This window comes from Halodurantibacterium flavum, assembly GCF_042681825.1.
Classification (GTDB): Bacteria; Pseudomonadota; Alphaproteobacteria; order Rhodobacterales; family Rhodobacteraceae; genus Halodurantibacterium; species Halodurantibacterium flavum.
Map to the genome: position 1 here is coordinate 1 of NZ_JBHUGH010000003.1, position 55692 is coordinate 55692.

General features: G+C 64.8%; 53 protein-coding genes, 2 tRNA genes and 2 pseudogenes (1 of these 57 only partly in view). 22 read left to right on the plus strand and 35 right to left on the minus strand.

Annotated elements, in window-relative coordinates:
- The 3 genes and pseudogenes from ACFSGJ_RS03705 to ACFSGJ_RS03715 form a co-directional block, all read left to right on the plus strand.
- Positions 1-103, plus strand: a pseudogene (locus ACFSGJ_RS03705) (IS5/IS1182 family transposase); the annotation flags it as partial.
- Positions 104-166: 63 nt separating this feature from the next.
- Positions 167-1207: an IS110 family RNA-guided transposase gene (locus ACFSGJ_RS03710; RefSeq protein WP_390259624.1), complete on the plus strand. Its 1041-nt coding sequence runs from the start codon at positions 167-169 to the stop codon at positions 1205-1207.
- A gap of 476 nt (positions 1208-1683) precedes the next feature.
- Positions 1684-1893 carry a hypothetical protein gene (locus ACFSGJ_RS03715; RefSeq protein ID WP_390259625.1) on the plus strand — a complete coding sequence of 70 codons (210 nt, stop codon included), beginning with the start codon at positions 1684-1686 and terminating at the stop codon, positions 1891-1893.
- 4 nt (positions 1894-1897) lie between these two features.
- Here ACFSGJ_RS03715 and ACFSGJ_RS03720 read toward each other — a convergent pair whose 3' ends face one another.
- The 13 genes from ACFSGJ_RS03720 to ACFSGJ_RS03780 all read right to left on the minus strand — a co-directional run bounded on the left by ACFSGJ_RS03720 (position 1898) and on the right by ACFSGJ_RS03780 (position 9426).
- Positions 1898-2047 carry a hypothetical protein gene (locus ACFSGJ_RS03720; RefSeq protein ID WP_390259626.1) on the minus strand — a complete coding sequence of 50 codons (150 nt, stop codon included), beginning with the start codon at positions 2045-2047 and terminating at the stop codon, positions 1898-1900.
- A gap of 143 nt (positions 2048-2190) precedes the next feature.
- Positions 2191-2559 (minus strand): DUF6117 family protein, encoded by a 369-nt coding sequence (locus ACFSGJ_RS03725; RefSeq protein ID WP_390259628.1) that lies wholly within the window; start codon positions 2557-2559, stop codon positions 2191-2193.
- Positions 2528-2704, minus strand: coding sequence for a hypothetical protein (locus tag ACFSGJ_RS03730; RefSeq protein ID WP_390259630.1), 177 nt, complete (start codon positions 2702-2704; stop codon positions 2528-2530). Before ACFSGJ_RS03730 ends, ACFSGJ_RS03725 begins: the two co-directional genes overlap by 32 nt.
- Positions 2704-3180 carry a hypothetical protein gene (locus tag ACFSGJ_RS03735; protein ID WP_390259631.1) on the minus strand — a complete coding sequence of 159 codons (477 nt, stop codon included), beginning with the start codon at positions 3178-3180 and terminating at the stop codon, positions 2704-2706. Before ACFSGJ_RS03735 ends, ACFSGJ_RS03730 begins: the two co-directional genes overlap by 1 nt.
- Positions 3181-3277: 97 nt before the next feature.
- Positions 3278-5398 carry a ParB/RepB/Spo0J family partition protein gene (locus ACFSGJ_RS03740; protein WP_390259632.1) on the minus strand — a complete coding sequence of 707 codons (2121 nt, stop codon included), beginning with the start codon at positions 5396-5398 and terminating at the stop codon, positions 3278-3280.
- A 236-nt stretch (positions 5399-5634) separates the two neighbouring features.
- Positions 5635-5877: a hypothetical protein gene (locus ACFSGJ_RS03745; RefSeq protein ID WP_390259633.1), complete on the minus strand. Its 243-nt coding sequence runs from the start codon at positions 5875-5877 to the stop codon at positions 5635-5637.
- Positions 5874-6167, minus strand: a complete 294-nt coding sequence (locus tag ACFSGJ_RS03750; RefSeq protein WP_390259635.1) for a hypothetical protein — start codon at positions 6165-6167, stop codon at positions 5874-5876. Before ACFSGJ_RS03750 ends, ACFSGJ_RS03745 begins: the two co-directional genes overlap by 4 nt.
- Complete coding sequence (locus tag ACFSGJ_RS03755) at positions 6160-6336, minus strand: hypothetical protein (RefSeq protein WP_390259636.1); 177 nt, start codon at positions 6334-6336, stop codon at positions 6160-6162. The genes ACFSGJ_RS03750 and ACFSGJ_RS03755 overlap by 8 nt, the downstream gene beginning before the upstream one ends.
- Positions 6336-6776, minus strand: coding sequence for a JAB domain-containing protein (locus ACFSGJ_RS03760; protein WP_390259637.1), 441 nt, complete (start codon positions 6774-6776; stop codon positions 6336-6338). Before ACFSGJ_RS03760 ends, ACFSGJ_RS03755 begins: the two co-directional genes overlap by 1 nt.
- Positions 6769-6984, minus strand: a complete 216-nt coding sequence (locus ACFSGJ_RS03765) for a hypothetical protein (protein ID WP_390259638.1) — start codon at positions 6982-6984, stop codon at positions 6769-6771. Before ACFSGJ_RS03765 ends, ACFSGJ_RS03760 begins: the two co-directional genes overlap by 8 nt.
- Before the next feature lie 182 nt (positions 6985-7166).
- The gene (locus tag ACFSGJ_RS03770; protein WP_390259640.1) at positions 7167-8363 is read right to left on the minus strand and encodes a DUF932 domain-containing protein; all 1197 of its coding nucleotides are present in this window, start codon (positions 8361-8363) and stop codon (positions 7167-7169) included.
- A gap of 233 nt (positions 8364-8596) precedes the next feature.
- Positions 8597-9289 carry a hypothetical protein gene (locus tag ACFSGJ_RS03775; RefSeq protein WP_390259641.1) on the minus strand — a complete coding sequence of 231 codons (693 nt, stop codon included), beginning with the start codon at positions 9287-9289 and terminating at the stop codon, positions 8597-8599.
- The gene (locus tag ACFSGJ_RS03780; RefSeq protein ID WP_390259643.1) at positions 9286-9426 is read right to left on the minus strand and encodes a hypothetical protein; all 141 of its coding nucleotides are present in this window, start codon (positions 9424-9426) and stop codon (positions 9286-9288) included. The genes ACFSGJ_RS03775 and ACFSGJ_RS03780 overlap by 4 nt, the downstream gene beginning before the upstream one ends.
- Positions 9427-9698: 272 nt before the next feature.
- Between ACFSGJ_RS03780 and ACFSGJ_RS03785 the strand changes: the two genes are divergently transcribed.
- Positions 9699-10145, plus strand: coding sequence for a DNA glycosylase AlkZ-like family protein (locus tag ACFSGJ_RS03785; RefSeq protein ID WP_390259645.1), 447 nt, complete (start codon positions 9699-9701; stop codon positions 10143-10145).
- A gap of 56 nt (positions 10146-10201) precedes the next feature.
- Here the strand turns inward: ACFSGJ_RS03785 and ACFSGJ_RS03790 are convergent, their stop codons facing one another.
- From ACFSGJ_RS03790 to ACFSGJ_RS03800, 3 genes are all read right to left on the minus strand, one after another.
- The gene (locus tag ACFSGJ_RS03790) at positions 10202-11470 is read right to left on the minus strand and encodes an integrase arm-type DNA-binding domain-containing protein (protein WP_390259646.1); all 1269 of its coding nucleotides are present in this window, start codon (positions 11468-11470) and stop codon (positions 10202-10204) included.
- Positions 11471-11781: 311 nt separating this feature from the next.
- Positions 11782-13674 (minus strand): acyl-CoA synthetase, encoded by a 1893-nt coding sequence (locus tag ACFSGJ_RS03795; protein WP_390259647.1) that lies wholly within the window; start codon positions 13672-13674, stop codon positions 11782-11784.
- A 93-nt stretch (positions 13675-13767) separates the two neighbouring features.
- A complete protein-coding gene (locus ACFSGJ_RS03800) occupies positions 13768-15573 on the minus strand; it encodes an ABC transporter transmembrane domain-containing protein (RefSeq protein ID WP_390259648.1) in 1806 nt (601 codons plus the stop codon).
- A 203-nt stretch (positions 15574-15776) separates the two neighbouring features.
- Here ACFSGJ_RS03800 and ACFSGJ_RS03805 point away from each other — a divergent pair, with 203 nt between their 5' ends.
- A complete protein-coding gene (locus ACFSGJ_RS03805; protein ID WP_390260124.1) occupies positions 15777-17318 on the plus strand; it encodes an alanine/glycine:cation symporter family protein in 1542 nt (513 codons plus the stop codon).
- A 130-nt stretch (positions 17319-17448) separates the two neighbouring features.
- Here the strand turns inward: ACFSGJ_RS03805 and ACFSGJ_RS03810 are convergent.
- Together ACFSGJ_RS03810 and ACFSGJ_RS03815 are read right to left on the minus strand one after the other, a co-directional pair.
- A tRNA-Gly gene (locus ACFSGJ_RS03810) sits at positions 17449-17522 on the minus strand.
- 74 nt (positions 17523-17596) lie between these two features.
- Positions 17597-19198, minus strand: coding sequence for a bifunctional metallophosphatase/5'-nucleotidase (locus ACFSGJ_RS03815; RefSeq protein WP_390259649.1), 1602 nt, complete (start codon positions 19196-19198; stop codon positions 17597-17599).
- 153 nt (positions 19199-19351) lie between these two features.
- Between ACFSGJ_RS03815 and ACFSGJ_RS03820 the strand changes: the two genes are divergently transcribed.
- Positions 19352-19690, plus strand: coding sequence for a DUF952 domain-containing protein (locus ACFSGJ_RS03820; protein ID WP_390259651.1), 339 nt, complete (start codon positions 19352-19354; stop codon positions 19688-19690).
- Complete coding sequence (locus ACFSGJ_RS03825) at positions 19687-20742, plus strand: quinone-dependent dihydroorotate dehydrogenase (RefSeq protein ID WP_390259653.1); 1056 nt, start codon at positions 19687-19689, stop codon at positions 20740-20742. The genes ACFSGJ_RS03820 and ACFSGJ_RS03825 overlap by 4 nt, the downstream gene beginning before the upstream one ends.
- Here ACFSGJ_RS03825 and ACFSGJ_RS03830 read toward each other — a convergent pair.
- The 3 genes from ACFSGJ_RS03830 to ACFSGJ_RS03840 are packed head-to-tail and all read right to left on the minus strand — an operon-like array spanning position 20739 to position 22986.
- Positions 20739-22061 carry an MATE family efflux transporter gene (locus ACFSGJ_RS03830; protein ID WP_390259655.1) on the minus strand — a complete coding sequence of 441 codons (1323 nt, stop codon included), beginning with the start codon at positions 22059-22061 and terminating at the stop codon, positions 20739-20741. The two genes, ACFSGJ_RS03825 and ACFSGJ_RS03830, sit on opposite strands and share 4 nt — an antisense overlap.
- Positions 22058-22564: a PaaI family thioesterase gene (locus ACFSGJ_RS03835; protein WP_390259657.1), complete on the minus strand. Its 507-nt coding sequence runs from the start codon at positions 22562-22564 to the stop codon at positions 22058-22060. The genes ACFSGJ_RS03830 and ACFSGJ_RS03835 overlap by 4 nt, the downstream gene beginning before the upstream one ends.
- Positions 22561-22986 carry a PaaI family thioesterase gene (locus tag ACFSGJ_RS03840; protein ID WP_390259659.1) on the minus strand — a complete coding sequence of 142 codons (426 nt, stop codon included), beginning with the start codon at positions 22984-22986 and terminating at the stop codon, positions 22561-22563. Before ACFSGJ_RS03840 ends, ACFSGJ_RS03835 begins: the two co-directional genes overlap by 4 nt.
- 162 nt (positions 22987-23148) lie before the next feature.
- Here ACFSGJ_RS03840 and ACFSGJ_RS03845 point away from each other — a divergent pair, with 162 nt between their 5' ends.
- A complete protein-coding gene (locus ACFSGJ_RS03845) occupies positions 23149-23526 on the plus strand; it encodes a MerR family transcriptional regulator (RefSeq protein ID WP_390259661.1) in 378 nt (125 codons plus the stop codon).
- Between the two features lie 28 nt (positions 23527-23554).
- Here the strand turns inward: ACFSGJ_RS03845 and ACFSGJ_RS03850 are convergent, their stop codons facing one another.
- A complete protein-coding gene (locus tag ACFSGJ_RS03850; RefSeq protein WP_390259663.1) occupies positions 23555-24871 on the minus strand; it encodes a glycosyltransferase in 1317 nt (438 codons plus the stop codon).
- Positions 24868-26442, minus strand: coding sequence for a hypothetical protein (locus ACFSGJ_RS03855; protein WP_390259665.1), 1575 nt, complete (start codon positions 26440-26442; stop codon positions 24868-24870). Before ACFSGJ_RS03855 ends, ACFSGJ_RS03850 begins: the two co-directional genes overlap by 4 nt.
- Positions 26443-27007: 565 nt before the next feature.
- Between ACFSGJ_RS03855 and ACFSGJ_RS03860 the strand changes: the two genes are divergently transcribed.
- The 8 genes from ACFSGJ_RS03860 to ACFSGJ_RS03895 all read left to right on the plus strand — a co-directional run bounded on the left by ACFSGJ_RS03860 (position 27008) and on the right by ACFSGJ_RS03895 (position 38070).
- Positions 27008-27565 carry a hypothetical protein gene (locus ACFSGJ_RS03860; protein ID WP_390259667.1) on the plus strand — a complete coding sequence of 186 codons (558 nt, stop codon included), beginning with the start codon at positions 27008-27010 and terminating at the stop codon, positions 27563-27565.
- Between the two features lie 122 nt (positions 27566-27687).
- Positions 27688-29067, plus strand: a complete 1380-nt coding sequence (locus ACFSGJ_RS03865; RefSeq protein ID WP_390259669.1) for a DUF6212 domain-containing protein — start codon at positions 27688-27690, stop codon at positions 29065-29067.
- Complete coding sequence (locus ACFSGJ_RS03870; RefSeq protein WP_390259671.1) at positions 29064-31679, plus strand: glycosyltransferase; 2616 nt, start codon at positions 29064-29066, stop codon at positions 31677-31679. The genes ACFSGJ_RS03865 and ACFSGJ_RS03870 overlap by 4 nt, the downstream gene beginning before the upstream one ends.
- 90 nt (positions 31680-31769) lie before the next feature.
- A complete protein-coding gene (locus ACFSGJ_RS03875; protein WP_390259672.1) occupies positions 31770-32168 on the plus strand; it encodes a MerR family transcriptional regulator in 399 nt (132 codons plus the stop codon).
- 19 nt (positions 32169-32187) lie between these two features.
- Positions 32188-33963 (plus strand): acyl-CoA dehydrogenase C-terminal domain-containing protein, encoded by a 1776-nt coding sequence (locus ACFSGJ_RS03880; RefSeq protein WP_390259674.1) that lies wholly within the window; start codon positions 32188-32190, stop codon positions 33961-33963.
- 55 nt (positions 33964-34018) lie between these two features.
- Positions 34019-34648 carry a glutathione S-transferase family protein gene (locus ACFSGJ_RS03885; RefSeq protein ID WP_390259676.1) on the plus strand — a complete coding sequence of 210 codons (630 nt, stop codon included), beginning with the start codon at positions 34019-34021 and terminating at the stop codon, positions 34646-34648.
- A gap of 10 nt (positions 34649-34658) precedes the next feature.
- Positions 34659-35870, plus strand: a complete 1212-nt coding sequence (locus ACFSGJ_RS03890; protein ID WP_390259678.1) for an acetyl-CoA C-acetyltransferase — start codon at positions 34659-34661, stop codon at positions 35868-35870.
- Between the two features lie 10 nt (positions 35871-35880).
- Positions 35881-38070, plus strand: a complete 2190-nt coding sequence (locus ACFSGJ_RS03895) for a 3-hydroxyacyl-CoA dehydrogenase NAD-binding domain-containing protein (protein ID WP_390259680.1) — start codon at positions 35881-35883, stop codon at positions 38068-38070.
- Here the strand turns inward: ACFSGJ_RS03895 and ACFSGJ_RS03900 are convergent.
- Positions 38037-38987: a DMT family transporter gene (locus tag ACFSGJ_RS03900; RefSeq protein WP_390259682.1), complete on the minus strand. Its 951-nt coding sequence runs from the start codon at positions 38985-38987 to the stop codon at positions 38037-38039. The genes ACFSGJ_RS03895 and ACFSGJ_RS03900 overlap by 34 nt on opposite strands.
- A 248-nt stretch (positions 38988-39235) precedes the next feature.
- On the opposite strand from ACFSGJ_RS03900, the gene ACFSGJ_RS03905 reads away from it, so the two are divergent.
- On the plus strand, positions 39236-40258 hold the full coding sequence (locus ACFSGJ_RS03905; RefSeq protein ID WP_390259684.1) for a hypothetical protein: 1023 nt from the start codon (positions 39236-39238) through the stop codon (positions 40256-40258).
- Positions 40259-40267: 9 nt separating this feature from the next.
- Here ACFSGJ_RS03905 and upp read toward each other — a convergent pair whose 3' ends face one another.
- From upp to ACFSGJ_RS03930, 5 genes and pseudogenes are all read right to left on the minus strand, one after another.
- A complete protein-coding gene (upp, locus tag ACFSGJ_RS03910) occupies positions 40268-40900 on the minus strand; it encodes a uracil phosphoribosyltransferase (protein WP_390259686.1) in 633 nt (210 codons plus the stop codon).
- On the minus strand, positions 40897-41868 hold the full coding sequence (locus ACFSGJ_RS03915) for an adenosine deaminase (RefSeq protein ID WP_390260125.1): 972 nt from the start codon (positions 41866-41868) through the stop codon (positions 40897-40899). Before ACFSGJ_RS03915 ends, upp begins: the two co-directional genes overlap by 4 nt.
- Positions 41869-41879: 11 nt before the next feature.
- Positions 41880-43103: a phosphopentomutase gene (locus tag ACFSGJ_RS03920; RefSeq protein WP_390259688.1), complete on the minus strand. Its 1224-nt coding sequence runs from the start codon at positions 43101-43103 to the stop codon at positions 41880-41882.
- A complete protein-coding gene (locus ACFSGJ_RS03925; protein ID WP_390259690.1) occupies positions 43103-44410 on the minus strand; it encodes a thymidine phosphorylase in 1308 nt (435 codons plus the stop codon). Before ACFSGJ_RS03925 ends, ACFSGJ_RS03920 begins: the two co-directional genes overlap by 1 nt.
- Positions 44411-44833: pseudogene (locus tag ACFSGJ_RS03930) on the minus strand (cytidine deaminase); the annotation flags it as partial.
- A gap of 135 nt (positions 44834-44968) precedes the next feature.
- Between ACFSGJ_RS03930 and ACFSGJ_RS03935 the strand changes: the two are divergent.
- The gene (locus tag ACFSGJ_RS03935) at positions 44969-47248 is read left to right on the plus strand and encodes an NADP-dependent malic enzyme (protein WP_390259694.1); all 2280 of its coding nucleotides are present in this window, start codon (positions 44969-44971) and stop codon (positions 47246-47248) included.
- Here ACFSGJ_RS03935 and ACFSGJ_RS03940 read toward each other — a convergent pair.
- Positions 47245-47673, minus strand: coding sequence for a SufE family protein (locus ACFSGJ_RS03940; RefSeq protein WP_390259696.1), 429 nt, complete (start codon positions 47671-47673; stop codon positions 47245-47247). The genes ACFSGJ_RS03935 and ACFSGJ_RS03940 overlap by 4 nt on opposite strands.
- Before the next feature lie 126 nt (positions 47674-47799).
- On the opposite strand from ACFSGJ_RS03940, the gene ACFSGJ_RS03945 reads away from it, so the two are divergent.
- Complete coding sequence (locus ACFSGJ_RS03945; RefSeq protein WP_390259697.1) at positions 47800-48285, plus strand: hypothetical protein; 486 nt, start codon at positions 47800-47802, stop codon at positions 48283-48285.
- On the opposite strand, the gene rnd is transcribed toward ACFSGJ_RS03945, so the two are convergent.
- From rnd to purM, 3 genes are all read right to left on the minus strand, one after another.
- Positions 48282-49439 (minus strand): ribonuclease D, encoded by a 1158-nt coding sequence (rnd, locus tag ACFSGJ_RS03950; protein ID WP_390259698.1) that lies wholly within the window; start codon positions 49437-49439, stop codon positions 48282-48284. The two genes, ACFSGJ_RS03945 and rnd, sit on opposite strands and share 4 nt — an antisense overlap.
- A gap of 85 nt (positions 49440-49524) precedes the next feature.
- Complete coding sequence (purN, locus tag ACFSGJ_RS03955; RefSeq protein ID WP_390259699.1) at positions 49525-50115, minus strand: phosphoribosylglycinamide formyltransferase; 591 nt, start codon at positions 50113-50115, stop codon at positions 49525-49527.
- Positions 50116-50122: 7 nt separating this feature from the next.
- Positions 50123-51169 carry a phosphoribosylformylglycinamidine cyclo-ligase gene (gene purM / locus ACFSGJ_RS03960; RefSeq protein WP_390259700.1) on the minus strand — a complete coding sequence of 349 codons (1047 nt, stop codon included), beginning with the start codon at positions 51167-51169 and terminating at the stop codon, positions 50123-50125.
- A 132-nt stretch (positions 51170-51301) separates the two neighbouring features.
- On the opposite strand from purM, the gene ACFSGJ_RS03965 reads away from it, so the two are divergent.
- Positions 51302-51377, plus strand: a tRNA-Ile gene (locus tag ACFSGJ_RS03965).
- 10 nt (positions 51378-51387) lie between these two features.
- Here ACFSGJ_RS03965 and ACFSGJ_RS03970 read toward each other — a convergent pair.
- Positions 51388-52146 (minus strand): TSUP family transporter, encoded by a 759-nt coding sequence (locus tag ACFSGJ_RS03970; protein ID WP_390260126.1) that lies wholly within the window; start codon positions 52144-52146, stop codon positions 51388-51390.
- 62 nt (positions 52147-52208) lie between these two features.
- Positions 52209-53087 (minus strand): phosphoserine phosphatase SerB, encoded by an 879-nt coding sequence (gene serB, locus ACFSGJ_RS03975; RefSeq protein WP_390259701.1) that lies wholly within the window; start codon positions 53085-53087, stop codon positions 52209-52211.
- A 153-nt stretch (positions 53088-53240) separates the two neighbouring features.
- On the opposite strand from serB, the gene ACFSGJ_RS03980 reads away from it, so the two are divergent.
- Both ACFSGJ_RS03980 and serA read left to right on the plus strand, forming a co-directional pair.
- The gene (locus tag ACFSGJ_RS03980; protein WP_390259702.1) at positions 53241-54398 is read left to right on the plus strand and encodes a phosphoserine transaminase; all 1158 of its coding nucleotides are present in this window, start codon (positions 53241-53243) and stop codon (positions 54396-54398) included.
- A 40-nt stretch (positions 54399-54438) separates the two neighbouring features.
- On the plus strand, positions 54439-55692 hold the 5' portion of the coding sequence (gene serA, locus ACFSGJ_RS03985; RefSeq protein ID WP_390259703.1) for a phosphoglycerate dehydrogenase. The gene runs 342 nt beyond the window's last position; only the first 1254 of its 1596 coding nucleotides appear in the window; the start codon lies at positions 54439-54441; its stop codon lies off the right edge, out of view.

Here is a 55692-nt window from a genome sequence, read left to right on the forward strand (position 1 = left end):
CCGTCTGAAGGATTGGCGGCGCGTCGCCACCCGATACGACCGCTGCCCGGAAACCTTCTTCTCCGCGATCATGCTCGCCGCAACCGTCTTGTTCTGGCTGTGAAATTCAATGAGTCTGGACCCTAGCGTGGTCGTTGTTGCAAACGCCACAAGGAGGGACCGTTCCATGAGCGAGGTTACTACAATCGGCCTGGATTTGGCCAAGGACGTTTTCCAGGTGCACGGCGCAGATGCCGATGGAGCGCCGCTTTTCAACCGGAAACTGCGCCGCAGCGAGATGCGGCGGTTCTTCAAAAAACTGCCGGGTTGTCTTGTCGCGATGGAGGCCTGTGCAAGCGCTCACTACTGGGCCAGAGAAATCACAGCCCTTGGCCACAAGGTGAAGCTCATACCGCCGCAGTATGTGAAACCCTTCGTGAAGCGCGGCAAGACGGACGCCGCCGATGCCGAAGCCATCAGCGAAGCGGTGACGCGCAAAACGATGCGGTTTGTCCCGGTCAAATCGGCCGAACAACAGGCCGCCGCCGCCGTGCTCAAGACACGCGCGCTTTTGGTCCGCCAACGCACCCAGACGATCAACGCGCTGCGGGCCCATATGGGCGAGTTCGGGATCGTCGCGCGATCGGGAACCTCAAACGTGAAGGCGCTGGGAGCCGCTGTCCGGGACGAAGAGGATGAGCGTCTCCCTCCGGCCGCGCGGTTTGCGCTTACCGAACTCGTCGAAGAAATCGAGCGGCTTTCAGAGCGGATCGACAGATTGGAACGCAAGGTTCGGGATGAGGCCAAGGCCTGCGCTGACATGCAGCGTCTGATGACAATCCCCGGCGTCGGAGCCATCATCGCAACAACGATCATGGCTCTGGTTCCAGATCCCGGAGGTTTCCGTTCAGCCCGTCATTTCGCGGCTTGGATGGGACTGACCCCGCGATCACATTCCAGCGGAGGAAAGGCGAGTCTCGGAAGTATTTCGAGGATGGGCAATTCGGATTTACGATCTCTTCTGACAGCCGGGGCGGCCTCGGTGCTCCGGCACGTTCGATACCACGACAAAGCGTGGCCCTGGTTGCAGCGCCTGCTGGAAAGGAGACCCTTCAAGGTGGTCGCGATTGCCCTGGCCAACAAGGTTGCTCGGACGATCTGGGCGCTTTTGGTCAAGGGGGGCAGCTACCGCACGCCAACGACAATTGCGACCATGACTACCGCATAAGGAGTAACCCCCGCCTCAAGTATCTGCCCGGCCCAGGCCGACAGATGTAAGGTGCCAACCTTGGCGATGAACCGACGGGACGCAATCCCGAAACAGGACAGGCAGAAACCCGCGACGCGCTCCGAGCGCGCCCCCTTGATCAAGCCACCTGCTTCGCGGACTTCATCGAGGCCAGCGGTATCACACCGCACGAACAGGCCGGACATATGACCGCACCGTACCCCAATGGACCAAATCGCACAGAAAGCATCTTGCACCGCGGGCCGTTCCACATAGGCGGGTTGATTGACCAAGCCCCGGCCAGACCAAGGAAAGGGACTGCTCGCGGGGGATGGGCTGCGCCTCTGACCGGAGCCGGATCCCTACAAAACAGATGCGGCGCCGCCACGCCGCTCTTGCCGGAAAGCTGAACCTCCGCAATCGTGTTTCTCAGGGGATGGGTCTGAGGATGCCGCCCACGCTGCAGGGAGGGCGACATGGCTGAATTCCGGGATCGTGATCTGTTTCTGGTGAAGAAGGCGCTGGCGATCGCCATCCTGGCCATCGAGCGCCAGCCCGGGGCATTGCAACCCGCCTCGGACTGCCAGGACATGAAGACCATCCTCGGCGAACTGGTCGGAAATCCCGCCGAGCTTGCGCAGCTCATGCGATCCGCGCGGATCGCCGTCACCGGCCAGCCAGAGTGACCGGCTACCGCCAGAGGCCATCGGTGATTTCCCGTGCGATCATGGCGCGGGCCGTCCTTATCACATCGTCGCCGGTGGTTTCGGGATGGCGGAAGAACCGGGCGGCACCGCCGTTCAGCCGCCAGTCGGCATAATAGCAGTAGCTGCGATCCACGAGGCTATACGCCCGCAGATCTTCTGCCCAATGTGGCTTGGGTTCGACGACGACCGTGAAGCCATATCTTGTTTCCTCTCAGGGCAACGATCGCTCCTGCGGTGGAAGTTCCCGATCGGCCCCTAAAATTGCGTCGACGTCCATCATTGCCGTTCTCCCTGCTCATCGGGCCGGACGAAGCCGGTCGGGTCCGCTGGATCGGGCGGGAGATAGGCGTCATAGGGATTGCCGTCGGCGAGATGGCCGAAAGGCGTGAAGATGTGGTCGTTGCCGTCGCGACCTACGGCGCAGATCACATACCGGGTGTCGCCGGTGCGCGCATCGGCGCATTCCATCAGCGCGAGATTGCCGTCGTCGGCGGCGCGCAGCAGGGTGTGGAAGTTGGTGCGGCATGGTCTGGGATCGCCATATCGGTCTCCTTTCGTGAAACGAAAACGGCCCGGCGCTCGCAGGGAGGCCGGGCCGGTTCGAGGGACGGAATCAGTCTTCGGCGGGCGCGCCGTCTTCCTCACGTGCGAGGGTTTTCAGGTAGCCGAGGAGTGGACGGGCCTGGCCCGTGGCCTCGGCCCATCGGCCGATCAGCAGCAGAAGGGTGTAGCTGTCCCACCCTGCGCCGCGGGCAATCTGCTCCAGCCGGTCGTGCGTCGCGTTCGGCATCACGCCACCGCACGGCCTTCGACGACATCGGCGCAGACCTCGTCGGCCGTGACCTCTTCGAGCCGCGCCCGGTGGTGGGGGTTCTTCGCCAGCCAGAGTTCCGCAGCCTCCCGGTCCACCGCCAGATACAGCAGTTCGGTGCCTTCGCCGATGGGCTGGATGACCCGGACCATGCCGATGGCGGGCCGCTCGACGACCTCGAAGCGAAGCTCGCTGTCGACGGAATGCGTGCGCGTCATGGTGACGAGGATGACGCCGCGCGACGCGAAACCACCCTCGTGGAGCGTGACCGAGGCGGGGGCGTTGTAGCTGGGCTGATGGCGCGGCGGGCTTTTCTGGACCAGCCGGCCGAGGCCGTTGCGACGGTTCCAGGCCGCCAGCTTCTTCGTGAAGCGCGCCGGGGGCCTCAGTGTGCCGTCCGAGTAGCGGATCAGCGAGCCGAGCGGCGCGTGATCGTAGATGTTGTGGGCTGACATGAAGGATACTCCTGAACGGATTGCGGCCCGGAGGTGACCGGGCCGCATGTAGGGATGGAAAAGACGGCGGGACGATCCGTATCGCCCCGCCGCGGGATCACTCGGCTGCGACCATCTGCTCGGCTTCGCCAGCACCGTCTTCGTCGAGATCGCCGGCGAGGAATTCGGGCAGCGCCGCGGCTTCTCCCTCGACCGGCAGATCATCCGATCCGTCGACCGCCATGCGAAGCGGCTCGGGCAGCCAGCCGCTGTCGGCCATCAGGCGCTCGGCCTCCTTCGCCATTTCGACCTTCGTCTTGTCCTCGATCAGTTCGACCGACTGCTCGCCGAGACCCTCGCGCACCGCTTCGAGGATCCGGGCCTTGGTCACACGCCCGAAGTAGTTGTCGACGGTAGGCTTCCAACCCGCTTCGACCATGTCGAGGCCGGTGGCGCGCGCAAGACGGTCGGCTTCGGCCAGACGGCGGTCGAGACCACTCTGGCTGACGCCCGTCCCGCTATAGGGGTTCGGCCGCTCGTAGAGCGCGGTGATCCCGAAGCTGACGCAATGTGCCAGCAGCGCATGACGGCTGGCCTGGTCGAGCGTATCGAGCCAGTTCCAAAGCCTGTCGTCATCGTCGAAGGCCGGGAGGTCCTCCTTCCATGCAGCGTGACGCTGGTCGATGGACTTTGCCGAAGAGGAGTCCGCGAGGCCCGAGGACTGCACCGACAAATACACCTCGCGCACCCTGGCCTCCAGCGCGGCGCCCGAGATATGGGCACCAAAGCAGTCGAGAACCAGCCTGTGCAGCAGCGCGGTCATCGCGACATGGGGATTGCCGGCCACGGCATCCCGCAACGCAAGCGTGCGATGTGCGGTCAGCTCGATGATGAGGCGTTCCGGCAAGGGCTTGATCGTGTCGCTGTCACCATCCTCGGGCTCGGTGGGCTGGCCGCCGACGGTGATGGTGGCGCGCTGACCCGTGCCCTGCGGCGCGCTGCCCTCAGGCTGGTCTCCAGTGTCGGGATTGATGTCCTCGCCTTCCGCTTGCGCCTCATCTTCCGGCCGGACATAGCCGCGATCGACCAGAAGCGTGCCGTCCGAGGCGATGCAGATGAACACCCCCGCGCGGGGGACGTCCGCAGGATCATAGACCGTGGGGCGCTGTTCAAAGGCTTCGAGCGCCTGCTCGATCTCGCCCAGCAGCTGATCGACCTCGTCCGGCAGTTCGGCTGCCTCGCAATATTCGGCTTCAATCCGGTCGAATTCGTTGCGCAGCGCCTCGCGGGCAGCGCGCTCCTCGCCCGTCAGATCGACAGTGGAGCCGACCAGTTCCCGCAGTCCGTGATCATGGCCATAGGGGAAGCTGACGGCGACCTCGATCCACTTCCAGCCTTCGGTTGCGATCTCGTCGGCAGCGGTTTTCAGCTTCTCGCCGGCCAGCCGGTCGAGCAGCACCGGGTCCTGGAGCCAGCCGCCATCGTCGGACTGGAAAAGATCGCGCAGGACATAGCCGCCCGCCGCCTCGTAGGCCTCGACGCCCACGAAACGCGCCCGCTTGTCCGAGGCGCGCACGGAAGTTTCGGTCAGCATCCGGCGGATCTGGTAGGGCTCTTTCGACCAGGCGTCCTTGATCGCCTGCCAGACCTGTTCCTGGCGGGCGTGGTCCGGATTGACGGTGAAGGCCATCAGCATTTCCAGCGTCATGCCGTCCTGGGCATAGATGTCGAGGAGCACCGGCGAAACCGACGCCAGCCGCAGGCGCTGTTTCACCATCTGCGCGGTGGTGAAGAAGGCGGCCGCGATCGCCTCTTCCGTCATGCCCTTGGTGCGCATGTCGAGGAACGCGCGGAACTGGTCGAGCGGATGCAGCGCGACCCGCTGGACGTTTTCCGCAAGGCTGTCGTCCTCGGCCAGGATGTCGGTGCCGGCCTCCCGGACGACACAGGGCACCGGCGCGGTCTTGGCGAGACGCTTCTGCTTCACGAGCAGAGCAAGCGCCTGATAGCGGCGCCCGCCGGCGGGGATTTCGAACATGCCGGTTTCCAGACCGTCATCGCCGACCACGGGGCGGACGTTGAGGCTTTGCAGCAGCCCGCGACGGGCAATGTCCTCGGCCAGTTCCTCGACCGAGATGCCCGCCTTGATCTTGCGGACGTTGGACTGGCTGAGCACCAGCTTGTTGAAGGGGATGTCGCGCGAGGACGACAGGGTGATCTTCTGAACGGCAGTTGCCATTTCGGTCTCTCCGCGGCGGGCGGCCGGGAGCCTCTCTCCCGACCTCCAACCCGCCTACCGAAACACCCATCCCTCCCCTGTCTCTCTGCCCGCCGAAGGGCGAGCACCTCCCTTGGAAGGCGCTTGTCCGCGCCGCCCTGCTTCGGCGCTGCCGCGCCAGATGATCTTTCGCGGATCGCCAGACCCTGAAAGGACCGTACCGCCCCCGGCATCCTGCGCGACAGGACGGACGGCTGTCACAGCATTTCCCGGAACGAGGCAAAGCCATCTTCCGGGCGACGCGCGCGCACAGAGATCAGAAAGTCCTCAAGGCAGGCGATCGCCACCTGGTGGTGGAAGCTGTCCAGCGCCGCCTCCTCGTCCGACGCCGCGACCAGATAGCCGCCATCGACGATGCACTCGCCCTGTGCATCGACATCTTCCGGGTCCAGGTCCTCCCAATCGGCAAGCGCCACCACTTCAACGACGAACCACGTCATGCCTTGCCCTCCTGCGGATAGGTGTCCTCAATGATCTGCTCAACGGTCTTGCCGTCATGGCGCAACCGGCTGGCGAGCCAGACCTTCTGGCCGAACACGCCCCACTGATCGAGGCCAGGCCGGATCGCCGGATCGAGCATCAGGCAGGCGGCCATGGCATCGGAATGGTCCCGGCTGGTCTCGAAGGCGAATTCGAGGGTCCTGGTCGTCGGTGCCGGTCGATCCGGATAGCGCCGGAAGTGCGCGGTGATGGTGCGCAATTGGCGACGGAATGTAGCCTGGTCAGTCATCGGATACCTCGACCGTGTCAAAGCAATCGCAAGCCTCGAGTAATTCCTCGCGGGACAGGGTGCTCGCCCGCCGGATCAGGGCGGCGCGCAGCATCTCGGCCGTGACGTCGGCGGCGTCCTTTCGGCGGGAGGTCACCTCGAAAGCGAAGTCGAAGGCATGGCTGAACATCAGATGTCCCCTCGTGTGCGCAGGCTGGTCTCGCGTCCCGCGCCGATGATGACGTGATCATGCAGGGTCAGGCCGAGTACATCGCAGGCCTGTGCGATCCGCTTCGTCATCTCGATGTCGGCCTGGGACGGCTCAGAGTCACCCGAGGGGTGATTGTGGCAAAGGATCAGCGCCGAGGCGTGCAGTTCCAGCGCCCGCTTCATCACTTCCCGTGGATAGACCGGCACATGGTCCACGGTGCCGACCGCATGCCGCTCGTCCGCAATGAGCCGGTTCCTTCGGTCGAGATAGAGGACGTGAAACCGCTCGACCTCGCCTCTGACGGAAAGCGCGCAATAGTCCAGCACCGCCTGCCAGGACGACAGGACGGGATTATGGTTGATATAGCGGGCGAGGATTTCCCGGGCCTCGAGAATGATGGTCTGTTCCTGTTCAGTCATCGGCGGGGCCTCCCGCGTCATTGGTGCCGGCATCGAGCTTCTCGTCCCCGGACGCGGAATCGTCGTCATCACCCACCACGAACTGGAATTCCTGCGTGATGAAGTCATTGAGCCGGCAGGCCAGTTCCATGTGGCTGGCGACCCGCAGGCCAAGGGCCGTGAAGGCGGCGTGGACAGCGAGGTCCACCTTGTCATCGAAGGTTTGCATGAGATCCTCATGGGAAAGCAGGCCGTCCCCCTGCCGCTCCGGCAGCGGTGCCAAGCGGAAGGGTCCAGCCTGTGAAATTGAGGCGGGAAACCAGGCCTTCAGCCAATTGCCGAAGCTGCCCTCCCGCCGCGATGAGGCGCCCGCCCCCACACTGGAAGGCGGGCACCAGAGGCGGGGGGGGGTCAACCGACCCGGTCGAGCAGCTTCTTCGCCTTGCCCTCGAGATCGAGGCGGGCGTCCTGCTGGGTCTTCGTCCGCGCGAGCCGGGTGATCCCTTGCACGAAATCGAAGATGCTCTCGGGCGGATGGCCCTCCTCGACCAGCACGGTGGCGATGATCTTCGTGGTATCGGCCTTGCTGAAACCGCGCTTGCGAAGGAAGGCGTCCCGGTCCTCGTCATTGCGCGCGACGATCTGCTGCCGGGCTGCTTTCACGCCATTGACGAAACCCATGGGCGAGGAGTTGGCGAAACGGGTCAGCGCCGGGGCGGCCTCATGGGCGAAGCGGGAGGCGGCATATTTCGAGTGGCGGATGGTGATCTCCTGGAAATCCTCCACGCCCCACAGATTCCTGTTCTGACATACGGCACGCAAGTAGAAGCTTGCGATGCCAAGGGTTTTGGCGCCAACCTCGGAATTCCAGCAGTAAAATCCCCTGAAATAAAGATCGGGCGAACCATCGGGCAGCTTGCCGGCCTCGATCGGATTGCGATCATCGACCAGGAACAGGAACACGTCGCGATCCGAGGCATAGAGCGTGGTGGTGTCGCGGGTGATGTCGACATCCGGGTTGTAGACCCCGGTCGACCAGTCCAGCACGCCCGGCACCTTCCAGCGGGTGTCGCCGGTGCCGTTTCCGGCGATGCGTTGCACCGCCTCGACCAGCTCGTGATCGTAGATGCGGCCGTAGTCGGGCCCGGTCACGGCCCGCAGTTCGGTGCGCCCGTCCTCGGTCTCGAAGGTCTTGACTTGCTCTGCGCGGTGAGAGGACAGGCCGTATTGCAGGTTGATGCCGGCGAGCGGCGCAGGCAGCTGACGCAGATAGGCCGCGGGCGCACCCACGAGGCTCGCGAGCTGGCCGAACGCCCAATGGGTCGGGGCCACCGGCGCCTCGGCCTTCGGCAGGACCAGTTGCAGCCGCTCGGCATTGTCGCGGCTGGCCTCGACATGGATCTTTGCGGTCTCGACGATGCGGGTGCTGCTGCGTTCGGACCGGGATTTGACCGAGGCCCAGAGGTCGTCGAGCGAGAGATAGCGCTCGTCATCGGGCCGGTTGAACCATTCCGACGAGACGCGGCCGTTGCGCTCGCCCCGGCCGACATCCACCTTGTAACCGCCACGCTGCGGCCGCACGGGTTCCAGAATCTCAACGGTGTTCATGAAGATCACTCCGCGACGGGCGCCGGAGGCCTCTCCCCCGGCCATCAACCCGTCACGGAAAAACCGGCCCGCACTCTGACTCTCCAAGGGGGCGTTGCGGGGTCTCCCCGCTGAAGGGGGTGCGCCGGCAACGAAGTGCCGGCCAGGGGGAAAACCTTCCCCCACCGATGGCGGCCTCTTCCTGGATCACTGGTCCGAGCAGATGCGTTCTGTTGCGCTAAAGGGCCGCGATCCTATTCGGCAGAGGCATCATAGTCATGCGCGGTCAACCTGCGGCCGATGGTTCCCATGTGCACCCCGGATTCCAGTCCCGCCAGCCGATATGCGTTCGCAACGCCAAATTCATTCGCATTGCTGGGCACGCGCTCGATGTAGGCAAGTGACAGCCCGGCCAGCAGACTGGTCGCAGCCTTGATGTCGTGGCGACGGATTTCTGTGTAATCGGTGATCTTGTCCAGACTGATATTGGCGAGGTTGGTATCGCGACCTCTGCGGGCAGCGAAGAGCAGATACAACCGGATGGCGTTGAGTTCGACCTTGTTCCTCAGCCGGAAATGGCGAAACGCCTCTATCACCGGACCTGTGTATAGTGGCGCCGCCGGAAGCTTGCACCACCCGCCGGTCGGATTGTAGCCGGCCAGCCGAAACCAACTTCTACCGTTCTGCCAGCGCTCGACGATTTTCCTGCTCTCCAGCAGGCTCAGACCTTTCGAGAGCTTGGCGCGGCTGATGTCGATGGCCGTGCAGAGGTCGTCATATGTCACGCGGGCCAGGCCTGTCGCTTGATCAGCTCGATGTGCGATCGCGATCAGCGCCATCAGGGCAGCCGTATTGTCCGAACCACCCACTTTCCACTGAAACGCCTTCAGCCCTTCGTTCTCAATCCACCCGGAAGGGAGGTGTACCCATTTCTGCATCGCCGTCACTTGCCCCCTTTCGACACGGTGAGGACGGCGTAGATCGCGTAAGCCGCCAGACCGAAAGCCGCGAGAATGATGACGAGAACGAGTACCCCGGGCGGCAGGCCGGACAGCACGTCGGCAAGGCTGGTCAGTTGTTCCATGTGTGGCTCCATCGTTTTGGACAGCTCGAGCGATGAAGCGAAATTTCGTATGCCCTTGATCTTGTCTCTAGAGACAGTGACAGGGCAATATCAATGGTATTTGACAAATTATGTACTTATACCAGTGGCTTACAGATTATACAACAGACTTTATACGCTCCTGAAACAGTTCATAAGCCAAGGCTCGTGAACCAAATGCAGAAAAACTGATGCAGTGTGCAATCAAAGCTTGCCTCCCCCGATGAATCTTTGATGCCGTCTAAGCAACGAGTTTGAACCCGAGTTGTCGCCATAGCAACTCTTCCAGAGTCTCGCGCCTTCACCCTGAACGGGTTCCCGGCTGGCCGCCGGCCTTTCTTCATCGCGATGCCCGCCGCCCGCGCCGCATCGACGGACGGGCGCTGCTGGCACCCTTCGATCCCCTGATTTGGGAACGCGATCGGGCCGAGCGCCTGTTCGGCTTTCGCTACCGGATCGAGATCTATGTGCCAGCCGCAAAGCGCCAGCATGGCTATTATGTACTGCCCTTCCTTCTCGGCGACCGCCTCGTGGCACGGGTGGACCTCAAGGCCGATCGCCCGAAAGCGCGCCTTCTCGTCCAGGCGGTGCATCCTGAACCGGACGCCCCCGTCGGAACAGCAGAGGCGCTGCAAGCGGAGCTGGCACAGCTCGCACAATGGCTCGGATTGTCTGAGGTTTCAGCCCAGCACAAGGGATGATCCGCGATCAGCCTCGCAGCTTGATTGGGCTCCGATGTTCGTGGAGACAACCATTTTCACGCCGCCTGCTTGCTATTCCGTTCAGCGCGCGCTTCCTCGCCCTTGCCTGCCAGAAGAGATGCGATCTCTTCGCAAGTTCTGGTGACAGCAAGTTTCAGGGCTTCGTCAATATGAACATAGCCTTGGGTTACACTCTGTGCAGCGTGACCCAGGAGGGCGCGAATGGTCAGTTCCGAGAAACCGAGGTCGCCAGCCACGCTTCCGAAAGTGTGGCGCAGCGTATGCGGTGTAACCCCCTCGATGCCGACCATTGCGCAGAGCCGGGCGAGGCAGGCCTTGGCGGCCGTATAGTGACGATCGCCTGAGTCGGACGGGAAAACGTAGGGGCAGTTCCCGCGGACGGGCTGGCTGGCCGCGAGCTTTGCGGCGGACGGACCGACTGCGCGGATCTGGGCGTCGCTCTTGGTGTCAGGGAAGGCGACATAGCAGGCATTGGCGTGAAGCCATTCCCATTTCAGGCCTTGTCCTTCGGAGAGCCGAAAGCCGGTGAGAAGCAGGAAGCGCACAATGGCGAGCCCCACCGGGCTCTCTCCATTGCGCTCGGCAAAGCGCATGGCCTCGCCGAGCTTCCTGATCTCTGCGGTGCTCAAACGGCGCGTTTTTTTGTTGCCCGCAAGCCGCCGCACGCCTTTGGTCGGGTGACCGTTGATCTTGTCGAGACGCGCCGCATGACTGAGGACGCTTTGCAGGGTCGCGACCGTCCTCGCCGCAACACCAGGCCCGCCAGAGGGCACTCCCCCGCGGCCCTTGCCGCGTGGCTTGGCCGTTTTTCCGGCAACGATGTCTGACTGCATTCCTTCGATGTCGACGACCTTCAGGGAATGAGCGAAGCGCTTGCCGAGCAGAGGTTTGATATGCGTCTCGATCCGGCTCTTGTCGAGCGCGAGCGTGGACGCTTTGATCGGGCGGTTGCGTCGCCCAAGAATACGGCCTTCCCCCGCTTCTTCGATATACCAGTCGCAAAGTTCGGCAACCGTGATCGCGACTGGGCTGCTCTCTTCCAGCGCCGGATCCTGACCACCCGCGACGAGGCCGAGCTTTATTCTGGCCTCGTCGCGCGCCTGATCGACAGTCATGACTCCATAGCGGCCCAGCTTGATGCGGCGGCTTTTCCCTTCAGATGTCCTGTACTGAAGGACGAAGGTCTTGAGGCCCGAAGGGACGATGCGGACGCCAAAGCCCTTCAGGTCGCCATCCCACAGGAAATCCTGCCCGCTTTGGGGCGGCAAAAGGGCGTCCACCGATCGCTTGGTCAGCTTGGCCATTGTCAACCTCTCACACTAAACTCGCCCACCGTCCCGCTTACATTATCACAGGCGGTGAAAAATGTAAGCACTATGTAAGCAAAATGACGGAAGTCATGGGGCACACGTAGCGAGGCATGGCGCAAAGAGTTTTCATATTACTGTTGTTTTATAGCATCTTAGAGGTCAATCGGAAAGCCTAGCGAACATAAACCATGACCTTGCCAAGGTTAGGGTCGTGAGTTCGAATCTCATCGCCCGCTCCAACAAAAAAGGCCGGTCTCACGACCGGCCTTTTGTTTTCTGCCCTCTTCCGCACGCCCCGCCGGGCGTCAGGCCCATTCCCAGGGACGGGTGAACTGGCCCAGGGTTTCCTGCACCTTGGCATCCGCGACGCTGTCCTCCCGGTGCAACCGCGCGACCAGGCCGCGCTTGCGATCCTCAACGACCTCGGCCACCGTCACGGCCAGTCCGGCCTCGGCCAGCGCCGCGTCATAGACGCGCTTGATGGCGAGCTTGCGCAGTTCCGGCTTGAACACCTTCCCGACCGCAGTCTTCGGAAGCTCGGACAGGATTTCGATGTACTTGGGCATGGCGGCCCGTTCGGGGATGCGCCCGTCGACATGTTCAAGCAGCGCATCCGGCGTGACCTCGGCCCCTGCCACCAGTTCGACATAGGCGCAGGGCAATTCGCCCGCAACGGCGTCCGGCTGCCCGATGGCGCCGGCGAAAGCGACGGCAGGATGGCTCAGCAACGCGTCCTCGATCATGGCGGGGTCGATATTGTGCCCGCCCCGGATGATCAGGTCCTTGGCGCGGCCGGTGATGTAAAGATATCCATCCGCGTCCAGCCGCCCCAGATCGCCGGTGCGCAGATAGCGCCCTTCGGCAAAGAGACCGCGGTTCTTGTCCACCTCGGTATAGGTCGATCCCTCGAACACGCCGGGGTTTGCGATGCAGATCTCGCCCACCTCATCGACGCCACATTCGCGCCGGACGCTGCCATCGCCATCCGCGTCCAGAATCCGGACATGGGTGTAGGGAAAGGGAATGCCGACCGAGCCGATCTTTTTCTGGCCCTCGGGCGGGTTGATCGAGACTAGGCAGGTCGCCTCGGTCAGGCCGTATCCCTCGACAATGGTCACGCCGGTCGCCTTTTCGAAGCGGTTATAAAGCTCCACCGGTAGGGGGGCCGAACCGGAAAAGGCGTATTTCAATGACGAGACATCGGCATTCACCGGGCGCTGCATCAGCGCGGAAATGGCGGTCGGAACCGTGATGACAAACGTCACCTTCCACCGCTCGATCAGCTTCCAGAAGTTGTCGAAGACCCCTTCCCCGCGATAGCCGGCGGGCGTCGGAAAGACCCCATGCGCCCCCGAAGAAATCAGCGACATAAGGATCGGATAGGCCGCGAAAACGTGGAAAAGCGGCAAGGGGCAGATGACCGTATCCTGTTCCGTGAACAGCAGCCGATGCCCGAGCCAGCCGTTATAGATCATGCCCGACGCCTTGTGCTGCGCAACCTTGGGCATCCCCGTCGTGCCGCCCGTATGGAAATAGGCGCAGATCCGGTCCTCGGTCGCGTCTGCAAAGGTCAGCCTGTCGGCGGGCTGCGCGGCCCGCGCCTTGTTGAAATCGAGCACGCGGGCCTTGTGGGTGACCGGATTCCTGGGGCGGATCAGGGGCACGATCCAGCGTTTCGGCGGCGTCAGATAGCCGTTGAGGTCGACCTCCAGCACCGTCTTGACCGACGGCGCAAGGGCTACGGCCTCGGCCACCTTCTGGCCCACATCCGTCTTGGGAAAGGCGCGGAGCGTCACGACGACCTTGGCCCCCGTTTCCCGAAGGATGGCGGCAATCTGTTCCGGCTCCAGCAACGGGTTGATGGGGTTCACGATGCCTGCGGTCGCACCGCCGATCAGGGTCACCGCGGTCTCAAGGCAATTTGGCAGGACGAAGGCGACAACATCCTTCTCGCCCACGCCGAGGCTGCGAAAGAGGTTCGCCACCTGCGTGACCTGATCCATGAACTCTGCCCAGCTCAGGGTTTTCGCGGGATCGGTCGCACCTGACAAAAGCTGAAAACTGATCGCCGGGCGGTCGCCATGGGCGGCGCGCGTTCTGGCCAAAAGCCCGTAGACCGAGGCGGGAAGCCCCCGCGCATCCCAGGGCATTTCGGCTTCGATCGCGTCGCGGTCGGCAAGCGTTGCATAGGCTGACATTCGTTTCTTCTCCCCTCCCCGGCCCTCCTCCGGACCCTTGGGGCAAATTTGGCCGCAACCGGCAGTGGGGTGCAAGCGTGACGCTGCGCCCTTTCAGGCTGCGGCACTGCCCTCGGTGAACTGGAGCCGCGCAAGTCGCGCATAGAGCCCGTTCCGGGCGACAAGCGCGTCATGGGTGCCGCTGTCGACGATGCGGCCATGATCGAAGACGATGATCCGGTCGGCCTTTTTGACGGTGGCGAGCCTGTGGGCCACGATCAGCGTCGTCCGCCCCTCGGCCAATCGTTCGACGGCGGCCTGCACCGCGCGCTCCGATTCCGCATCGAGGGCCGAGGTCGCCTCATCCAGCAGCAGGATCGGGGCATCGCGCAGGATGGCACGGGCAATGGCCACGCGCTGCCGCTGCCCCCCGGACAAAAGGACGCCGCGTTCGCCAAGCTCTGTGTCATAGCCCCGCGGCAGGGCCGACAGGAAATCATGCGCTGCAGCGGCCCGTGCGGCCTCGTCCACCTCCGCATCCGTGGCCTCGGGGCGCCCGAAACGGATGTTTTCGCGGGCGCTGGCCGCAAAGATGACGGGTTCCTGGGGCACCATCGACAGGGCGGCGCGAAAGTCGCTGCGTGCCATGTCGCGCAGATCGACGCCGTCGATGGTGATGCTGCCACCGCTCGGGTCATAGAATCGCTGCAAAAGCTGGATGATCGTTGTCTTGCCCGCGCCCGAGGGGCCGACCAGCGCCACAGTCTCGCCCGGGCTGATGTCGAGCGTGACACCATTCAGCGCCGCAATTCCGGGCCGCGCGGGATACCGGAAGGTCACATCCTGGAACCGGACCTCGCCGCGGACCGGGCGCGGCAGGGCGACAGGTGTGGCCGGGTCCTCGACCGCGTCGGCTGCGGCAAGGAGTTCCATCAACCGCTCGGTCGCACCGGCTGCCCGCTGAAGCTCGCCCCAGATCTCTGACAGGGCCCCGACGGCGCCTGCGACCATCACGGCGTAGATGACGAACTGGACAAGAACCCCCGCCGTCATCGCCCCCGAGCGCACATCGTTCGCCCCGATCCAGAGCACGCCGACAATCCCGTTGAACACAAGAAAAATGACGATCACCGTCATGATCGCGCGGGTGCCGATGCGGCGCCGTGCGGCGTCAAAGGCGCGCTCGGTCACATCGGAAAAGGCGGCCCGGCTGACCCGTTCATGCGTGAAGGACTGCACCGTCTGCGCCGCCATGAGCGCCTCGGCCGCATTGGCAGAACTTGCCGCGATCAGGTCCTGGCTTTCGCGGCTGAGAACGCGCAGGCGCCGGCCCATGACCACGATGGGGACGATGACCATCGGCACCAGCAGCAGGACAAGGCCCGTCAGCTTGCCGCTGGTCAGAAGCATCAGCACCAGCCCACCCGCCAGCAGCAAGAGGTTGCGCAGCGCGATCGAGACGCTGGACCCGATGACCGACAGAACGAGCGTCGTGTCCGTGGTAAGACGTGACAGAATCTCGCCGGTCATGATCCGCTCGAAGAAAGAGGGGCTCATTCCGATCATGCGATCAAAGAGCGCGCGCCGGATGTCGGCCACCACCCGTTCCCCCAGCCGCGTCACCATGTAGTAGCGCGCGCCCGTCCCGAGCGCGAGCAGCGCGACGATACCAAGCGCGGCGGCGAAATACTGGTTCAGCAGCGTCACGTCATCCGCGTTGAAGGTGTCGACCACCCTGCGTACTGCAATCGGCAGCAGCAGCGAAACGAACGCCGTCAGCGTAAGCGCCGCAATCGCCCCCCACATCAGCGCACGATAGGGCCGGATAAAGGGCAGAAGTCCCGAAAGCGCGCCCACGCGCCGTGATTTCGGGCGATCCTGAGGCGCAGCCTGTTCCTGCGCGGGGGTCTGATTGGCCATGGTCTTTCCGTCGCTGCCAGAGCTTCGTTTACGGCACCGCCGCCATTGCGGCAAGCGCAGGGGCGGCGACGCATGGACGCGGGCAGCCCGCCACCGGCACGCCGGATGCGCGATCCCTTGCAGATCGCGGACGAAAGGGGGTTCAATTATCCATCCGCACATGTCAAAGACCCGCGCCATCGAAACAGGTGAGGATATCCATGATGAATCGTGATGGCAGATGGATCTTGGCGCCGGCGCTGGCCGGGCTGATCCTCCCGCAGGCGGCAGGGGCGCAAGGGATCGACGATGCGGTCAACGCTGCCTTTGCCGAGGCGACCGGCTGGTTCGTCTCGCTCATTTTTGCGAACATTCCGGGGACCGGCGTTCCGTGGATCGTGATGTGGCTGGTTGTCGCTGCCGCCATCATGACCGTCTATTTCGGCTTCATCCAGCTCCGGATGGCGGGACATGCGGTCGCCATCGTGCGGGGCCGTTATGCCGACCCCAGGGACCCGGGCGAGGTGAGCCATTTTCAGGCCCTCGCCACCGCGCTGTCGGGGACGGTAGGGCTCGGCAATATTGCAGGCGTCGCGGTCGCGATCGGCATCGGCGGCCCGGGCGCGACCTTCTGGATGATTGTCGCAGGCCTTTTGGGCATGGCGACCAAGTTCACCGAATGCACCCTGGGCGTGAAATACCGTAACGAATATGCCGATGGCACGGTATCGGGCGGGCCGATGTATTACCTGACCAAAGGGTTTGCCGAACGCGGCGTCCCCGGCGGGCGGGTTCTCGCCGTGGCCTTTGCCGTCTTTTGCGTGCTCGGGGCCTTTGGTGGCGGCAACATGTTCCAGGTCAATCAGGCGCATCAGCAGATCGCGGGCGTGGTCGGCGCCTATCCGGGCTGGGTTACCGGCCTGATCTTTGCCGGCGTGGTCTTTGCCGTCATCGTCGGTGGCCTGCAGTCCATCGCCCGCGTGACATCCCGGGTCGTGCCGTTCATGGGGATCGTCTATGTGGGAACCGCCCTGGTCATCCTGATCATCCACAGCGACCAGATCCTCTGGGCAGCAGGTCAGATCATCGAGGGCGCCTTTACCGGGCTCGGCGTCGCGGGCGGCATGGTCGGCGCGCTGATCCAGGGCTTCCGGCGCGCGGCATTCTCGAACGAGGCCGGCGTGGGGTCGGCCGCCATCGCGCATTCGGCCGTCAAGACGAAAGAGCCGATCTCCGAAGGCTTCGTCGCGCTTCTGGAGCCGTTCATCGACACGGTGGTGATCTGCACCATGACGGCGCTGGTGATCATCATCACCGGGCAGTTGCTGATCGATGCCGAAACCGGGCTCTACGTTCTGACCGAGGGCGGCCGGATCGCGACGCTGGGCGATACAGAGGGCGTCGGCCTCACCTCGGCCGCATTCGGCGAGGCGATCTGGTGGTTCCCCTACATCCTCGTCCTGGCGGTGGTGCTGTTCGCCTTTTCGACCATGATCTCGTGGTCCTATTACGGGCTCAAGGCATGGACCTATCTTTTCGGCGAGGGCGCACGGCAGGAACTGGCGTTCAAGCTGCTCTTTTGCGCATTCGTGGTGATCGGCGCCGCAGCGAGCCTCGATCCGGTGATCGACTTTTCCGACGCCGCGATCTTTGCCATGGCCGTGGTCAACATCATCGGGCTTTACGTCCTGATGCCGATCGTCCGGGACGAACTGAACCGCTATCTCGGCAAGCTGAACAGTGGCGAGATCCGGCGGGTCTGGTGAATGAAAAAAGGGCATCCGGCAACGCCGGGTGCCCTTTGCAAATCCTGGACGTTGGCCGGTTGCATGTGCGCTCGCGAGGTTCCGCACGGGGCGCCATAGCGCTGACAACTGGAAATTCCTGAACTCAGTCTGGAGCGGGTAGCGGGAATCGAACCCGCACCATCAGCTTGGAAGGCTGAGGCGCTACCATTACACCATACCCGCCCGACTGCGCTTGGTATAGGCAGGGCGCGGGGGCGATGCAAGCCCCCGCGCCGCGCAAGATCAACCGCCGAGGCTCAGCGGACCGTGATACGCCCGTCGGTATAGGGTTCGTAGTTTTCGTTCGCCGCCAGATATTCGGCCAGCACATCCGCCAGATCCGGGCCATAGTCATAGGCGCTGTCGGCATAGGCCTCGAACACGCGATACCCGTCGCCACCCTGCCGGACATAGTTGTTCGTCACTACGCCGTAGGTGGCTTCGGGGTCGATGGCGACCCAGTCCTCGCCGTCCTGCACCATCACGTCGCTGATGCGCGAGCCCGGTTCCGCGGCCGGATCGACGGTATAACGAAGCCCCGCGACCTGGGCAAAGCGCCCTGCCCCGGATTCCATCTGGCTGGCCCCGTTTTCCAGCGCCTCGATAATCGACGCGCCCGAAGCCTGGAAGGTGGAAAGCGTGTTCTGGAACGGAAGCACCGTCAGCACATCACCCATCGTCACCTCGCCCTCCTCGATCGAGGCGCGGATACCGCCGCCGTTCTGGATCGCGATGGTCACGCCCTGATCGGCCACCCGGTCAAGCATCGCATCGGCGATGACGTTGCCCATAGTGCATTCGACGGCGCGGCAACTGTCGCGGTTGCCATCCAGCGGCCCGGCGATCTGGGCGACGACACGCGCCTTCAACTCCTCGATCGGCTCGCCCAGTTCGGCCACGCGGGCCGCGATTTCCTCATTCGGCTGGACCGAGGCGTCGAGCAGCAGCGTATCGCCATAGGCGTGGATCAGGCCGCCCTCATCATCGAATTCCAGCACCAGATGGCCCAGATACTTGCCATAGCCATAGGCCTGCACGACCGGAACGGCGCTGCCGTCCTCCTGGCTCACCCAGGTCGGATAGGCGCCGTGGCGATCCACCGAGCTGGCGGAAAGGAAGGTGTGCGAATGCCCGCCGACCACTGCGTCAAGCCCCGGAACCTGCGCAGCGATTTCCTGATCGCGGACAAAGCCCACATGGGTCAGGGCGATGATCTTGGAAACGCCCTGTTCTTCCAGCGCCGCAACCTCGGCCCGCAGGGCTTCGACCTCATCCTGAAAGATCACGTCCGGACCGGGTGACGCCGTGTCCACCGTGTCGGTCGCAAGCGCCGAGACGATGCCGATCTGCTCGCCGCCCACGTCCAGCACGACGCTTTTTTCCACCCGCCCGTTCAGCAGGTTGGAACGGCTCAGGTCAAGGTTCGACGAGAGGACCGGAAAGGTCACCCGGTCGAGGAACTCTGCCAGACCCTCGGGGCCGTCGTCGAATTCGTGGTTGCCGACCGCCATTGCGTCAAAGCCGATCGCCTCCATGAACTCGGCCTCGACCTCGCCCTTGTAGGTTGAATAGAAAAGCGAGCCCTGAAACTGGTCGCCCGCATCCAGAACGATGACGTTCTGCCCCTCGGCCACCAGGCTGTCGCGCAATTCGTTGATCTTGGTGTAAAGCCGCGCCACGCCGCCAAAACACTCGCCCGCCGCATCCTGTTCGGCACTGCAGGTCGAATCAGAGGCGTTGATCGGCTCTACACGGCTGTGGAAGTCGTTGATGTGCAACACGTGCAGCGTGAATTCGGCTTGCGCCATGCCCGCCGAAAGCGCGACCACCGCCGCGGATGCAAGAAACCGAGCAACCATTCATAATCTCCCGTTCATTGATGCAGCCAAAGTGGCGGCAAGCGCCGATCCTGTCAAAGGCTGATATGGCGGCAATAGCTGCGGGCAGTGAAACGCGTATGACGAGGCCACCGGGGCATTGACCCGCGCACAGTCAAAGGGCATGACGCACATATGCTCATCTACAAGATCCTGCGCCGATCCGAATGGAATGCCTTCCGCGCCGCCGGTAAAACGGCAGGTGCCCCCGTGGATATCGCGGACGGGTATATCCACTTTTCCACCGCCGCGCAGGTGGCCGAAACGGCCGCCCGTCATTTCGCCGCCGAAAGCGATCTGGTGCTTCTGGCGCTCGACGCCGACCGGCTGGGGCCCGAACTGCGGTGGGAGCCCGCACGGGGCGGCCAGCTTTTCCCGCATCTGTATCGCGATCTCCGGATCGACGACGTGCTGTGGGACAAATCGCTTCCCCTCGGCGCTAGCGGCCACATCTTTCCCGAGGGGCTGTGGTGAGCGTTCTGGAGCGGGCGGGCCTTGCCGTTCTGCACCGTCTCGACCCCGAACAGGGGCACGGGCTTGCGATCCGCGCCTTGCGTGCGGGCGTCGTTCCTCTGCCGGGGCGCATCACCAGCGCGCGGCTTGCCTGCAGGCTCGCGGGGCTGACGCTGGATAACCCGCTGGGCCTTGCCGCAGGCTTTGACAAGAACGCAACCGCGTTGGGGCCACTTGTCCGGTCCGGCTTCGGCTTTCTTGAGGTGGGGGCCGCGACGCCCCGCCCGCAACCGGGAAACCCGCGCCCGCGCCTCTTCCGCCTTGCCGAAGACCGCGCCGCCATCAACCGCTTCGGGTTCAACAATGACGGCGCCGCGGCGATTGCCAGCCGCCTTGCGCAGCGTCCCGCGACGGGCATCGTCGGCCTGAACCTTGGCGCGAACAAGGACAGCAGCGACCGCGCGGCGGATTTCGCGCAGGTTTTGACAAGATGCGGGAATTTCGTCGATTTCGCGACGGTGAACGTGAGTTCGCCAAACACCGAACGCCTGCGCGACCTTCAGGGCCGGGCGGCGCTGACGGCCCTGTTGTCCGGGGTGATGGAGGCGCGGGCGGGCCTTGACCGGTCGATCCCCGTCTTTCTGAAGGTCGCGCCCGACCTTTCCGACGAAGAAATCCCCGGAATCGCTTCTGTCGCGCTGGAGGCAGGAATCGATGCGATCATCGCGACCAACACCACCCTTGCGCGCGACGGGCTGCGCAGCCCGGATGCGGGTCAGGCAGGGGGCCTTTCGGGCGCGCCGCTCTTTGAAAAATCGACCCGCGTTCTGGCACGGTTTTCGCAGGCGACCGGCGGACAGATCCCGCTGGTCGGGGTCGGCGGGATCAGCAGCGGGGCGGAGGCCTATGCCAAGATCCGGGCCGGGGCCTCGGCCGTGCAGCTCTATACCGCGCTGATCTATGGCGGCATGTCGCTCGTTCCGCGCATCCTGCGCGATCTGGACGCGCTGCTTGAAAAAGACGGCCTGACCGTCGAACAGGCCGTGGGCCTCGACAGTTCCGCCTGGCTTTAGGCGGGCAGCGCTATGCGCCGTTCCAGACGCGGGTAATAGGCCCAAAGCGTCAGACCGCGCATGATGTTGAGAACCATCAGCGCCGCCCAGAGCCCATGGTTTTCCCATTGCGGGACCAGGAGCACGATCACGATCCCATAGACCGCGACCGAACCGAGCGTCGCGTTCCGCATTTCGCGGGTCGCCGTCGCACCGATGAATATCCCGTCGAACATATAGGCGGCAAGGCTGACAAGACAGCCCAGCGCAATCCATGGCAGATAAAGACGCGCCGCCGCCTGAACCTCGGAATCGCGGGCCATCGTGTCGATGATCAAGGGCCCGAAGACAAGGAAGGCCAGCGCCAGCACTGCGGCAGCCCCCATACCCCAAAGGCTCGTCAACCACGCGGAACGCCTGACGGCATCCCGGGACCGGGCGCCGACCGCCTGCCCGACCAGCGCCTCGGCGGCAAAGGCGAAGCCGTCCAGCGCATAGGCCGTGATCTCCAGAAACTGGAGCAGCACCTGATTTGCGGCAAGCGTCACATCGCCGAACCCAGCACCCAGAAAGATGAAGGTGGTAAAGCTGCCCTGCAGCACGACCGACCGGATCATGATGTCGGTGTTGACCGACAGCATCCGCAACAGCCGCAACCGGTCGAAGATCCGCGCCCATGCACGCCAGCGCCCATTCCGGAAGGCGGGGCGGCAGAGCCACAGACCAAGCATCAGGCCCGACCATTCCGCGATCAGCGTGGCGATGGCCACGCCTTCGACACCCCATCCAAGGCCAAGCACGAACCAGAGATCGAGCCCGATGTTGAGACCGTTCATCCAGAGCTGCAAAAGGAGGACGCCGCGCGTCCTTTCCAGCGCGATCAGCCAGCCGGTGATCGCATAAAGCCCGATCGTCGCCGGCGCCCCCCAGATCCGGAGCGAAAGATAGGCGCGGGCGAGTTGCTCGACCTCATCGCTGGCGGGGGCAAGGCGAAACGCGAGCGTGGCAATCGGCACCTGCAAGAGGATGAACAAAAGGCCCGCAGCCGCACCGATCATCAAGGCGCGCATCAGGATTGCGCCGCTTTCGGCCTCATCCCCCGCGCCATGGGCCTGCGCCACCAGCCCGGACGTGCCCATCCGCAGAAAGCCGAAGATCCAGTAGACCGAGGCAAGGATCACCGCCCCGATCCCGACCGCACCGATCGGCGCCGCAAGCCCCATCTGCCCCACGACGCCCGTGTCCACGGCGCCAAGAATGGGCACGGTCGCGTTCGAAAGCACGATGGGCACCGCGATCCGCAGCACCCGGCGGTTGGTGACGTCCTGCGCCGAAATCATTCCGTTTCGGGCATCAGGAAATGCCCGGTGGCCTGCGCGATTGGCCTGGCGCGGTTATCTTGCCATGCCTCGACCCGGACCGACGCATAGCGCCGGCCGGACCTGTTCACGCTCGCCCGCGCATAGGCGTCGCGGGGCAGACCGGATCGCAGGTAATCGACCGTAAAGTCGATGGTCTTGGGCATCCGTGGCAAACTCTCGGGCGACAGGGCGCGCGGATCGAGGCGCCCGGCCTCCATATCTTCCCACAACAGGGACCAGGAAAGCTCGATGATCGCGGCAACCTCCAGAAAGGCCGCCGTCGCGCCCCCATGCAGCGCGGGCAGCATAGGATTACCGATGAGCTTCTCGTCGAAGGGCAGGATCGCGGTCAGTTCATCGCCGCGCCGGTCGAACCGGATACCGAGGAACTGGATATAGGGAACGCCGTGCACCAGCGCCCCCAGCGCGGCGTCGCGCCGCTCCTTGACGACCTGAACGGGCTCGGGCGGCGGGCGGATCATGCCTTGGACCTTTCGACCGTGAAGGCGCCCGTCGCCGCCGCAACCGGCCGATCCGGATCGTCGTCGCAGGCGGTCGCCCGCACGAAGGCGACCGAACGGGTCACATGATAGCATTCGGCCCGCGCCCGGATACGCTGCCCCGGCACCGCACCACGCATGTAGTCGATCCGCAGGTCGATGGTTGCGGTCCCTGTCGCACCGGTCGGATGGCTCATGACAGCGGCCCCGCTGCAGGTGTCCATCAGGGCCGAGACCGCACCCCCATGGATCACGCCACTGCGCGGATCGCCCACCAGACGCGTGTCGTAGGGCATGGAGATTTCAACGATCCCGTCACCCACGAAATCCACCTCCATCCCCAAGGCGATGGAATGGGGAATCGTGGCAAGGAACTGTCGGGCGATCCTGAGCCTTTCTTCCATGACTGGGTCCGTTCGTGGTGGGGCCGCATCGGGGCATGAGGACGACCCTATGCCTTGGCGCAGCGCGACCGCAAGACCGAATGGCGACAGTAACCGAACCGCCCGCGACCCGTTGCGGACGGCGGCGACTGCGGGTAGCGTCTGGGCAACTATGGAGGGGACATGACCGAGAAGCAGCTGAGTTTCAAGGAAATGTGCGCGCGTTTCGAGGTGACCCCCCGCACCTTGCGCTACTACGAATATATCGAGCTTCTGGAACCGCATCGGGATGGCCGCAGCCGGTTCTACGGCCCGCGAGAGGTCGCGCGCATGACCCTGATCCTGCGCGGGCGCCGCTTTGGCTTCAGCCTGGAAGAAATCCGGCAGTGGTTGCTGATCTATGAAACCCAAGGCACCCGGCCGCAGCTGGAGGCCTGGATCGAGCTTGCAGACCGTCAGCTCGGGGATCTCGACCGCCAGAAGGCCGAGTTGGACCGGACCATCGCCGAGCTTCGCAGCCTGCGCGATGAAACCACCGAGATTCTGAAGCGCCAACCCTGACGCTTGGCAGGATCAGCGCTTGGCCGGATCAGCGTTTGGACCGCCGCCGGGTGCCACCGGCTGCCGCCAGAACCGGCGTTTGCGACGCAATGACAGGTGCTGGCGCCCCGACATCCAGACCGCAGAGCATCTTCCAGTCCCGGACAAAGCCTGCCAGATCAAGCGGCGGTGTGATACGGCGCTTGTATTCCGCCAGTATCTCGGGCCGGTTGTGGACCGTGCCGATGGCGGCGGCCAGCGCGGCCGGGTCGCCGACGCTGAAATGGATGCCCCAGCCCTCGGTCTTTTCCTTCATCCCGCCGATGTCGGAGGCAAGCATCGGCGTCCCGGCCGCCCGCGCCTCCTGAATGATGACCGGCGAGTTTTCCCACCAGACCGAGGGAATGATGATCCATCCGAACCGCTTCATGATCTCGATGCAGTCCTGCGGCCGGTAGCGGCCCCGGAAGCGGACGGATGACGGCACCGCCACCTCGGGCCAGAGCGCGGCAAAGCGGTTCTGGTCAAGGCCGTAGATCTCGATCTGCACGGGCGGCCCGGCATCCTCGGATTCGGCGCGTTCCTCTTCGATGAGGTTCGCGGCGCGGATGAGGATATCGAGCCCCTTGGTGGGCGTCGCCTGACCGAAGAAGGCAAAGCGCCGGCTCTTCACCGCCAGTTCCTCGGGGGTTTCGGACGTGCCCAACGGATCATAATCGAGGCCGTTCTCGATCACCTTGATCTCGCCCTTCGGGATGCCCCAGCCTTCAAAGCGTTCGCGCAGGAATTCGCTGGGCGACAGCAGCACGTCGAACTGATCCAGCATCTCGCGCAGGCGGAAGTTGCGCAGGACGAAGTCCATCGGTCCGCGCCCGATACAGGCGGCGCAGGCGACCTCGCTCGCGGCGTAGCAAAGCTCGCCCGATGTCTTGACCATCTGTCCGTGATTGGCGCAGATCGCGGTCAGTTCGTGCAGCGTGCAGATGAACCGCGCCTCTGGCAGCGCCTTGCGCAATCTGCGGATCGTGCCCGCCCCGATATTCCAGAAATGGTGAAAGTGGTAAACGTCGCCACGCAGTGCCAGCAGGAACTCGACGATCCAGTCTTCATCGGCGATCTGGCTCTGCTCCATGATGAAGCCGTCCATGCCCCGCCCGCGCAGGCAGAAATCGCGCGGACTGAAGCTGAGCACCTGTTGCGTCGCGCCAAAGAACTTTGCGCTGTCTTCCGGCCCGATCGTGGAGCCGACGAAATAGACATCCTCGCCCAGGCTTTCGAGATGCTGGAACTGGCGATAGGCCGCGACCTCTCCCCCGCCATATTTGAAATTGGGATGAGAATGGGAAACGATAACGGTGCGGGTCATTGCGCGATTCCGGCGGACATGAGCTTCTTTCCTTCCGCATCATAGGCGTGCCAGTCCCCGCCGTCAGGGAAAAGTTCTGCATGGGGGCCGCCTTTGCCCACGAAATAGCTCGGCAGATCGGCGCGCCTTACCTCGATTGCCGAACGCTGCGCCAGCATCAGAAGAAGCGCCCGCACCCGCGCCTCTTCCGTCAGGTAGCCGCGCGGGGCCAGATCGAGCAGCCTGAAGAACACCTCACCATCCAGCCGCGCGACGAAGGGCAGCACGTCGCGGTCGAACCGGCCAAGCAGATCCACCCCGCGGGCGTCGATCAATGCGCCGATCGGGTCGACCACCGAAAGTGCTCCGGCGCCCTCTCCGCCATGATCCGGAAGCCCGATCTGGAACAGGGCCGAGCTGCGGGCAAAGATCACCTCGCGCGCCGGCTGGCGCTGGATGGACAAGGCGGCGGTCGCGGGCGAAAGGCGCCCCTCGCCCGCTTCATGCGCAGCGCCAAGTGCCGCCTGATCGAGAACCGGCGTGAGGCCGTCCCGCAAGAGGTGCAGGGCCACGCGCCCTTGCAACTGCGACAGCAGATTGCGCAGGACATCCCGCAGATCGGGGTCGGGCAGGTCATGATCGACGATCAGAAGGACCGGATCGTCGGACGCGGTTGCCGGTGCCCGGGCCTCGATGCTGCGCAGCACCGCACGCTCGTCCCAGCCGCGATGGGGCGGCAGCAGGGCCGACCGCAAGCGCTGGCGCGCCTCTGCATCCGAAAGGCCCATCGAAGCCTCGATCGTCGTGCGCGCGACGGCGCCGGCGCCCCCGGGCTCGGCGGCCGCGCCGATGGCAAAGGACGGGTCCTCCGATTGCGGCAGAAAGACGACCTGCACCGCCCCCTCGACCGGCGCCGCAAAGCTGAAGGCACCGCAATAGCCGTCACGGCCGGTAAAACGATAGCGACCTGAATAGGGCTGGAGATCCGCGCGGGGCAGGCTGCCGGGCAGCAGCATGACGGGGGCAAGCTGAACCTCATCCATGGCCAGCGCGACCGCAGCCTCGGTCGGGGCAGATCCGGGCAGATACCATCCCAGCACCACGCCCTGCCCCTGCGGCGCCACAAGGCAGCGGTCAACGCTCAGCGCAAGGTCCATCTTTTCGCCGGGCGGCTGCAGGCGCGCGCGCATCCGGCGGCGCATCATCTGCACGATCTTGCCCGAAGGCGTCGCGATGCCCCGCGCCGCGATCAGCCGGAGGTAGGTAAAGAACACCTCGTCCACGCCGATATCGACCAGGCGTTCTTCATCCTCGAAGAGCTGGACGGCCGAGACCTCCCGGAAATCCGAGCCGAGCTTGACGAACATCGTCCCCGGCTCGTCCGTCACCTCTTCGGGGACGGGCAAGCGGAAGATGGCGACCCAGCCCAGAGGCTCTGACGTGCGCAGATCCTGCCGGGCGTGGCGAATGACCGAGATGGGTTGAACCGCGCCGCCGTCCCCATGCAGCTCAAGTTCCAGATCGCGCTCATATCCCCATCCGGTGGCAATGACGCGCTCATCTGCATCGAGAAAACAGAAATCAAGGTTCAACTCGTCCTCCTTCTTCACATTGCGGGACGGCCCGGAAAACCGCCACAGGCAGTCTGAGGCATATAAGGATACAGGCGGATAGAGCCCGATGCTGCACTGCAATACAAGCCATTTCAAGCAGCGCGCCCGGCGCGGTGCATGGGCACTGCTCTGTATTGGCCGGAATCTGCCGGTACGCCGGCCCGGCGGCCGCTTCGAATCAATGGCAGGCGAATCAGAAGGTGCGTCAAAGGGTTACCCGGAGGCGGGACCGGAGCCACCAGATCTTTCAGCATCACCACATAGACATGACGATCACGCGACATCCATTCAGGCAGAGTCGCTTTTTCCGGGAACTGTATCCACAGACCGACCATATAATCAGCAAGCAACGCAAATTTATGCTCGGCGGCGGGAACAAAATAACAGACAGCAAGGAAACAGTTGCCTGATCTTCTGAATGTCGGTTATGCCATCGTTATCGGTTAGGGATCCAGGTCACCGCGTGATGGCGGGACCCAGTGAAATCCGACAACCGCCCTGTGCCAAGATTAAGTAACCGCGCAAACTTGCAAGCGAGCGTATGATGATGACCATTTACGATACTGCACTCCGGAACTTCGAAGCCGCCGCGGCGATCCTGACATCGCTTCAGGCAGGCCGGATCAACCTCGCAGAAGAGGCCGTTGATGCGCTTGTTGGCAAACCGAAACTTCTGCTGGCCGAAGGGTATAACGATATCGGCAAGAGCTTCGGCGTCTGCCTTCCGGGCGGCAAGAAGGCAGAGCTCATTCCACAGGAAGGCGAAACGGGCCTCGATCTGCGCGCCGGCAGCAGCATGACGTGGATGACGCTTGAAGGGGCCATTCCGGCCCAGTCCACGGCCACCCAGTGCTATCTGGAAATCGAGGCCGAGGGCGAAAGCTCCATCGTGGCTGACGTGTTCGTGCGGGAACTGACCCCGGGCGGCGCCGTCGACGGGCCACTGAACGAATGGCGCATTCCAAGTGACGGCATGACGGTTTTCCGCCTCGCGATGCCCGAAAGCAGCGAGGGAACGACAAACCCGCGCCGCATCATCGTTCATCTCCGCCAGCCGCCGCGCCGCATCATCCTGCGTCGTCTCGCTATGACGCTGTTCTGATACCAGGTGTCTTGCTTTTTGGGCGCCCTTCATCGCGAGGGCGCCTTTTGTTATTCGGGCACGGGGTTTACAGTTCCCGCGTGACACGGTTTAGTCCCGACAAGCAGACGGGATAATCGTAGATGATTGATGTCTATCTGGTAACTCCGGATCTGGCCCCCTTGGCCGCTGACTTTTTGGGCGATCATATCAGGTTGGTTGAGATCGAGAGGAATGGCGCGGCCTTTGTCGTACCGCCCCCCCGCCCCGACTGGAATGCCCGTGCACTGATCACCGACCCGGATCAGGCCGACGCCGTCTCAGGTGCCGCGTCAGTCGCGGGCTTCGCCGGTATTCCTGTGCTCGCCGTGGCCGCAACCGAACCGCAGGCGCTCGCGCGGGCGCTGCTGACGCTCCTTTCCGATGCGCGGCGCGAGGCAGAGGAAGACGCCGCCGAAGCGAGGGCCGCAGCTGCCCTGCTCCGGAAGGAATCGCAGGCCCTCAACCGGCAGTTCAGATCGGTCGAGAATTTCCTCCATGCCCTTGGCAACCCGGAATATTCCGTCGCGCTGTCCTGGCCGGCCGGTCCGAGCGTCATTGAGCTTGCAGAGGGCCAGACACTGACACAGAAGCTTCCGGTCAATGTGCTTGGGACAGCCGCCGCCGATCTCTGGCTTCCCGAAGGGCTTCTTACCCCGGATGCCCTCGAGATCCAGCTGTTGGACACAGCCGGAAACGCTTACGGGCTGTCTCCGCTGCTGCCGGCGGCTGGCGCAGGCGCGGGTTGGCTGCGTTTCGTGTTGCCGGAACCCGTGAACAGCCTGCCCGCAGATTGCAGCCTGCGCATGACCTGGGCCGGAGCGGATACGCTCGCCATCGGCCTTGGGTTGCCAGTTCCGGACGTGGCCTTCGCCGCCCACGCAGGCACCCTTGCGCAGCCGGCGACCCTGGCGCTCCGACTTTGGAAGTCGTTGCCCGGTGTGCGACTGCCGCCGGTCACGCCGCTTACGCCCTCGGGCCAGATGACCGGGCTTCAGGCCGGGGCGCTTATCCTTCCGTCGGCCCTGCCGGCCCCCGCGATCTTTTCGCAGCCGAGCAGCGCCACCGATTTCATGGCGGTCGAATTCTGGCACAAGGAGGACGCGGTATTCATCCATCCGTCGGCCAGCGGGGCGGTCTGTGCAATCATTCGCGACATAGAGGTCGGCTCGGTCACACATCTTTCGGCACTTGTGAATGTGGGGCATGACAGATCGCCGGTGCTGAATTTCGCAATCGGCGCCGCGCCACAGGGTGCCGTCGACGCGGATGGCTACTGGCAGCGGCGTCTGGGCCCGTGGCTGACCGGCTTGCCGCCCCGGGCCTGGGGCGAGGCGCATTGCATCCCGGTCGAGCCGGTCGAAGGACGGATGGATATTCTCCTCGCGGTTACGCTCGCCGGGGGTGGCCCCAATGACATGAGCTGGGGCATGTTCCGCGGCTTCCGCATCGGCCAGCAACTGCCCGAGGATCTGCCGCTATGACCGGCACAAGCCCGCGTGTGTCTGTCGTCATACCGGCGCATGGCCATCCGACGCTTCTCGACGATGCCATCTCGTCGGTCATCGCCCAGGATGGCGCTGATATCATCGGGCGGCTGATCGTGGTCAACGATGGCTGCCGTTATCGGCAGACGCGAACCGGTCTCGCTGCCTGGCAGGCACGGCTGGGCCAAAGGCTCCTGGTGCTCCATCTGGACAATCAGGGGCTCAGCGCGGCACGAAACAGCGGAATCGACGCCGCGCTCGCGGTCGACCCGGATCATGAGGCCATCTTTCTGCTGGACGCGGACAATGTCCTGGCCGATGGTGCGGCGCAGCTGTTCGGGCGGCTGCTGGACGCGAACCCCGACGCCGACTGGTTCTACCCGGATTTCGACTTTTTCGGCCAGGACGGTTATTATATCACCGATCATCAACCCAGCCTCCTGTTTCACGCACGCCTGAACATCAGCGAGGCCGGCAGCCTGATCCGCAGGCGCGTGTTCGAGGCCGGCCTGCGTTTCGATACCACCATGCGGCGTGGTTATGAGGATTGGGATTTCTGGCTCGGGGCGGCGCGAGAGGGTTTTCGCGGCCATCCTGCTGCGCAACCCATGCTGCACTACCGCAAGCGCCCGGCGAGCATGCTGGCCAACTCCCACGATGAAGATACCGAGCTTCGCCGCTTCATAGAGCAGAAGCACCGGTGGCTCTTCAACGTTCCGACCCTCCTTGCCGAGGAGGCACGCAGCTTTCCCCGCTATGTCCTGTTTGACGGCGAAGAGAATATCACTCTTTGCACGGATCCCGCGCATCAGGAACCCGTCACGCTTGAGGCCTTGGAAAAGAAGCTCTGGGCGCATCTTTGCGACCCTTTCACACACCACGCCCCGTCGTACCTGATCGTGATGCGCGACGGTCTGCGCGCGTCCCTGGACAAGGCGGGGCTGTTGCGCAACGTCCTGTGGCTGTTCGAGCGTCGTCTTGCACGGGCCGGGGAAACCCTGCCGGGCTATGACCTTCTCTATCTCGATCAGAGCCCGGAGGGACACCAGATCGACACCGCCATCAAGGTACCCGATCGGCCCGCCGATGCCGCGGCGATCCCCCTGTCGGTGCTGGCGAGGATATTGCGCGAACGCAATACCGGCTGGATCCGGCAGATCGATCACATTCCCGAACCGCATGGCGCGAGTGCCTGGTCGCTCAGGCTGGACGGTGTCGTCCCGCCCGATGCCGACATCGTTGCCGGCGCGACCGAGATCCTGCGGGATACTCTGTTGCGGCTTGTGCGCAGCCCCTACCGGCCCGCCCTTGCCCATTCCTGGCAATGGCGGGATCAGGGCGGCGCCGTTTCCCGGGCCGAGGCGGTGGACATTGCCCGACAGGTCGCGGGTAGTGGCGTCGTTTTTCCGCTGCTGAAGAACCGCGATACGCGCGACATCGGATTTGTACTGCCGATCTTTGACTTTGGCGGCGTCGAAAAGGTGGCCGCCAGCATGGCCCGGGTCTTCCGCGACAAGGGCTATCGGTGCCACCTTTTCGTCACCGGCAACCGCCCGATCCGCAGCGATGACTGGGCATTGGCCGCATTTTCATCGATCAACTGGTTCCCGGATGCGAGCACGACGGACTGGTCAGGCCCCGAATTCATGGGAACTGCCGAGCCGAGTTGGGGGAACCCCACGGAACGCGCCGATCTCATGGGGCTGCTTTCCGGAATGGATGTCGTCATCAACGCACATTCCGCCGCCCTGCACAAGATCGCGGGGCGACTGCGCAAGCGAGGTGTCATCATGGTCGGCCATGAACATGTCGTGGAACGCAGCACCTATGGTCGGGCCTACGGGCCGCCCGTCCTGGCGCTGGCCTATGAACATAGCTACGACCTTTTCCTGACCTGTTCGCAGGCGCTGCGGCTCTGGCTTCAAACCCGGGGAATGCCGCGCGAAAAGATCCTGCCGGTAATCAATGCGCCCGGCTATCCGATGGATGGTCGGGAACGCGACGGAGTTCTGGCGGCGCGCGCTGCGCGGTCTCCTTCCGAACCGCTGCGGGTGCTGTATCTCGGCCGTCTCGACCCGCAGAAAGGGGTTCAGCGGCTTGCAGCGATCTATGAAACCCTGCACCGCCACGACCCCAGAATGGAGCTTCGCGTCGTCGGCCAGACCGTCGTGCAGGCGCGCGCGCAACAGGTCGCCTTTCCCCCCGGGACACGCCTTGACCCCGCGGTGCGCGGGCCGGGTGCGCTGACCCGCATTCTGGCGGAAGCCGATATCATGATCCTTCCTTCGCACTACGAAGGACTGCCTCTTTCCGTGCTGGAGGCACAGCGCTGCGGTGTCACGGTGATTGCCGCAGACGCCGGCGCCATGGATGAGGCGATCGAGGACGGGCAGACGGGATTCATCGTGCCGCAGGATGGATGTGTCGAGGCAGCCGTCGCGCGGGTGCTGGAACTCGACCGCGACCGCGCCTTGCTGGCGCGCATCGGACGCGCCGCAGCGGCCCGTGTGCGGGAATGGTCTGAGACGACGTCGCCTCTGCTCGATTGGGTGGAAGCCACGCTGGAAAGCCGCGCGGCCAAAGCGACCCCGCGTCACAAGGCCGGGTGACGCGACGTTACGTTTACGTCAACGTCACACTGCCTTGTAAGGTCTTTCCCACAGGCACACCTCGGACAAGGGGCGTGCCGGAGGGGGGCCATGCAGGACGATCAGATGACGATCCGGGAAATGTGCGATGCGTTCGGCGTCACGCCGCGCACCCTGCGTTTCTATGAGGCGAAGGAGCTTCTGGCGCCGGTCCGCATGGGCCAGCACCGCATCTATTCCCGGCGCGACCGGGCGCGGCTCAAGCTCATCCTGCGGGGCAAGCGGTTCGGCTTCAGCCTGGAGGAGATCCGTCAGCTTTTGGACCTCTATGATCGCGACCGCACCCAGATCACCCAGTTCACACGCACCTGCGAACTGGCGCGCGCGCGCCTGTCGCAGATGGAACGACAGCGCGAGGAACTGGACGAAGCCATCGCCGAACTGCGTGAACAACTCGAATGGGGTGAAACCGTCATCGGCCAGATGACGACACGCCCCGCCGCCGAATGACCTGAGGGAGAGAATACGAATGCCCAGCTACACGCCACCCACCCGCGACATGCAGTTCATCCTGCATGAGGTCATGAAGGCCGCCGAAAGCGGCGTGCCGGGGTATGAGGAAATGGACAGCGACTTTACCGCCGCCGTCCTGGAAGAGGCCGGCAAGGTGTCGTCCGAGGTTCTCGCGCCGCTGAACGCGGTCGGGGACGCCCAGGGCTGCCGGCTGGAAAACGGGGTCGTGCGCACACCCGAAGGTTTCGACCGCGCCTTTGCGGCGATGAAAGAGGGCGGCTGGACCGCGCTCGATTGCGACCCGGACTATGGCGGACAGGGGCTGCCCTATCTTCTGAACTCGGCGGTGGGCGAGATGTTCGTGTCCGCCAACATGGCCTTCAACATGTATCAGGGCCTGACGCACGGCGCCTATTCCGCCATCCACACCCATGGTACGGCCGAGCAAAAGGCCACCTATCTGCCGAAGCTGGTCAGCTGCGACTGGACCGGCACCATGAACCTGACGGAACCCCATTGCGGCACCGACCTTGGCCTGATGCGGACCAAGGCGGAGCCGCAGGATGACGGCAGCTATCTGATCACCGGACAAAAGATCTTCATCTCGGCCGGCGAACATGATCTGGCCGAAAACATCATCCATCTGGTGCTCGCCAAGGCCCCCGGCGGCGGTGAGGGCACGCGGGGCGTCAGCCTTTTCATCGTACCCAAATTCCTCGTGAAGGCCGATGGCAGCCTCGGTGACCGCAACGCCGTCACCTGCGGCAAGATCGAGGAAAAGATGGGCATCCACGGCAATGCCACCTGCGTCATGAACTATGACGGCGCAAAGGGGTGGCTGCTGGGCGATCTCCACAAGGGGATGCGCGCGATGTTCACGATGATGAACGAGGCCCGCCTGGGCGTCGGTCTGCAGGGTTACGCACAGGCAGCCGTGGCCTATGAAAACGCGCTCGCCTATGCCAAGGAGCGCCTGCAGGGGCGCGCGGTGACGGGCGCGGAAAACCCCGACGGACCCGCCGATCCGCTGATCGTCCATCCCGATATCCGCCGCAACCTGATGGACCAGAAAAGCTTTGTGGAGGCCGCACGCGCCTTCACCTTCTGGGGAGCGCATCTGATCGACCGCAGCCACCGCATGAACGACGCCGAGGCCGAGGGGCTGGTCAGCCTGCTTACCCCTGTGATCAAGGGGTTCCTGACCGACAAGGGGTTCGAGATGGCCGTGGCGGCCCAGCAGGTCTATGGCGGGCATGGCTATATCGAAGAATGGGGCATGTCGCAATTTGCCCGCGATGCCCGGATCGCCATGATCTATGAGGGGGCGAACGGCATTCAGGCCCTCGACCTCGTGGGGCGCAAGCTGGCGCAGGACGGCGGCAAGCACGTCATGGGTTTCTTTGAACTGATCAAGGCCTTCACGCGGGAAAATGCCGGCAAGCCGGGCCTGGAGGGCTTTATCGAGCCGCTCAAAAGCGCGTCCAAGGACCTTCAGGCCGCCGCGATGTACTTCATGGAAAACGGCATGAAGAACCCGAACCACGCGCTGGCGGGGTCCTATGACTTCATGCACCTTTTTGGCCATGTCTGTCTCGGGCTGATGTGGGCGCGCATGGCCAAGGCCGCGCAGGAAGCGCTGGACGCAGGACAGGGCGACGCCGATTTCTACCGCACCAAGATCGCGACCGGTCGCTACTACATGGCGCGCCACCTGCCCGCGACGGCGATGCACCTTGCCCGCATCCAGAGCGGTGCCGACCCGGTGATGGCGCTGGCGGCGGCCGAGTTCTGATGCCACGACTGGTGCCGGCCCAGCCGGGCCGGTGCCAAGCAGAGGAGGGCGCAGAATGCAGCTTTATTGTTTCGGGGAATCCGGCAATGCCTACAAGGCCGCGCTGACCATGACTCTTGCCGATGTGGAGTGGGAGCCGGTCTTTGTCGATTTCTTCAACGGCGAAACCCGCAGACCCGAGTTTCTGGCCCTCAACCCGATGGGCGAGGTGCCGGTTCTGGTCGACGGCGACACGGTTCTGTCGCAATCGGGCGTCATCCAGGACTACATCAGCTCCAAGACCGGGCGCCTGGGCGGGCGCAGCGCCGCCGAAAGGCGCGAGGTTCTGCGCTGGGTGTTCTGGGACAACCACAAGATGTCCAGCCAGTGCGGAACGGCGCGCTTCCTGCAGAATTTCCTGCCCGAGGACAAGCGCCCCGCCGAGGTAATCGCGTGGTTTCAGGGCCGCCTGCGCACGGCCTTCCGCACGCTCGATACACAGCTGGACGGACGCAGCTGGTTGGTGGGCGACGGGCCGACGATCGCCGATCTCGCCTGCTGCGGCTACCTTTTCTACCCGGAGCCCTTCGGGTTCGACCGGGCCGACTGGCCAAGGATAGACGCCTGGCTGGACCGCATCAGCGCCCTGCCCGGCTGGAAACATCCCTACGACATGATGCCGGGCAGCCCCGCTGACCGCGCCTAAGGAGGAAACGATGACCGACGCCTATATCTATGACGCCTGCCGCACGCCGCGCGGCAAGGGCCGCGCCGATGGCAGCCTGCATGAGGTGACGAGCCTGCGGCTTTCCGCCCTGACGCTGAATGCGATCAAGGACCGCAACGATCTCGACACCACCGCCGTCGAGGACGTGATCTGGGGCAATGTCACCCAGGTCGGCGAACAGGGCGGCTGCCTTGCCCGCAGCGCGGTCATCGCCTCGGACTTTGCCGAGAGTGTGCCGGGCCTGTCGATCAACCGCTTTTGCGCCAGCGGGATGGAGGCCGTGAACCTTGCCGCCAATCAGGTGCGCGCAGGCGCAGGCATGGCCTATGTCGCGGGCGGGGTCGAGATGATGAGCCGCGTTCCCATGGGGTCGGACGGGGCGGCGATTGCGGTCGATCCATCGGTGGCCATGCAGCACTATTTCGTGCCGCAGGGCATTTCGGCCGACATCATCGCAACCGAACACGGGTTCAGCCGCGACGACGCCGACCTTCTGGCCGTCGAAAGCCAGAAGCGCGCGGCGGCGGCATGGGAAGAAGGGCGTTTCGACCGCTCGATCATCACGGTGCGTGACGTGAACGGCCTGCCGATCCTTGCGCGCGACGAATACATGCGCCCTGACACGAATATGCAAAGCCTTGGCAGCCTCAAGCCAGCCTTCAAGGAAATGGGCGAGATGATGCCCGGTTTCGACAAGATCGCGATGATGAAATACCCGTATCTGGAGCGGATCGAGCATATCCATCACGCCGGGAATTCATCGGGGATCGTGGACGGGGCCGCCGCCGTGCTGATCGGCAACAAGGAGTTCGGCGAGAAATACGGGCTGAAGCCCCGCGCCCGCATCCGTGCCACCGCAAAGATCGGATCGGACCCGACCATCATGCTGACCGGCCCCGTGCCGGTGACGGAAAAGGTGCTGCGCGACGCCGGCATGTCGCTGTCCGACATCGACCTTTTCGAGGTGAACGAGGCCTTCGCCGCCGTCGTGCTGCGCTTCATGCAGGCCTTTGACGTCGATGCCGACCGGGTGAACGTGAACGGCGGTGCCATCGCCATGGGGCACCCGCTTGGCGCCACGGGCGCGATCATCATCGGAACCCTGCTGGATGAGCTGGAACGTTCCGGCAAGGGCGTCGGGCTTGCCACGCTGTGCATCGCGTCCGGCATGGGCGCGGCAACCGTCATCGAGCGGGTGTAAGGAGGACATCATGACCGAGTTTCACTACAATCTGGACGCCGACGGCGTGGCCATCATCACCTGGGACGTGCCCGGCAAGTCGATGAACGTCATGTCGATGGAGGGCTTCCGCGAGCTTGACGCCCATATCGACACGGCCCTCGCCGATGAGGCCGTCAAGGGCATCATCGTCACCAGCGGCAAGAAGGATTTCGCCGGGGGCATGGACCTGAACGTCCTCGCCGGGATGCGGCAGGGTGAAAACCCGGCCCAAGGCATCTTTGACGGCATCATGCAGATCCACCGTATCCTGCGGAAGATCGAGCGCGCGGGCATGGACGCCAAGACGCTGAAGGGCGGCAAACCGATTGCCGCCGCCCTGCCCGGCACAGCGGCGGGCATCGGGCTGGAAATACCGCTCGCCTGTCATCGCATCTTCGCCGCCGACAACCCGAAGGCACGCATCGGCCTGCCGGAAATCATGGTCGGCATCTTTCCGGGCGCGGGTGGCACCACCCGGCTGGTGCGCAAGCTTGGCGCGATGGGCGCCGCGCCCTTCCTTCTGGAAGGCAAGATGCAGGAACCCAGGAAGATGCGCGCCGCAGGCGTGATCGACGAGGTCGTCCCGCACGGGGAGTTGCTGCAGCGCGCCCGCGACTGGGTTCTGGGGGCCAAGGACGCCGATATCGTCAAACCCTGGGACCAGAAGGGGTTCAAGCTGCCCGGCGGCGCGCCCTACCATCCGGCCGGGTTCATGACCTTTGTCGGCGCCAGCGCGATGGTGAACGGCAAGACGATGGGGGTCTATCCGGCCGCCAAGGCGCTGCTGTCCGCGGTCTATGAAGGGGCGATGGTGCCCTTTGACACCGCGCTGAAGATCGAGGCGCGCTGGTTCACCAACGTGCTCATGAACCCGTCGTCCAGCGCCATGATCCGCAGCCTCTTCCTGAACAAGGAGGCGCTGGAAAAAGGCGCGGTGCGTCCTGACCAGCCGGAACAGACCGTCCGAAAGGTGGGGATTCTGGGCGCCGGCATGATGGGGGCAGGCATCGCCTATGTCTCTGCCAATGCCGGGATCGAGGTGGTGCTGATCGACGCTGCGCAAGAGGCGGCGGACAAGGGCAAGGCCCATTCCGCCGCGCTGCTCGACAAGGGGATCAGCCGCAAGAAGGTCACGCCCGAAAAGAAGGACGAGGTGCTGGCCCGCATCACCGCCACGACCGATTACGCAGCCCTTGACGGTTGCGACCTGATCGTCGAGGCCGTGTTCGAGGACCCGAAGGTCAAGGCCGAGGTGACCGCCCGGGCCGAGGCCGCTGTGGGCGAGGACTGCATCTTTGCCACCAATACCTCCACCCTGCCGATCAGCGATCTGGCCAAGGCGTCGCAGCGCCCCGCCCAGTTCATCGGCATCCACTTCTTCAGCCCGGTCGACAAGATGATGCTGGTCGAGATCATCCGGGGTCGCGAAACCGGCGACCGCGCGGTGGCCAAGGCACTCGATTTCGTGCGCCAGATCCGCAAGACCCCGATCGTGGTGAACGACGCCCGCTTCTTCTATGCCAACCGCTGCATCATCCCCTATCTCAACGAAGGGATGCGGATGGTCAAAGAGGGCGTGAACCCCGTTCTCGTGGAAAACGCCGCCAAGCTGGTGGGGATGCCGCTCGGTCCGTTGCAACTGGTCGATGAGACCTCGATCGAGCTGGGCGCCAAGATCGCCCGTGCGACCCGGGCCGCAATGGGTGATGCCTATCCGGACGGCGAGGTGGATGAGGTGATCTTCTGGATGGCAGATCAGGGCCGCATGGGCCGCAAGGCCGGCGCCGGGTTCTATGCCTATGGCGGCGACGGCAAGCGCGAAGGCCTCTGGCCGGGTCTGTCAGAGCGATTTCCCCGCAGGGAACAGCCCGAACTGACCGAGGTGCAGCACAGGCTGTTGTTCGCGCAGGTCCTGGAGGCGGTGCGGGCGCTGGAGGATGGCGTTCTGACCGATATCCGCGAAGGCGATGTCGGCGCGATCCTTGGCTGGGGCTTCGCGCCGTGGTCCGGCGGGCCGTTTTCATGGCTCGACATGATCGGCCCGGCGCGCGCGGTCGAGATCTGCGACGGGCTGGAGGCCCGCCATGGCAGCCGCTTCCACGCGCCCGACCTGCTGCGCGACATGGCCGCGCGGGGTGAGACGTTCTACAGCCGGTTCGCCCCGGCGCGCGCTGCCTGATCCGATATCGCTGCGCCGGGCCTGTCCCGGCGCAGCGCGATCAGGGTGCCGGCCCCGGCAATCGCGGCCATCCCGATCAGCGCCGAGAGGCTCGGCACCTCGCCCCACAGCACCAGCGCCCAGAAGACCGCAAAGACCAGAAGCGCGTTCTCGAACACCGCGACATAGGACGCCTCGGCGATCTGGTAGCCGCGGATCACAAGCGCCACGCCCACCAGCGATCCGACCGCCTGAACGAAGGTCCAGAAAAAGAACGTGGCCGAGGGCATGACCCAGCCGCGCAGCACGAACCCCTCTGGCCCGTCGGGTGCCGCCACGGGCAGGATGCCCAGCACCATCGCCCCGATGGCGCCGCCGATTCCCATGAAGAGGAAAAAGCCCGCATTGAGCGTCAGGGCGCCTTCGCCGGCGCACCAGCGGCGCGTGCCGATATTGCCGATCGCATAAAGAAACCCGGCCAGTACGGGCATGAGCGACAACGGTGACAGCGCGACCTGATCCACCCGCAGGATGATCAGGATGCCCGCAAACCCGAGGATGACGCCAAAGATGCGCCAGGGCCCGATCCGTTCGCCATAGACCAGCGCCGAGATCAGCAGCACGAAGATCGGCGCGGTATAGAGACCGGCCACCACCTCTCCGATCGGCATCAGCGCGAGGCAGCCGAAATAGATGAACATCGAGCTTGCGGCAAAGAGACTGCGCAACAGGACGGGCCGGACGCGCCGGGGCCAGAGCCCTTGCCCCATCATCCGCGCCACAAGCGCCATGATAGGCAGCGCCATCAGCGAGCGGATCAGGTGGAACTGCCATATCCCGGCCTCGGCCGCGATCACCCTGACATAATTGTCGGTGAAGCCGATGATGAGGCAGCCGAGGCAAACCAGCCCGGCAGCGGCCAGAACCCTGTTTTCCATATTTCGTCCCTGAGTTCTTCCTGGCGTGCCCTGGCTCGATCCGGCACGGCGCTGACAGCACTTTCTAACGCGCCCCTCTGTTCCCGTCATGATTGTTTACGACATCTTGTGCCGGATGTGGAACCAGAGCTTCGCTGGCGTGCTGTCTCAAGGTAACTGCGGCGATACCGCAGGTGATTGCAGGGGGCTGCCCGGCTGGGCTATCGTGCGGCATGAAAAACAAGGCAGGCAGCAGGCCCCCCCGGTCGATGACCGCACTCAGGCAGTATCAAAGGCTCGAAACCGTGGGGCTCTGGCGCGAGACGCCAGAGGCGCAGCGCCGCAACGTGGTCGTCTCGTTCGGGGAAGCGAGCCTTGTCATCTCGGATTTCCAGTCGGGGCGGGCGCTGACGCACTGGTCGCTTCCGGCGGTGGAACGGGTCAACCCGGGCGAGACGCCGGCGCTTTATGCACCCGGCATCGAGGCTGGCGAAAGTGTCGAGATCGAGGACGACACGATGATCGCGGCGCTGGAAAAGGTGCGCGGGGTCGTCGCCCAGCAGCGGCAGGCCCGCGGCGGGCGCGGACGGCTGATCACATTTGCCCTGATCGCCGCGACCCTTGTCGGGCTTGCGGTCTTTTGGCTGCCGGGCGCGCTGGTGGCCCATACGGCCTCGGTCGTGCCCTATGCCAAGCGGGTCGAGATCGGGCAGCGCATCCTGCAGGACATGGCCCGCAACGGCGCGCTGAGCTGCCGCAGCCCGCTGGGACTGCGCGCGGCGGGGCGGCTGCGCGACCGGCTGTTCGGGCCCGAGGGCGGCGAGATCGTGGTCATCAACGAAGGGCTGGCGGCGACCGCGCATCTTCCGGGACGGCACCTTCTGATCGGAAATGATCTGCTGATGGGGCATGACACACCCGAGGTGGCGGCGGGTCATCTGATCGCAGAACGGCTGCGCGCGGATGCAAATGATCCGTTGATCCCCGTGCTGCGGAGCGCGGGACTTCGTGCGACCGTCCAGCTTTTGACGACCGGTAATTTGCCGGATACCGCGTTGCGCGGCTACGGCAACAAGGTGATTGCGGACAGCGCCGCGCCGGTAGAGGCCGAGGAATTCCTGCGGCGGATGGAGGCCGCAGGCGTGCCCACGACGCCCTATGCGCAGGCCGTGGACCCGGCGGGGGACCATACGCTCCCGCTTGTGGTGGGCGATCCGTTCCGCACTGTTCCGCCCCGCCCTGTCCTTGGCGATGAAGACTGGGTGAGCCTGCAGGGCATCTGCAACGGCTGAGGACGGGCCTTACTTGGTCCCGAACATCCGGTCACCGGCATCGCCGAGCCCCGGCACGATGTAGCCCTTTTCGTTCAGGCGGTCGTCCAGCGCTGCGGTGATGATCGGGACATCCGGATGCGCCTCTTTCATCCGTGCAACGCCTTCGGGCGCCGCCAGCAGGCAGAGGAAGCGGATGTTGCGCGCCCCCGACTTTTTCAGCAGGTCGATGGCCGCGACCGAGGAATTGCCTGTCGCCAGCATCGGATCGAGGGCGATCACCAGCCGGTCTTCAAGCTCATCCGGCACCTTGTAGTAATACTGGACCGGCTGCAGTGTCTCTTCGTCGCGGTAAAGCCCGACATAGCCCACCCGCGCCGAGGGGATGAGTTCCAGCACCCCGTCGAGAAGCCCGTTCCCGGCCCGCAGGATCGAGATCAGGGCGAGCTTTTTGCCCCGCAGCGCCGGGGCGTCCATTTCGCAGATCGGCGTGTCGATCGACCGGGTGGTAAGCTCCAGATCGCGCGTGACCTCATAGGCCAGCAACTGGCTGATTTCGCGCAGCAACTGCCGGAATCCGGCGGTAGAGGTGGATTTGTCCCGCATGATCGTCAGCTTGTGCTGCACCAGCGGGTGGCGGACGACGGTCAGATGCTCGGTCATGCGGTCTCCAGTTGCTTGAGAACCCGCGCGCGGGTCTCTTCATCACAAAATGCGGCCTCGGCGGCGGTCCGGTTCAGGGTGGCAAAAACGCCCGCGTCCCAGTCGAACGTTTCGGCAAGGCGGTCGAACTCATGGCTCATGGTGGTGTGGAAAAACGGCGGGTCGTCGGTCGAGACGGTCACCTTGACCCCGCGGTCGAAAAGCCGCCCGATGGGATGGGCGCGCCAGTCGCGACAGACGCCAAGGGCGACGTTCGAGCCCGGGCAGACCTCCAGCACCACGCCGTTTTCTGCCAGTTCGTCGACCAGCGCCAGATCCTCGATTGCACGGACGCCATGGCCGATCCGCTCGACCCGCAAATCCCGCAGCGCGTCGCGGATGCCGTCCGGTCCCTGCCATTCGCCCGCATGGGCGGTCAGACGCAACCCGGCCTCGCGCGCCATGTCGAAGGACCAGGCGAAATCCGCGGGTTTCCCCGCCAGTTCGTCGCCCGCGATGCCAAAGCCGGTGATCCAGTCGCCCGCCGTCTCGGCGGCGCAACGGGCGACGGCACGCGCGCGGTCGGGGCCGAAATGGCGGATGCAGGTGACGATGCCGCGCAGGATGATGCCGTCTGCCGCCTCGGCCTCGGCCGCGGCCTCTTGCATCGCATGGAGGTATTCCTTCCACGCCGCGAGATCCGCCCCGCCGCAGAAATCCGGCGACAGAAATGTCTCGCTATAGATCACCCCGTGGGCCGCGCTTTCTGCCAGCACCGCGCGGGTCAGGCGGTAATAATCCTGCGGCGACCGCAACGGCTCGGTCGCGGCCTCATAGACCTTCAGGAATTCGCCGAACCCGTCATAGCGGTAATTTCCGGCCGCGTCGAAAATGCCCGATATGTCGATGCCGCGCTCTTTCGCCAGACCTCGGATAAAGGCAGGGGGCGCCGCGCCTTCCAGATGGAGATGCAGTTCGACCTTTGGCATGTCGCGCGTGTTCAAAGAAAGCTCCTTCCCGGCGGCGGTGCCGCGATCCCAAGATGCGCCGCGATTGACGCCGCGACATCGGCAAAGGCGACGTGCCCCAGCCCGCGCGCAGCCGGACCGGCATCGCGCCCGGCACCGCGACCGCCCGCCACGAGAACCGGCACCCGTTCCCGCGTATGGTCCGTGCCGCGCCAGGTCGGGTCGTTGCCATGATCCGCCGTCAGGATCAACAGGTCGTCCGGCCGCAGCCGCGAGAGGACTTCACCCACCTGCCCGTCGAACCATTCGAGCGCACGCGCATAACCGGCAACATCGCGCCTGTGGCCATAAAGACTGTCGAACTCCACAAAATTCGCAAAGGTCAGCGACCCTTCCCCGGCCGTGTCGACAAGGTTCCGCAGATGGGCGGCAAGCGATGCATCGTCCGGCCCCTTGTACAGGTGGCTGATCCCGCGATGGGCGAATATGTCGCCGATCTTGCCGACGGCATGGGTCACACCCCCCGCGGCCTGAACCCAGTCAAGCAGCGTCGGCGCAGGGGGGGCAATGGCATAGTCGCGCCGGTTCCCTGTCCGGTGAAAGCTGCCCGGTTCGCCGGTGAAGGGCCGCGCGATCACACGCCCGACGCGCATCGCGTGGAGGCGGGGCGCAAGCGTCTCGCACAGGTGCAGCAGACGATCCAGGCCGAAATGTTCCTCATGCGCCGCGATCTGAAACACGCTGTCGGCAGAGGTATAGCAGATCGGCCAGCCGCTGCCGATATGCGCCTCGCCCAGCGCCTCGATGATCGGCACGCCCGAGGCATGGCAGTTCCCGAGGATCCCGTCGGTTCCCGCCGCCGCCGATACCGCCGCGACGAGTTCGGCGTCAAAGGCAGGTCCTTCCTGCGGAAAGTAATGCCAGTCCCACGGCACGGGAACCCCCGCCAGTTCCCAATGGCCCGACGGCGTGTCCTTGCCGCGCGACTGTTCGGTCGCCGCGCCCCAAAGGCCGGATGGCGCGGCCCCGAGTCCCGGCGGGGCGACACCGGACGCGAGCTCTATCGCTGCGCCCAACCCCAACCCGTCGAGATGCGGCACGGCCAGCGGACCCTGCCGCCCCTCATCCGCGCGACCATCCGCACAGGCTGCCGCGATATGACCCAGCGTATTGGCGCCCGCATTGCCGTAATCGGCGGCATCGGGTGCGCCGCCGCATCCGACGCTGTCCATCACGACCAGAAACGCCCGCGCCATCAGCCGATCCTTTTCAGTACGAGATCACCCTCGGGCAAAGGGCTTTCGCCGAACCCATAGGCGGCCCGGATCGCTACCGCCGCGCGCTCCGCGTCGGCCTCGCTTGCCGCGTGAACCAGGCAGAGGGGCGCGCCCTCGGACACCTCTTCGCCAAGGGCCGCGAGTTCCGAAAGCCCGACCGAGGGGTTGATCCTGTCGCCTTCGCGCTGGCGCCCCCCGCCCAGACCGACAACCGACAGCCCGATCGCCGCCGCATCGATCGCAGTCACGAAGCCGTCTCGCGGGGCCGCGACCTCCCTGACCACCGGGGCCGATGGCAGACGGTCCGGCCAGCGGTCGACAAAATCCGTGGGCCCGCCCATCGCCGCGATCATCGCGCCGAACCGTTCGGCGGCGAGGCCCGATTCCAGCACCGTCGCGATGCGGCCCGCGCCATCCTCGGCATCCGCCGCAAGCCCGCCCAGCGCCAGCAACTCGCCCCCCAGATCGGTGGTCAGATCCCACAGGTCGTGATTGACGGCGACGCCGGTCAGGGTCTCCATGACCTCGGACACCTCCAGCGCGTTGCCGATTGCGGTGGCCAGCGGCTGGTTCATGTCGGTGATCAGCGCCCGCGTCATGCAGCCCGCACCCTGGGCCGTTTCCACCAGCGCGGTGGCCAGCGCCTCGGCCTCGGCCATCGTCTGCATGAAGGCCCCGGTCCCGACCTTGACGTCAAGCACCAGCCCCTCCAACCCGGCGGCGAGCTTTTTCGACAGGATCGACGCGGTGATGAGATCGACGCTCTCGACCGTCGCCGTGACGTCGCGGATGGCATAAAGCCGTCGATCCGCCGGCGCGAGATCCTGCGTCGCCGCGACAATCGCGCAGCCATAGTCGCCGACCACCTGCCGCAGCTTTTCCACCGTCACATCGGCGCGATACCCCGGGATCGATTCCAGCTTGTCCAGCGTGCCGCCGGAATGGCCCAGCCCGCGCCCGGAAATCATCGGCACATAGGCGCCGCAAGCCGCCATGGCTGGCGCAAGCAAAAGCGAGATGCAGTCCCCCACACCGCCCGTCGAGTGTTTGTCAAGCACTGGCCCCGGCAGGTCCCAGCGCAGGATCTGGCCGCTGTCGCGCATCGCGCGGGTCAGCGTCACGCGCCCCTCCGAAGAAAGGCCGCGCAGGCAGACGGCCATCGCAAAGGCCCCGGCCTGTGCATCGGTCACGGCGCCGCTGGCGAGCCCCCCGGCGAATGCCTCAAGCGACGGCCGGCCGGGATCGCGACCCGCGCGGATCGCCGCAATGGTTGAACGGGCGTCCATTCAGGCGCGTTCCATATGTTCCTGCGTGAACACCCCGGGCAATAGCTCGGCCACGGTCAGTGTCTGGCTGTTTCCCTCCAGCGTGGTCATCGTGACCTTGACGGAGGGTCCCGCAAATTCGGCGATCTTCTGACGGCACCCACCGCAGGGCGAAACCGGCAAGGGGCTGTCGGCGATCACCACCACCTCTTCTATCCGCGTCTCGCCGGCCGCGACCATGGCCGAAATCGCGCCGGCCTCGGCGCAGGTCCCTTCGGGATAGGCCACGTTTTCCACGTTGCACCCCGAATAGATCATCCCCGAGGCCGCGCGGATCGCGGCGCCCACCTTAAAGCGGGAATAGGGGACATAGGCGTTTTCCCGAACGGAACGGGCAGCATCGAGAAGGGACATTGGCGAACTCCGGCTTTTGCTGTCCGACTGTGCGTCCTTGGCCGCGGCGTTTCAAGTGGGCCACTTCCCGCCACCCATATCCTCTGGCGCCTCTTGCCACCAGCGGGGCTTTGCCGCTACTCCGGTCGGGAATGGTTTAACATTGAACAAACCGCGGGGGCTGCGATGGACGAGGCCAGACAGGACAACGCGCGTCAGGCGGCGCTGGACTATCACGAATTTCCCAAACCGGGAAAACTGGAAGTTCGCGCGACCAAGCCGCTGGCCAACGGGCGCGATCTGTCGCGGGCCTATTCCCCCGGCGTGGCCGAAGCCTGCCTGGAGATCAAGGCAGACCCCCATACTGCTAGCCGCTACACGGCGCGCGGCAACCTTGTCGCCGTGGTGTCCAACGGAACGGCGGTCCTGGGCCTCGGCAATATCGGCGCGCTGGCGTCGAAACCGGTGATGGAGGGCAAGGCCGTCCTCTTCAAGAAGTTCGCCAATATCGACTGCTTTGACATCGAGGTGAACGAGAGCGACCCGGAACGGCTTGCCGATATCGTCTGCGCACTGGAACCCACGTTCGGCGCCATCAACCTTGAGGACATCAAGGCCCCCGACTGTTTTGTCGTCGAACGTCTGTGCCGTGAACGGATGAACATCCCGGTCTTTCACGACGACCAGCATGGAACCGCAATCGTCGTCGGCGCCGCCGCGACCAACGCGCTTCATGTGGCGGGCAAGCGGTTCGAGGATATCAAGGTCGTCTCGACCGGCGGGGGTGCCGCGGGTATCGCCTGCCTCAACATGCTGCTCAAGCTGGGTGTGCGACGGGAAAACGTGTGGCTCTGCGATCTCAACGGGCTGGTCTATGAGGGCCGGGCCGAGGACATGAACCCGCAGAAGGCCGCCTATGCGCAGGCATCCGACCTTCGGACGCTCGATCAGGTCATCGATCACGCCGATCTTTTCCTGGGTCTTTCCGGTCCCGGCGTCCTTTCGCCGGACATGGTCGCCCGGATGGCGCAGCGCCCGATCATCTTTGCCCTGGCGAACCCCACCCCGGAAATCACCCCTGAACTGGTGCGAGGGGTCGCCCCCGACGCGATCATCGCGACCGGCCGGTCCGACTATCCGAACCAGGTCAACAACGTCCTGTGCTTTCCGTTTATTTTCCGCGGCGCGCTGGATGTGGGCGCGACTACGATCAATGACGACATGGCGCTGGCCTGTGTCGACGGCATCGCGCGGCTCGCCCGCGCCACGACCAGCGCCGAGGCGGCAGCGGCCTATCAGGGCGAACAACTGACCTTCGGCGCGGACTACCTCATCCCCAAACCGTTCGACCCGCGGCTCATGGGCGTTGTCGCAAGTGCCGTCGCGGGCGCGGCGATGGCATCGGGTGTGGCCACTCGCCCGCTTGACGATCTGGCGGCGTACAAGGAAAAGCTCGACGGATCGGTGTTCCGGTCCGCCCTGATCATGCGGCCGGTCTTCGAGGCGGCGCGCTCGGCCTCGCGCAGGATCGTCTTTGCCGAGGGTGAGGATGAACGCGTGCTGCGGGCCGCACATGCGATGATGGAAGAAACGACCGAAGTTCCGATCCTGATCGGCCGCCCCGAAGTGATCGCCCGCCGCGCGGAACGGGCGGGCCTTCCGATCCTGCCGGAACGGGACTTCGAGATCGTGAACCCGGAAAACGACCCGCGTTACCGCGACTACTGGGAAACCTATCACGGATTGATGGAGCGGCAGGGCGTGACCCCTGACATCGCGCGTTCGGTCCTGCGCACCAACTCGACCGCCATCGCGGCCGTCATGGTGCATCGCGGCGAGGCGGACAGCATGATCTGCGGCACCTACGGGCAGTTCCTGTGGCATCTGCGCTATGTGGAACAGGTCCTCGGGCGGGGCGGGCTGCGCCCGGTCGGCGCGCTCAGCCTGATCATTCAGGAAGAGGGGCCGCTTTTCATCGCGGACACCCAGGTGCATCCGGAACCGACGCCCGAACAGATCCGCGACACGGTGATCGGGGCCGCCCGGCACGTGCGCCGCTTCGGGATCGAGCCCAAGATCGCGCTCTGTTCCCAGTCGCAGTTCGGCAACCTCGACACAGGGTCGGCCCGCCGGATGCGGGCGGCAGGCGCGATGCTGGACGATTTGCGGCCCGATTTCTCCTACGAAGGCGAGATGTCGGTGGATGTGGCACTCGATGCCGAGCTGCGCGCCCGCATCTTCCCGAACGCGCGCTTCGAGGGTGCGGCAAACGTTCTGGTCTTTGCGAGCACGGACGCAGCCGGTGCCACGCGCAACATCCTGAAAATGCGCGCCCAAGGGCTGGAGGTCGGCCCGATCCTGATGGGCATGGGCAACCGCGCGCATATCGTGACGCCGTCGATCACCGTGCGGGGCCTGCTGAACATGTCCGCGCTGGCGGGAACCCCCGTCGCACAATACGGCTAGGCTGCGGCCGTCGCCCCGGCAAGGCTGCGGATCCGCGCGACCATCGCGCGGAGCCCGTTTGACCGCTGTGACGACAGATGTTCGTTGAGCCCCAGACGCCCCATCTCGGCAGTGGCATCGACCTCCAGCACCTCGGCCGCGGTCAGGCCGTCGTAAAGCGCGTGCAGGATCGCGATCAGACCCCGGACGATCATCGCGTCGCTGTCGCCCTGGAAGTGAAAGCGCGCGGCACTGCCCTGCCCCTCGATCCGGGGCACGATCCAGACCTGGCTTGCACAGCCCTCGACCTTGGTTGCGGGAACCTGAAGGGCTGCCGGCAAGGGCTCCATCGCGCGGCCCAGTTCGATGACGTGGCGATAGCGGTCTTCCCAGTCATCCAGGAATTCGAAGGTCTCGGCGATTTCTTCGAATGCGGTCGTGGCCATGCTGTTCTCTCCGTCACACTGGCTTCTCACCTAAGCGCGCGAGGCCGGAAGGTCCAGCCGAGACGACTTTTCAACTGCACCGCTTTCCGCTAGGCAAGGGCATCGGAATGGGACAGAGGGCCTCGGATGACCAAGCCGCTTCTTGCTGCCATGGCAGCCCTGATGGTTCTGAGCGCCTGCAGCTCGGTCCGCGAATCACGCGCCAACCCGCTCAACTGGTTCGGTGGTGGTGGTGGCAGCCGCAGCGCGCCGGGCACCCTTGAACCCCCGGGCGGTTTTCGCGTGGCCGAGGCCGACGCGCGTCCGCTTGTGGCAGAGGTCACGCAGATGTCGGTCGAGCCGATGCCCGGCGGCGTGATCGTCCGGGCGACCGCGCTGCAGCCGACCCAAGGCTATTGGGAGGCGGCACTGGTGCCGGAAAACGACGGGCGTCCCGTTGACGGTGTCATGACCTTCCGGTTTGTCGCCCTGCCACCGCTTACGCCATCGGCGGTTTCGACGCCGCAATCGCGGCTTGTGACGGCGGCGGCCTATGTCCCGGACAGCCGGCTTGCCGGGGTGCGCCAGATCACCGTGCTGGGATCGACCGCGTCGCGCAGCAGCGGACGCTAGCGCAGGTTCACCACCCGCACCGCATTGCCTTTGGCCGAAAGCGCGATCTCGCCCCGGCAGAGGCGCAGGGCGTCCTCGCCAAACACCTCATGGCGCCAACCGCGCAGCGCGGGCAGGTCACGTTCGCCTGCCGCGATCGCATCGAGATCCCCCGAAGAGGCGAGGAGTTTCGCTGCCACGCCCGACTCCTCGGACTTGGCCTTGAGGAGAACGCGCAACAGATCGGCGAGGGCGGGATTGACCTGCATCTGCTCGCGCGCCAGATCGGGTTTGGGGTAATCTTCGGGCTTCATCGCGGCTGCGGCCTTTACTGCGGCAAGGATACCCTCGGCGATCTCTCCGCGCCGGCCTTCGCGCAACAAAAGGCGTGACCGGCCCAGTTCCTCATGGTTGGCGGGACGGGTCGAGGCAAGCTCGACCAGCGCATCGTCCTTGTAGACACGGCTGCGCGGGACGTTTTCGCGTTGGGCATATTCCTCGCGGAAGCGGGCGAGTTCCTTGACCACGGCAAGGAATTTCCCCGAGGTCGTGCGCGTCTTGACGCGCAGCCAGGCTTCTTCCGGGCGGACGGTATATGTCTCGGGATCGGTCAGAACGGCCAGTTCTTCCTCGACCCATTTCTGGCGTCCGGCACGCTGGATCTGGGCGGACAGATATTCGTAGATGACCCGAAGATGCGTCACATCCGCCAGCGCGTAGGCCTTTTGCGCCTCTGACAGCGGACGGCGGGACCAGTCGGTGAAGCGGGAGGTCTTGTCGAGCGGCGCCTTGGCGATCTTTTTCACCAGCGTCTCATAGCCCGCCTGATCGCCGAACCCGCAGACCATGGCCGCCACTTGCGTGTCGAACAAGGGCGTGGGAAAGACATTCCCCTCGACAAAGAAGATTTCCAGATCCTGCCGCGCGGCGTGAAAGACCTTCACCGTCCCCTCATGCCGGAAGAGGTCGTAGAGCGGTTCGAGCGACAGATCGCCTTCCAGCGGGTCCACCAGCACCGCCTCACCGGTCTTCCCGGGCAGCGCCATCTGCACGAGGCAGAGCTTGGAGTAATAGGTCCGTTCCCGCAGAAACTCGGTATCGACCGTCACATAGGGCTGCGCCTTGGCCGCCTCGCAAAAGGCGGCAAGCTCTTCGGTCGTCGTGATCGTTTTCATCAGTCTACTTTTCTCTGCGGCAGGCAAGGCGTTGATCCAGGCGGGCTGATCCTGCTTAGGACGTTCGCGCCGCAAAGAAAAGCGGTCAGAGATCCAGCCGCCCCCGGTCCCCTTGGGCAAAGCGGCGCAGGACGGCCGGGTAAAGCCGGTGTTCGAGTTCCAGCACCCGTCGGGCCAGCGTGTCGGGCGTGTCCTGCGGGCGGATGGCAAGCCGCGCCTGCCCCAGGATCGGCCCGTCATCCAAGGCTGCCGTCACCTCATGCACGGTGCAACCTGCCTCGGCATCGCCCGCCGCGATTGCGCGGGAATGAGTGTGCAGGCCCTTGTATTTCGGCAGGAGCGAGGGGTGAATGTTGAGCATGCGCCCCTCGAAACGGCGCACGAAGCCGGCGGTGAGAACGCGCATGAAGCCCGCAAGGCAGAGGATATCGGGTTCCACTGCAAGGATCGGCCGCAGCAATTCCGCCTCGAACGCCGCGCGGTCGCCCGCAAAGGGCCGGTGATCCACAGCAGCCGTGGCGATCCCCAGTGCGGCCGCGCGGGCAAGCCCCGCCGCATCCGGATCGTTGGAGGCCACAAGAACCGGGCGCGCGGGATGATCGCCCTGCATGTCGCGGGCGAGGGCAAGCATGTTCGACCCGCCGCCCGAGATCAGGATGGCGACACGTTTTACCACGCGACGCTCACAGCAGGCGGCCGCGATACTGCACACCCGCGCCGGGGCGCAACGCGCCCAGCCGGAACACCGTCTCGCCCGCATCCGCCAGTAGCGCGGCCAGGGCCTCTGCCCGGTCCGCCGCCACGACGAGAACCATGCCGATGCCGGCGTTGAAGGTCTTCAGAAGCTCTGCCTCGGACATTCCCGAGGTTTCGGCGAGCCAGCGGAATACCGGCGGCAGATCCCAGGACCCGAGGTCGATTTCCGCGCCGAGATCGTCAGGCAGGACACGGGGCAGGTTTTCGGTCAGGCCGCCGCCGGTGATATGGGCCAGTGCGCGAACGCCGCCCGCCCGCACCGCCGCCAGCGCAGGTTTCACATAAAGCCGCGTGGGCTGCAAAAGCACCTCGCCCAGCGTTCCTTTCGCGAAAGGTGCCGCGTCGGTCCAGCCAAGCCCCGCAAGTTCCACGACCTTGCGCACAAGGGAATAGCCGTTCGAATGAACCCCGTCCGAGGCCAGCCCGAGCAGCACGTCGCCCTCGGTCACCCCTGCGGGCAGGTCGGCGCCGCGTTCCATCGCGCCCACGGCAAAGCCCGCAAGGTCGAAGTCGCCGCCGTGATACATGCCCGGCATCTCGGCGGTTTCACCGCCGATCAGCGCGCAGCCCGTTGCCGCGCAGCCATCCGCGATACCGCTGATGATCCGGGTCGCCTGATCCAGTTCCAGCTTTCCGGTCGCAAAGTAGTCGAGGAAGAACAGCGGCTCGGCGCCCTGACAGACCAGATCGTTCACGCACATCGCCACTAGGTCGATCCCGATCGTATCCAGATGACCGGTGTCGATGGCGATCCGCAGCTTGGTGCCCACGCCATCGGTCGCCGCCACAAGGATCGGGTCGTCATAGCCCGCAGCCTTCAGATCGAAAAGCGCCCCAAAGCCACCCAGGCCCGACATGGTGCCGGGCCGCGCGGTGCGGCGGGCCGCAGGCTTGATCCGTTCGACCAGCGCATTTCCTGCGTCGATATCGACGCCCGCATCCGCATAGCTCAGCCCGTTCTTGCCCTCGGTCATGGCTGGGTTCCTTTCGGCATGAAATCCTGCCGCCCCTTAGACGATCTGGACCGCCCCGGCAATGGTCCGGCAGTGGCGCCGCGACCATGACCTTGACCCTGCCTGCCGATCTGGCGTAGGCATCCCTTGGCCGGGCCTGTAGCTCAATGGTCAGAGCAGGGCGCTCATAACGCCTTGGTTGGGGGTTCGAATCCCTCCGGGCCTACCAGTCGACGTCGTCACAGCATGTCCCAGATCAGCCGCAGGGCGAGGATCGTCGAGGTAACGACCAGCAGCGGCTTGATGATCCTTGCGCCGATATGCATCGCGACGATCGAGCCCACGCGCGCGCCCGCCATCTGCGCCAGTCCCATCGCGACGCCGGTCGCCCACCACGGGGCACCATAGGCGGCAAAGGCTGCCAGCCCGCCGAGGTTCGAGGCGAAGTTCAGAAGCTTGGTATGGGCGGTCGCCTTGAGGACGCCGTAGCCCGACAGCGTCACAAAGGCGATCATGTAGAACGCCCCCGCCCCTGGCCCCAGCAGCCCGTCATAAGCGGCGATCAGGGGCACCGCGGTGACCGCCAGGACCGGCGGGGTCAGCCGTTCGGCCCGGTCGAGGTCATCGAGACCGGGCTTGAAGGCGAAAAAGGCGGCGATGCCCACGAGGATAACCGGCAACCCCAGCCGCAACAGGTCGGTCGGCACAACGGTCGCCAGAAAAGCGCCAAGCACCCCCGCGAAAAATGCGATCAGCGCCACGCGCGCCTGACGCCGGAGATCCACATGCCCCCGCGCCGCATAGGACAGGGCCGCCGTGCCTGACCCGAAGATGCCCTGAACCTTGTTCGTCGAGAGCGCCTCGACAGGGTTGGCCCCGGCGAGGAGCAGCACAGGCACGGTTATCAGCCCGCCACCCCCCGCGATGGAATCGACGAAACCCGCCACGAAGGCTGCGCAAAGCAGCAAGAGCAGGATATGAAAGGTGACTTCGAACAGCATGAGAGGGCCCCGGAACGTGCCGCAGGCTCTTCTGCCCCTTGTGCGCCAAAGTAAAGGGCTCAGCGGGTGCGGAAGTCCCGGCTGTGATAGCCCTGCACATAGAGGAGCGCCGTCAGGTCGCCGTGATTGATCCGGATATCGCATTCCGCGGCCACGACAGGCTTGGCATGCAGCGCCACGCCCATCCCCGCCCGATGCAGCATCCCGAGGTCATTCGCGCCGTCACCCACGGCGATCGCGTCGTCCGGGGTGATGCCAAGGCGGGTGGTGATTTCTTCGAGCGCGGTGACCTTGGCGGCGCGTCCGAGGATCGGCTCGCCCACCGTTCCGGCCAGAACGCCCCCGTCCACAACAAGCGTGTTGGCACGGTTTTCGTCAAAGCCCAGTTCGCGGGCCACGTGGGCGGTGAAGGCGGTAAAGCCCCCCGACACCAGCGCCGCATAGCCGCCATTGGCCTGCATGGTCGCGATCAACTCGCCCCCCCCCGGCGTGAAGGTGATGCGGCTTTCCAGAACCCGGTCGATTACCGACAGGTCGAGCCCCTTCAGCAACGCCACCCGTTCGCGCAGCGCGTCCTCGAAATCCAACTCGCCATTCATCGCGCGCGCGGTGATCGAGGCGACGTAGGCCCCTACCCCCGCCTCATCCGCCAGTTCGTCGATGCATTCCTGCCCGATCATCGTGCTGTCCATATCGGCCAGCAGCATCTTCTTGCGCCGGCCTTCGGTCGGAACCACGCAGAGGTCGATGCCCATGGCCTGAAGCCTCTCCCACACCTCCCACCGGTTGGCGGGCATGGCCTCCAGCGGGAATTCGGCGGCGATGCCGGGGTTCAGCCAAAGGGCATCGCCTCCGCCCCAGGCGTTGCGAAGGCTTTCCACCGTTTCACGGTCAAGATCGGCGCGGGCGGGGCTGGCAAGCAGGACGGCAGTGAACATGAGGAAGTTTCCGATAGTGAACGCCCGCGTCGTTTTCGGGGGCACAAGCGGCGCAGTAGCGCAATTTTCCCGCTTGTGCCAGCGCGCGTCGCCCCGTATGCCCCGCAGTGGGACACCCCTCCCCAACGAGGGGCGTTTATCTGGAAGGATACCATGACCGATCTGACGATCCCGGCCACGCGGCCGGCTAATCCGCGTTTTTCCTCTGGCCCCTGTGCCAAGATCCCCAACTTCTCGCTGGACATGCTTGCCGACGCGCCGCTGGGCCGTTCGCATCGTGCCGCCGTTGGCAAGGCCAAGCTGAAGCAGGCCATTGACCTCACGCGCGAGGTTCTGGGCGTTCCCGCCGATTACCGCATCGGCATCGTGCCGGGTTCGGACACGGGCGCCGTGGAAATGGCCTTGTGGTCGCTTCTGGGCGCACGCGGCGTGGAGATGCTGGCGTGGGAGAGCTTTGGCGCAGGCTGGGTCACGGACGTGGTCAAGCAGCTGAAGCTGGATGCGACCGTCCGCACTGCCGACTACGGTGACATTGTCGACTTCGCGCAGGTCGATTTCGACCGCGACGTGGTCTTTACCTGGAACGGCACCACCTCGGGCGTGCGCGTGCCGAACGGCGACGCGATTCCTGCCGACCGTGCCGGCCTGACGATCTGTGATGCAACCTCGGCGGCCTTTGCAATGGAGCTGCCATGGGACAAGCTCGACGTCGTGACGTTCAGCTGGCAGAAGGTGCTTGGCGGCGAAGGTGCGCACGGCATCCTGATCCTGTCGCCCCGCGCCGTGGAACGGCTGGAAACCTACACCCCCGCCTGGCCGCTGCCCAAGATCTTCCGCATGACCAAGGGCGGCAAGCTGATCGAAGGCATCTTTGTCGGCGAAACCATCAACACGCCCTCGATGCTCGCGGTCGAGGATTATCTGGTGGCGCTGAACTGGGCGAAATCCATCGGCGGCCTGCCGGCGCTGGTGAAGCGTGCCGCGGACAATGCTGCCGTGGTGGCCGATTTCGTGGCCCGGCACGACTGGGTTGCGAACCTCGCCAATGATCCGGCGACGGCCTCGACCACCTCGGTCTGCCTGAAGTTCACCGATCCCCGCATCACCGACGGCGCGGGTTTTGCCAAGGCCGTTGCCAAACGGCTGGAGAAAGAGGGCGTGGCCCTTGATATCGGCGCCTATCGCGATGCACCCCCCGGCCTTCGGATCTGGTGCGGATCGACCGTCGAGACGGCCGATCTGGAGGCGCTGATGCCCTGGATCGAGTGGGCCTTTCAGGCCGAGATCGCGGCGCTTCAGGCAGCAGCCTGAAGCCAGTCCCTTCCCAGACGAATTTCCAAGGAGCCTGACAATGGCACCCAAAGTACTCGTATCCGACAAGCTTTCGGAAACCGCCGTCCAGATCTTCCGCGACCGCGGCGTCGAGGTCGATTACCTGCCCGACCTCGGCAAGGACAAGGACAAGCTGCTGGAGGTCATCGGCCAGTATGACGGCCTCGCCATCCGTTCCGCCACCAAGGTGACGGAAAAGGTGCTGCAGGCCGCGACCAACCTCAAGGTGATCGGCCGCGCCGGCATCGGTGTCGATAACGTGGACATCCCCGCCGCCTCGAAAAAAGGCGTGATCGTGATGAACACGCCCTTCGGCAACTCGATCACCACCGCGGAACACGCCATCGCAATGATGTTCGCCGTCGCGCGCCAACTGCCCGAGGCGAGCAGCTCGACCCATTCCGGCAAGTGGGAAAAGAACCGCTTCATGGGCGTGGAGCTTTTCAACAAGACGCTGGGCGTGATCGGCGCCGGCAACATCGGCGGCATCGTCTGCGACCGCGCGCTCGGGCTGCACATGAAGGTCGTGGCCTATGACCCGTTCCTGAGCGAGGAACGTGCCACCGCCATGGGCGTGACCAAGGTCGAACTGGACGAACTGCTCGCCCGCGCCGATTTCATCACCCTGCATGTGCCGCTGACCGACAAGACCAGGAACATCCTGTCGAAGGAGAACCTCGCCAAGACCAGGAAGGGCGTCCGGATCATCAACTGCGCGCGCGGCGGGCTGGTGGATGAGGCGGCGCTGGCCGAGGCGCTGAAATCGGGTCACGTCGCCGGCGCGGGCTTTGACGTGTTCGAGACCGAGCCCGCGACCGACAGCCCGCTTTTCCATCTGCCGAACGTGGTCGTCACGCCGCATCTGGGGGCCTCGACCACCGAGGCGCAGGAGAATGTGGCGCTGCAGGTGGCCGAGCAGATGTCGGACTATCTGCTGACCGGCGCGGTTCAGAATGCGCTCAACATGCCGTCGGTCACGGCCGAGGAAGCGGCGGTGATGGGGCCGTGGGTCAAGCTCTCGCAGCATCTGGGCGCCTTTATCGGCCAGATGACGGATGAGCCGATCAAGGCGATCAACATCCTTTACGACGGCACCGTCGCCACGATGAACCTGCAGGCGCTCAATGCGGCGGCAATCGCCGGGATCATGAAGGCCACCAATCCGGACGTGAACATGGTTTCGGCCCCGGTCATCGCCCGCGAACGCGGCGTGCAGATTTCCACCACGCGGCAAGAGAAATCGGGCGTCTTCGATGCCTATATGAAGATGACC

Bases quoted from the DNA above. Each gene is read 5' to 3' on its own strand.
- ACFSGJ_RS03710 (WP_390259624.1), top strand. From the start codon at position 167: ATGAGCGAGGTTACTACAATCGGCCTGGATTTGGCCAAGGACGTTTTC.
- ACFSGJ_RS03715 (WP_390259625.1), top strand. From the start codon at position 1,684: ATGGCTGAATTCCGGGATCGTGATCTGTTTCTGGTGAAGAAGGCGCTG.
- ACFSGJ_RS03730 (WP_390259630.1), bottom strand. From the start codon at position 2,704: ATGCCGAACGCGACGCACGACCGGCTGGAGCAGATTGCCCGCGGCGCA.
- ACFSGJ_RS03735 (WP_390259631.1), bottom strand. From the start codon at position 3,180: ATGTCAGCCCACAACATCTACGATCACGCGCCGCTCGGCTCGCTGATC.
- ACFSGJ_RS03740 (WP_390259632.1), bottom strand. From the start codon at position 5,398: ATGGCAACTGCCGTTCAGAAGATCACCCTGTCGTCCTCGCGCGACATC.
- ACFSGJ_RS03745 (WP_390259633.1), bottom strand. From the start codon at position 5,877: ATGACGTGGTTCGTCGTTGAAGTGGTGGCGCTTGCCGATTGGGAGGAC.
- ACFSGJ_RS03750 (WP_390259635.1), bottom strand. From the start codon at position 6,167: ATGACTGACCAGGCTACATTCCGTCGCCAATTGCGCACCATCACCGCG.
- ACFSGJ_RS03755 (WP_390259636.1), bottom strand. From the start codon at position 6,336: ATGTTCAGCCATGCCTTCGACTTCGCTTTCGAGGTGACCTCCCGCCGA.
- ACFSGJ_RS03760 (WP_390259637.1), bottom strand. From the start codon at position 6,776: ATGACTGAACAGGAACAGACCATCATTCTCGAGGCCCGGGAAATCCTC.
- ACFSGJ_RS03765 (WP_390259638.1), bottom strand. From the start codon at position 6,984: ATGCAAACCTTCGATGACAAGGTGGACCTCGCTGTCCACGCCGCCTTC.
- ACFSGJ_RS03770 (WP_390259640.1), bottom strand. From the start codon at position 8,363: ATGAACACCGTTGAGATTCTGGAACCCGTGCGGCCGCAGCGTGGCGGT.
- ACFSGJ_RS03780 (WP_390259643.1), bottom strand. From the start codon at position 9,426: ATGGAACAACTGACCAGCCTTGCCGACGTGCTGTCCGGCCTGCCGCCC.
- ACFSGJ_RS03790 (WP_390259646.1), bottom strand. From the start codon at position 11,470: ATGGCCAAGCTGACCAAGCGATCGGTGGACGCCCTTTTGCCGCCCCAA.
- ACFSGJ_RS03795 (WP_390259647.1), bottom strand. From the start codon at position 13,674: ATGTCAGCCTATGCAACGCTTGCCGACCGCGACGCGATCGAAGCCGAA.
- ACFSGJ_RS03800 (WP_390259648.1), bottom strand. From the start codon at position 15,573: ATGGCCAATCAGACCCCCGCGCAGGAACAGGCTGCGCCTCAGGATCGC.
- ACFSGJ_RS03805 (WP_390260124.1), top strand. From the start codon at position 15,777: ATGAATCGTGATGGCAGATGGATCTTGGCGCCGGCGCTGGCCGGGCTG.
- ACFSGJ_RS03815 (WP_390259649.1), bottom strand. From the start codon at position 19,198: ATGGTTGCTCGGTTTCTTGCATCCGCGGCGGTGGTCGCGCTTTCGGCG.
- ACFSGJ_RS03820 (WP_390259651.1), top strand. From the start codon at position 19,352: ATGCTCATCTACAAGATCCTGCGCCGATCCGAATGGAATGCCTTCCGC.
- ACFSGJ_RS03830 (WP_390259655.1), bottom strand. From the start codon at position 22,061: ATGATTTCGGCGCAGGACGTCACCAACCGCCGGGTGCTGCGGATCGCG.
- ACFSGJ_RS03835 (WP_390259657.1), bottom strand. From the start codon at position 22,564: ATGATCCGCCCGCCGCCCGAGCCCGTTCAGGTCGTCAAGGAGCGGCGC.
- ACFSGJ_RS03840 (WP_390259659.1), bottom strand. From the start codon at position 22,986: ATGGAAGAAAGGCTCAGGATCGCCCGACAGTTCCTTGCCACGATTCCC.
- ACFSGJ_RS03845 (WP_390259661.1), top strand. From the start codon at position 23,149: ATGACCGAGAAGCAGCTGAGTTTCAAGGAAATGTGCGCGCGTTTCGAG.
- ACFSGJ_RS03850 (WP_390259663.1), bottom strand. From the start codon at position 24,871: ATGACCCGCACCGTTATCGTTTCCCATTCTCATCCCAATTTCAAATAT.
- ACFSGJ_RS03860 (WP_390259667.1), top strand. From the start codon at position 27,008: ATGATGACCATTTACGATACTGCACTCCGGAACTTCGAAGCCGCCGCG.
- ACFSGJ_RS03865 (WP_390259669.1), top strand. From the start codon at position 27,688: ATGATTGATGTCTATCTGGTAACTCCGGATCTGGCCCCCTTGGCCGCT.
- ACFSGJ_RS03870 (WP_390259671.1), top strand. From the start codon at position 29,064: ATGACCGGCACAAGCCCGCGTGTGTCTGTCGTCATACCGGCGCATGGC.
- ACFSGJ_RS03875 (WP_390259672.1), top strand. From the start codon at position 31,770: ATGCAGGACGATCAGATGACGATCCGGGAAATGTGCGATGCGTTCGGC.
- ACFSGJ_RS03880 (WP_390259674.1), top strand. From the start codon at position 32,188: ATGCCCAGCTACACGCCACCCACCCGCGACATGCAGTTCATCCTGCAT.
- ACFSGJ_RS03885 (WP_390259676.1), top strand. From the start codon at position 34,019: ATGCAGCTTTATTGTTTCGGGGAATCCGGCAATGCCTACAAGGCCGCG.
- ACFSGJ_RS03890 (WP_390259678.1), top strand. From the start codon at position 34,659: ATGACCGACGCCTATATCTATGACGCCTGCCGCACGCCGCGCGGCAAG.
- ACFSGJ_RS03895 (WP_390259680.1), top strand. From the start codon at position 35,881: ATGACCGAGTTTCACTACAATCTGGACGCCGACGGCGTGGCCATCATC.
- ACFSGJ_RS03900 (WP_390259682.1), bottom strand. From the start codon at position 38,987: ATGGAAAACAGGGTTCTGGCCGCTGCCGGGCTGGTTTGCCTCGGCTGC.
- ACFSGJ_RS03905 (WP_390259684.1), top strand. From the start codon at position 39,236: ATGACCGCACTCAGGCAGTATCAAAGGCTCGAAACCGTGGGGCTCTGG.
- upp (WP_390259686.1), bottom strand. From the start codon at position 40,900: ATGACCGAGCATCTGACCGTCGTCCGCCACCCGCTGGTGCAGCACAAG.
- ACFSGJ_RS03915 (WP_390260125.1), bottom strand. From the start codon at position 41,868: ATGCCAAAGGTCGAACTGCATCTCCATCTGGAAGGCGCGGCGCCCCCT.
- ACFSGJ_RS03920 (WP_390259688.1), bottom strand. From the start codon at position 43,103: ATGGCGCGGGCGTTTCTGGTCGTGATGGACAGCGTCGGATGCGGCGGC.
- ACFSGJ_RS03925 (WP_390259690.1), bottom strand. From the start codon at position 44,410: ATGGACGCCCGTTCAACCATTGCGGCGATCCGCGCGGGTCGCGATCCC.
- ACFSGJ_RS03935 (WP_390259694.1), top strand. From the start codon at position 44,969: ATGGACGAGGCCAGACAGGACAACGCGCGTCAGGCGGCGCTGGACTAT.
- ACFSGJ_RS03940 (WP_390259696.1), bottom strand. From the start codon at position 47,673: ATGGCCACGACCGCATTCGAAGAAATCGCCGAGACCTTCGAATTCCTG.
- ACFSGJ_RS03945 (WP_390259697.1), top strand. From the start codon at position 47,800: ATGACCAAGCCGCTTCTTGCTGCCATGGCAGCCCTGATGGTTCTGAGC.
- rnd (WP_390259698.1), bottom strand. From the start codon at position 49,439: ATGAAAACGATCACGACGACCGAAGAGCTTGCCGCCTTTTGCGAGGCG.
- purM (WP_390259700.1), bottom strand. From the start codon at position 51,169: ATGACCGAGGGCAAGAACGGGCTGAGCTATGCGGATGCGGGCGTCGAT.
- serB (WP_390259701.1), bottom strand. From the start codon at position 53,087: ATGTTCACTGCCGTCCTGCTTGCCAGCCCCGCCCGCGCCGATCTTGAC.
- ACFSGJ_RS03980 (WP_390259702.1), top strand. From the start codon at position 53,241: ATGACCGATCTGACGATCCCGGCCACGCGGCCGGCTAATCCGCGTTTT.